This window comes from Arthrobacter sp. 05T45, from assembly GCF_056395875.1.
The window spans coordinates 109,439-165,869 of the sequence record NZ_JBFTKI010000002.1; the positions used below are offsets into that span (position 1 = coordinate 109,439).

Sequence of the window (56,431 nt, forward strand, 5' to 3'; positions counted from 1 at the left end):
GTCCAATAAAGGGCGCTGTCCGGCGGGCACTGCTGTCCGGCCGGTGCGGCGCTGCCGGCGCGAGACTAAAACAAAACAACTGGGGAATAGGTGATGTATGAATATCGCAGTCGCAATTGTGCTGCTGGTACTAATTGTGTTTGTAATTATTGTGCTGGTCCGGTCGGTCCGGATCATTCCACAGGCCCGTGCCGGCGTCGTTGAACGGCTGGGTAAATACCAACGCACCCTGAATCCCGGACTTACCCTGCTGATCCCGTTCGTGGACCGCCTGCTGCCATTGCTCGACCTGCGGGAGCAGGTGGTGTCCTTCCCGCCGCAGCCGGTCATCACCGAGGACAACCTGGTGGTCTCGATCGACACCGTGGTCTATTTCCAGGTCACGGACGCCCGGGCCGCCACCTACGAAATCGCCAACTACATCCAGGCAGTGGAACAGCTGACCACCACCACTCTGCGCAACGTGGTTGGCGGCCTCAACCTGGAGGAAGCGCTGACCTCGCGCGACCAGATCAACGGCCAGCTCCGCGGCGTCCTGGACGAGGCGACCGGTCGCTGGGGCATCCGGGTCTCCCGGGTCGAGCTCAAGGCGATCGATCCGCCCCACTCGATCCAGGACTCGATGGAAAAGCAGATGCGGGCCGAACGTGACCGCCGCGCCGCCATCCTGACGGCCGAGGGCACCAAGCAGTCCGCGATCCTCACCGCGGAAGGCCAGCGCCAGTCCTCCATCCTGAAGGCCGAAGGCGACGCGAAGGCGGCCATCCTGCGGGCCGACGGCGAGGCGCAGGCCATCCAGAAGGTCTTCGACGCGATCCACAAGGGCAACCCGGACCAGAAACTGCTGGCTTACCAGTACCTCCAGACCCTCCCGAAGATTGCCGAGGGATCCTCGAACAAGCTGTGGATCATTCCCAGCGAGGTTGGCGAGGCGCTCAAGGGGATCGGCAGCGTACTGGGTGCAGGCGCGGTGCAGGAGCAGACGGCCTCAACGCCGGACGTGGCACCGTACTCACCGCCCGCCGCAGCCGACGGCCAAGGGAACCGGACCTGAGCCTGCTCCCGCACTGGGTCTCTCGGATCGGATAGTTCCGTCCTGGCCCCCGCAGACCGGCCGTTTCGGCCCGGCTGCGGGGGCCAGTCAGCTTAAGGCCGGCCCGGTCGGGTACAGGATACGCAGTTCACGCCGCGGGGCTACTCGCTTTACCGCGCCCGCACCACTCCCGTATACTTGAATATTTGTCCGGTCCGTTCAGCCGTCCGGAACAAAAACGCTCCGCACAGCGTTGATTCCAATGACGTTCCAAAGAGTTTTGTCCACTGGTGACTGTCATCTGGCCGGGCCACACCGGGCTAGGTACGGTACAGCGCGGTGCAACCAGAAGTCCGGCGCCTGACGGTCCCCGGACAACGCAGGGCTTGACCCTGCGAACCGAATAGAGGGAGAAAAGATGAGCGATCGCAGCCTGCGGGGTATGCGCCTTGGCGCACAGAGCATGGAGACCGAATCCGGCGTCGAACCGGCTCCGCGCCAGCGGGTTGAATACCGTTGCGAGGATGGCGAGCAGGTGTTCGTGACATTCTCCTCGGAAGCCGAGATCCCCCCGGTTTGGGTTTCGAAAACGGGCAAGGAGGCGTTGCTGGTGGACGGCGAACGCCCCGTCAACAGCAACGAGAAGGCAGTGCGCACGCACTGGGACATGCTGCTGGAGCGCCGCTCGCTTCCCGAACTTGAGCAGATCCTCGAAGATCGCCTCACCATCCTGCGCGAACGCCGCGGCGAACGCCGCTCGGCCTAGTCCCCCAGCGCACCGGCCACGGCAAGGGCCGGGCCCGCATCGAATGATGCGGGCCCGGCCCTTTTTCTGTTCCTGCGCCTCCATGCTCTGCGCCTCCCCTGCACCTCCTGCGGCTGCACCGTCTGGACGCGCACAGGAGCCGGGATTCTGCGTCAGCCGGGGGTGAGGACGCAGAACTCGTTGCCCTCCGAATCGGCGAGGCAGACCCAGGGCACATCGCCTTGGCCGACGTCGGCGTCAGTGGCGCCCAGAGCCCGCAGCCGGGCCACCTCCGCCGCTTGATCATCACCCGGGTACGGCATCAGGTCGAGATGGACACGGCCCCACACGGCCTGCACGCCGGGCGTGCGAAGGAACTCAAGGTACGGCCCGACACCCTTGGCCGAACGCAGTCTCGCATAATCATCGCCCACCTCGTGCAGGGTCCAGTCCGTCGCCCCGCCCCAGAACCCGGCCATGGCCCGCGGGTCTGCACAGCTGACCACCACCGCGGCGATCGGCCCGGTGTCCTGGTAGATCGGGCGGGGCTCCAGCACGCGGAACAGGTTGCCCTCCGGGTCGGCCAGAACCCTCCAGGGCTCAGCACCCTGGCCGACGTCGGCGGGCGTCGCGCCGAGCCCCAAGAGGTGCGCCACGAGCTCCGCCTGGTGGGCCGCAGAGGTGGTGGCGAGATCGAGGCGTGCCCGGTACCTCACCGTCTCGGGGTCCGGGACGGTGACGACATCGATGCAGACGGCGGCGGGGTCCGGCCAGACGAAACCCAGGGGTTCAACATTGGTCACACCGGGTCCCTCGCTGGACACACCCCAGCCGAGTGCCTCCGCCCAAAACCGGCCGAGCGTTGAGTCATCCCGAGCCTTGAAATTCACCTGAACAAGTCGCAGCGCCATACCGCCCGACCCTATACCCAGGCGATGCCCGGACCGGGAGACACGCCTCAGGCGTTCTGCCTGCTGTCCTGCTTGCCCCGGAGCTTGTTCCAGCGGGCCGTGAGTCCCCATTTGGTGACGTTGATCATGGCTTCGACGACGATGTTGCCGCTCATCTTCGAAGCGCCGAGCTCGCGCTCCACGAAGGTTATGGGCCGTTCCACGATGGTCAGGCCGAGCTTGGCCACGCGCCAGGCCAGATCCACCTGGAAGCCATAGCCTACCGAGTCGACCGCATCCAGGTTCAGCTTCTCCAGGGTGGTCCGCCGGAAGGCGCGGAAGCCGCCGGTGACGTCCTTGATCTTCACTCCGAGCATGATCCGCGCGTACGTGCTGCCGACGCGGCTGATGGCCTGGCGGTAGAGCGGCCAGTTGACCACACGGCCGCCGGGAACCCAGCGGGAGCCCATGGCGAGGTCCGCGCCCTGCTCCACGGCCTCAATCAGCTGCGGCAGCTGCTCGGGCTGGTGCGAGCCGTCAGCGTCCATCTCCACGAGGATGTCGTAGCCGGCGTCCAGGCCCCACTTGAAGCCCGCGATGTACGCCGCTCCCAGGCCGGCCTTTCCGGCGCGGTGCAGGACGTGGACCTGTCCGTCTTCTGCGGCCATGCGGTCCGCCAGCTGCCCCGTGCCGTCAGGGCTGTTGTCGTCGACAACCAGCACGTCGGAGGCGGGCACGGCTGTGCGCAGGCGACCGAGGGTCTTGGGCAACGATTCCAGCTCGTTATAGGTCGGGATGATGGTGAGGACACGCACAGCGAGGCCTTTCCTTGAAGGGAGCGGTCGGTGCGCCGAAAGTCAATGGTTCCGGATATTCAGGCGCAACTTCCCATTATAGGGAGTTGCGCGCCCGTGGGGCGCCCGCGAGGCGGCCGTGCGGCCGCCCGGGCAGGTCCACCCGCTTCGGGCCAGTTCCGGCAGGCCACGAATTGCGGCGCCGGAACCGTTTTCTGCTGCGAAGTAGACCCGCCCCCTGGGGGTGCCCGTGGTCATGGCCAAGTAAAGCTCCCGCGGGTGCGGCAACCTGGGAAGGACCGGGGACTGCCGGAGTCTGCGCGGTACGCAACCCTCCGTTGCCCCTCAATGCTACGGGGGCGGGCCGATCTGTCAACCGAGCCGTGACCTGCCGTTTCGTCTGTCGGTGCAGGTCAGGGCGGGGTCGCGGGTGGAAATGTTTCCGCTCCGTGCGCTGGATGACGGGACGGATCAGGCGCCAGGTGGTCAGGCGTGGAGGGCGCCGCTGGCATAGAGTTCCTGGCCGTCCCGTACCGTCAGGAGGCAGGCAGGATCGCTGCCGGTGTCCAGCGCCGGCAGCAGCGGGGTGCGGGCGCGCGGGTCGGTGCTCCACGACTGCACGCGCCCGTCGGCCACCTGGACCATGAGCTCCTCAACCTCCCAGACCGCAAAGCTGGCCGGAGCGCCCGGCACCAGTTGCCCGGCCATGGGGTTGGGGTAGCGGGCTGCCCGCCAGCCGGCCCGCGTGTGGCCGAGGAACGCGGCGCGGGCGGAGATCTGTTCGGCGGGATTGGTGTGCTGCAGGCACGCTCGCACGCTGGACCACGGCCGGAGCGGCGTCACTGGGCTGTCGCTGCCGAAGCAGATCGGCACACCGGCCGCGTAGAGGCTGCCAAAGGCATTCATTCCCAGCCGGCGGGAGCCGAGGCGCTGCTGGTACAGGCGGTCCCCGCCGCCCCACAGGGCGTCGAAGACCGGCTGCGCGCTGACGCTGACCGAATAGCGGGCCAGCCGGCTGATGGCCGCGGCATCGGCGAGTTCGACGTGCTCGAAACGGTGCCCCGCGGCACGGACGCGCTGCTCCCCCACCTCAGCCGCGGCGAGGTCGAGGGCGTCGAGGGCCGCGTCCAGGCCGGCGTCGCCTATCACGTGGAAACCCGCCTGGATCCCCAGGAGGGAGCACGCCGCGAGGTGGGCGGCTGCCTCGGCCACGGAGAGGTACAGGTTGCCGCGCTCTCCGGGCGCGTCGGTGTAATCCTCCCGCAGGGCGGCGGTCCGTGAGCCGATCGAGCCGTCGATGTTCAGGTCACCGGCCAGGCCCAGTACAGGCAGGCCCAATTCGTCCAGGATGGACTGGGCATGTTCGGCGGATCCGGCGAGCTCGCCCCAGTACGGCAGGATCTCCGGCGCTGCCACGCCGTCCACCCCGGTCGGTCCTCTGCCGGAGGTGCTGTTCCAGGCCACCGCGAGCCGCAGGTCCTCGATGCTTCCGATATGCGGCGCGGCCATCTCGGCGAGGGCCACGTAGCCGTTGGCCGCAGCCTCGGCGAGGGCGCGCTGCTGGTACGCGCGCAGGGCGTCCGCCGGCAGCCGGCGGGCCGCCAGACGGGCCGCGGTGTGGGCGTCGCGTTTGACCTGGCTTCCGGCGCCGCCGCCGTCGAGCCCGTCCAGTCCGGCCGATGCGGCCAGGGAGTTCGATACCAGGGCCGAGTGGACATCCACGCGGGACAGGTAGACCTGGCGGCCGCCGGCCGCGCGCTCGACTTCGTCCCGGGAGGGCAGGGCGGGATCGGCCCAGGTGGTCTCGTCCCAGCCGTGGCCCAGGACGGGACCGTCCGCGCTGGAAGCGGAGGCGGCGGCGACGGCGTCGAGCAGTTCAGCGGAGGAGCGCACCCCGGCCAGCTGGAGGCCCTCCAGCGCGATTCCGGTTTCCGTCAGGTGGATGTGGGAGTCGACGAAGCCGGGTGCCAGGAGCGCGCCCTGCAGATCGATCACCTCCATGGAGGAATCGGCGATGGACGTGGCCGCCTGCTCGGAACCAACCCAGGCGACGGTGTCGCCGTCGACCAGCATCGCAGTCGCAAAGGGATCGGCAGCTGTGTAGACCGAGCCGTTGCGGTACAGCGTGACGTTGCGGGGGGCGGGGGCGGCCGGCGAATCGGTCATGGGGCGGGAACTCCTTGTTGCTGGGGCCGGCCGAGCGCCGGCGGGTTCGAAAATCTGGGAGGCCGCGGCAGCGGCCCAGCGAGTGGTGCAGGGAGCGGGCCGGTCCGGCCCGCGCCCTAGGCCACGGAGGAATAGGCGACGACGCCGCGTTTGACGAGCTTGATGGCCTCCGCGCACAGCCGCGCAATCCGGGGGTCGAGGTTCGGGATGTCGGCGAGCTGGTCCAGGAGGTCGATCACCTGTTTGACCCAGCGGACAAAGTCGCCAGCGGCCAGGTCGGTGCCGCTCAGCACGTCCTGGAGGTGCCGGCCCTTGGCCCATTTGAAGATCGGCCACACGAGGCCGAGCTCGGGCTCGCCAGTGAGGGGCAGCTTGTTGGCTTCCTCGACGTCCTCCAGCGCGGACCATTCGCGGACCACGGTGTCTACCGCGGATTCCAGGGACACGCTCGGCATCTTGGGCCGCAGGCCGCGGTCCTCACGCTTGGCCTGGTAGACGAGCACACTGGCCAGCGCGGCGATCTCGGCGGCGTCGAGGTCGTTGAAGGCCCCCATCCGCAGCGACTGCGAAATCAGCAGGTCCTTTTCGCCGTAGATCCGCCGCAGGCGTTGCCCGTCCGGGCTGATGGACAGCGCGCCGGTGTCCGAGGTTTCCAGGTAGCCGTAGCCCGTCAGGACGCCGCACACACGGTCGAACGTCTTGGCGATGGTGTTGGTCCGGCCCTGGATCTGGCGGATGAGCCCGTCCGTTTCCTGGCGGAGTTTCCACCAGCGTTCGGACCACCGGGCATGGTCCTCGCGTTCGCTGCAGCCGTGGCACGGGTGGGCGCGCAGTTCCCGGCGCAGCTCGGCGATCCGCTTCTCCTGGTTGGGCGCAGCGGAAGCCCGGCCGAAGTCGTCGTCGCGGCGCGGCGGCGCCGGCGGCCGGTGCTCGCGGATGGCGTTGCGCACCGAGGAGGCCAAGTCGCGGCGGGACTTGGGAACCTTGGCGTTGAAGGTCTTGGGAATCCTGATCCGCGTGATCGGCGACAACGGACCCTCGACGTCGTGCAGGCCAATCCGGCGGAGCTGGTTGTCCAGCGTCATGACGGCGGGGCGGGGCTCGCGGGATTCGTGGTCGGAGCTGAGCACCACCGCGAGCCCGGGCGACTTCCCGGCCGGAACATCCACCACGTCGCCCGGGAGCAGCCTGCTCAGGGAGTCCTCGGTCAAGGACTTTCTGGCCCGGGACGTGCTCCGGGAGGCCATGGTTTCGGCATCGCCCAGGGCCCGCCGCAGCCGCGCGTATTCGGTGAAGTCGCCCAGGTGGCAGGTCATGGCTTTGCTGAACCCGGCAATGGATTCTTCCCGGCTCCTGACCTGCCGGGCCAGTCCCACCACGGATCGGTCCGCCTGGAACTGGGCAAAGGATGATTCGAGGATCTCCCGGGCGCGCGGCCGGCCGAACTGCGCCAAAAGGTTGATCGACATGTTGTACGTGGGCCGGAAGCTGGAGTTCAGCGGGTAGGTCCGCCGTGAGGCCAGGCCGGCGACGGCGGCCGGATCCGTTCCGGGCTGCCACAGCACGACGGCGTGGCCCTCGACGTCGATGCCGCGGCGGCCGGCGCGGCCCGTCAGCTGGGTGTACTCCCCCGCCGTGATGTTGACATGGGCCTCGCCGTTGAACTTGTCCAGCTTTTCGAGCACGACGCAGCGGGCCGGCATATTCACGCCCAGGGCCAGTGTTTCGGTGGCGAAGACGGCCTTGACCAGCCCGTCGACGAACAGCTTCTCCACAACCTCCTTGAAGGTCGGCAGCATGCCGGCGTGGTGCGCGGCGAGCCCGCGGAGCAGGCCGTCCCGCCAGCTCCAGAAGCCGAGCACATCGAGGTCATCCGAGGGGATGTCCTGTGCCGCCTCGTCGACGCGCCGGGCGATGATCTGCTGTTCGGCCTCGCTCGTCAGCCAGAGCCCGGCCGCGACACACTGGGCCACGGCGGCATCGCAGCCGGCGCGCGAGAAGATGAAGGTGATGGCCGGCAGGAGGTCCTGCCGGTCCAGGCTGGCGATGACCTGCGGCCGGCTGGCTTTCCGCACCGGGCTGCGCTGGGCTCCCTGCGGTTCGTCCCGCTGGCTGCGTTGCTGCCGGCGCTGGTTCCGGCCGCCGTGGCCGAAGCGGCCACGGAAATTCATCTGGCTCTCGGCCCGGGCCATGGACAGCAGTTCCGGGTTGACCTCGAAGCCGGCCCGCCCGGGCGCTTCCGAGGTGACGGCGGCCGCCCGGCCCCCGACGACAGCCTCGGCTACGGCGTCGGCGGACGCCTCACTGGCAGTTGCCCCACTGGCACTTGTCTCACTGGCAGTTGCTCCACCAGGCAGGGCGATCTCGTCAAAGCTCGTGTCGCCGGCAAACAGGTCCACGATCTTCCGGCCCACCATGACGTGCTGCCACAGCGGCACCGGGCGGTGCTCGGAGACGATCACATCGGTCTGCCCGCGGACGGTGTCGAGCCACGCACCGAACTCCTCGGCGTTGGAGACCGTGGCACTCAGGGACGCCACCTGGACCTCGCTGGGCAGATGGATGATGACTTCCTCCCACACAGCGCCGCGGAAGCGGTCGGCGAGGTAGTGGACTTCGTCCATGACCACGAAGCCGAGATCATCCAGGGTGTCCGAATCCGCGTAGAGCATGTTGCGGAGCACTTCGGTGGTCATGACCACCACCGGGGCGTCGCCGTTGATGCTGGTATCTCCGGTGAGCAGGCCCACCTGGGCGGCGCCGTACTTGGCGGCCAGTTCGGAGTACTTCTGGTTGCTCAGGGCTTTGATGGGGGTGGTGTAAAACGCCTTGAGCCCACGCTGGAGGGCCAGATAGATGGCGAACTCCCCCACGATCGTCTTCCCGGCGCCGGTGGGGGCGGCCACCAGCACGCCCCGGCCGGCCTGCAGGGACAGGCATGCTTCGCGCTGGAAGTCATCGAGTTCAAATTCGAGCGAGCGGATGAACCCGCCCAGATAGGTCTTGGCTTCAGCAGCCCGCTCGACGCTGGCGCGGTAACGTTCGGACGGTGATTCCGGCCCGGGGTGTGAGGACATGTTTCCAGCCTAGTGCGCGAAAGGCTAGAGATTCTCCAGCTCGGAGCTGGGGGTGGCGTGGTCGGCGGTGGCTTCGGTCTCGGCGTCGCGTTTGACGGCGCGCCGCTCGCGCCGGCGGTCGTTGAGCAGGCACAGCCCGATCGCGGCGAAGAACAGCGCCAGCATGGGTCCGGCCAGGTAGAACATGCTCATGGCGTCGGCGCCGGGAGCGGCCATCGCGGCGAACAGGCAGACCAGGAAGACTGTGATCCGCCAGCTCTTGAGCAGCTGCTGGCCCTTGATGAGCCCGGCCAGGTTCAGCCCGAACAGAACCACCGGGAGGAGGAAGGCGATGCCGAAGGCGAGCAGCAGCCGCAACACGAAGGACAGGTACACCTGGGCGCTGATGAAGTTGGAGCCGCCCGACGGCGTGAAGTCGGTCAGGACACGGACCGCGTTGGGCAGCACAAGCCAGGCCAGCAGGACGCCGCCGACGAAGAGCGGCACGGCCGCCGCCACGAAGGACAGGGCCAGGCGGCGTTCCTTCTTGTGCAGCCCCGGCACGATGAAGGCCCAGAGCTGGTAGAGCCAGACGGGGCTGGCGATAATCAGGCCCAGGAACACGGAGACCTGGATCATGAGGTCGAACGAGCTCGCGACGCCGTCGAAATTCAGGGTCGCCTGGCGGCCTTCATGTTCATTCAGGTCGCGGATCGGCTTTATCAGCGCCGCCAGCATTGGCTGGTAGACAAGGAAACCCACTACCGTCCCGAGGACGACGGCGATTGCCGCCTTGAAGAGCCGGTTGCGCAGCTCTTTGAGGTGGTCGAGGAGCGCCATCCTCCCCTCGGGGTTCGATCGACGGCTCATGGTTACTGCCATGCGGTCTTAGGCGCGGGTCGACGGCGGAACGTCGGTTCCGTCGCCCGTGCGGCTTTCCGGTGCGCCGGCCTGCGGGTGGTTGATGACCCGTCCTTCAACCGGCTCGGAGCCATCCTTGGCATCGGTGGTGCCGTCCTTCTTCATTTCCCGGACTTCCGACTTGAAAATGCGCATCGACTGGCCCAGGCTGCGGGCCATGCCCGGCAGCTTCGGCGCAGCGAACAGCACCAGTGCCAGAACGATGATGATGATGAGATGCCAGCCTTCAAGCCTCATGGGGAGAGGTCCTTTCGTTTGAATACATCCTATGTCTAACGCGTTTCGATGTCGCGCAGTGCCTGGGGTTGCCCGCGGTCCTTCTTGCGTTGGATGCGGCGCAGCCGGCGGGCGTTTTGCCGGGCGAGCTTGGATGCGTGGTAATCATGTCGCATCCGCGCGGGCGAGGCAAAAATGGCGTCGCCGGGCGCCGGCCGAAGGGACTCGTCCGCGCTGACCGGGTCACCAACGCCGGCCGCTGTCGAACCGGCCGCTGAAACGGTGCCGGTGCCCGCTGGTGCAGGCAGGGTGGAAAAGCGGTCCGCGGCTTCACCCAATTCGGTGAGCGTCGTCGTGGCCTGCCGGAACAGCCGGAAGCCGAGCACGCCGAAGAACAACAGCGACAACGCGACAAGCGCTATCCAAATAACGATCCAGGACCACCAAGGCATGCTGATCAGTCTATCGGGCGATCCGGGAAGGCTTCGTATTGCGTCAGGGCCGCGGCGAGCCACTCCCGCGACGCGGCCGCGAGGGCCTCTGGCTGCAGGATCCGGACCATCCCGCCGTGCTGGGCCACGAACATCGGCAGCCAGTCCGTGCTGCCAAACCGGATTTCGGCGAGCATTCCGCCGCCAGGCAGAGCCGCGGTCCGCTCGGCGTAATAGTCGTCAGCGAGGCCGGTGCCGCGGGGTGCGAGTTCCACCACGACCACCGTGTCGTCGTCGTTCGGGGTGAACAGTTTCACCGGAAAGCTGTCCGCCGGCTTTGCCGTCGCGGCCGCCCGCCGGCCGTTGGGCTCAAGGGCTTCGATCCTGTCCAGCCGGAAGTTACGGAGGCCCTGGGCGGAGTGGCAGTACGCCTCGAGGTACCACGTGTTGTCCAGCGAATAGAGCCGCAGGGGGTCCACGTCGCGTTCGGACACGGCGTCGCGCTGCGCCGAGAAGTACCTCAGGTGCAGCTGCGCGCCGGATTCGAGGGCGGCGCGGGCGGTGTCGAGGACGGCGGAATTGCCGGGGGCCACCTCGGGGCCGGAGAGCGCCGCCGCTTTGACGCCTTCCTCCCCCGCCGCGGCCATGAGTTTGAGCGTCACCGATTCCAGGGCGCCGCCTTCGGCGAGTTCGGGCAGGCTGTTGAGGGTCTCCAGGCCGGTCAGGAGCGCACAGGCCTCGTCCACGGTGAACCGTACGGGGCGGGTCAGGTCCAGTGCCTGGGTGATGAATACGTGGTCATCGTCCCACTGGATGTCCAGCAGATCGTCGGGGTACCCCTCCGGGAGGCCCGAGCAGATCAGGATCCGCAGGTCGTCCTCGAGTGCCTTGCGGGTGATGCCAAACCTGGCGGCGACCTCGCTGATGTGCAGTCCCTGGTTGTGGACAAGGAACGGGACGAGTTGCAGCATCCGCTTGAGCTGGTCCTCCGAGGTTCGTTTCCGGGTACGGCCGGCGCGGCCCGCCGCCGGGAAGGCCACATCCGGCAGGGGCCTGTCGGCGAACTCGGCGGCTGCCGTGAGGCGGCGGTGGACGGCGCCGGCGAGTTCGGGGGGTGAAATCACGGTGACGCGGGGACCATAGGAGGCCAGCTCCTCGCCCAGGGTCTCGGCATCGCGGAAGGGCACCGCGAGGCGGTCCGTCCCGGCCGAATGCCCCGGTGTTCGGGCTTCCGGCGCTGCGTCCGGAAGCGGCTGGGCGCGTTTGCGGAGGCCCAGGAGCCGCCCGTGTTCGACGTCGACCACGGCGCTCTGCACCGGCAGCTCGGCCAGGCCGGCCAGCTCGGCGCGGACGTTGAACCCGGCCGGCGGCGTGAAGCTCTCCTTCTCCAGGACGGTCACGGCGGACGTCAGGCGGGACAGGCGGAAGAACCGTTTGTCCCCCCGGCCCCGGTCGTGGCCGACGAGGTACCACTGGCCGAAGCGGCTGCCCAGGCCCCAGGGCTCCACCAAGCGTTCCTGGTCCTGGCCGGTGCTGCCGGCGAGGTAGCTGAACCGGACCGGGTGCTGGGCGTGTATCGCGGCGACCAGGTCCTCGAAGGCCTGGCCGGCGGGGCGGATGCGCGGCTGGACGCCGGTGGGGAGTTCGGCGTCGACCAGGCCGCCGGCGGCCTGCAGCTTCCGGACCGCGTCGACGGCGGCGGAGCCGAGGGCGGCGTGCTCCCAGAGCTGGGCCGCGAGGATCAGGACCGTGCACTCTTCGGGGGTGAGGCTGACGTCGGGCAGCCGGTTCGATTCCTTGCCGATCCGGTAGCGGGTGGTTGCCGGGTCGTCGGAGCCCCAGCCCGTGTCCGTCACGGCCTCGACGTCGAAGCCAAACTGGCGCAGCTCGCCCTTGTCGCGTTCGAACATGCGGCCGAAAGCGACGTCACTGCTCGTGGTGTCGTGGTAGACCTTTTCGCGCAGCTCGCTGCGGCGCAGGCCGTACTTGGTGTTGAGCAGGGCGATGAGCAGGTTCAGGAGGCGTTCTGTACGTGAGGCGGACACCCCGCAAGGGTACTAAAGCCGGTCGCGGAAAATGACGAAAGCGCGGCAACAGCCGGAAGAACTTTTCCGATTGTTACCGCGCTTCGTTCCCCGGGGGGCGGGTGGGGACTAGCGGACCGCGACGAGGTCCACGACGAAGATCAGGGCCTCGTTGGGGCCGATCGCCCCGCCGGCGCCACGGGAACCGTAGGCAAGCTCGGACGGGATCTCGAGCCGGCGGCGGCCGCCGACCTTCATGCCCAGCAGGCCCTGGTCCCAGCCCTGGATGACCTGGCCGACGCCGACCCTGAAGTCCAGCGGCGCGCCGCGGCCCCAGGAGGCGTCGAATTCTTCACCGGTGGACCAGGCGACGCCCACGTAGTGGGTGGATACGGTGTCGCCGGCTTTGGCCTCGGCGCCGTCCCCTTCGATCAGGTCGGTGATGACCAGTTCGGTGGGGACGTCTCCTGCGGGGAAGTCAATTTCCGGCTTCTCGCGGTCGAGGTTGCGCTGTCCAAATGACATGGTTACTCCTTTGAGGTGACGTGTAGTGGTGGCAGTTGTAGCGGTGGATTACTTGACGCCGAGGATATCGACGACGAAGACGAGGTCGCCCTTCGCGTCGCCCTGGCCCTGATCCCCGTAGGCGAGGTCCTTCGGGACGACCAGGAGGACGCGGGAGCCGACCGTCTTGCCGGTCAGGCCCTGGGTCCAGCCCTTGATGACGCCGGTCAGCGGGAAGGTGGCCTTCTTGCCACTCTCGAAGCTGGAGTCGAAGACCTTGCCGGTGGCGAGGGCGACGCCGACGTAATTGACGGTGATTGTGTCGGTCTCCTTGAGGGCCTGGCCCTTGCCGGTGATGAGGTCCTGGGAGACCAGCGCGGTCGGAGCCTTGACGCCGGCGACCGAGATCTCCGGGACGCCCTTGTCGTTTTCCTTGACGGTCGGCAGTCCGGCCGGCGGGGTGACGGCGTCGCCTTCGGGCTTGTCCAGGACCGGCGGTGCGTCCTTGGCGGAGAGCACCTTGACGATCAGGAGCTGCGTCGGCTTGGCCTCGGCACCCTCGGCTGCGGCCTGGCCGGGAACGGCGAGGGCGAGGTGCGAGCCGATCTTGGCGCCCACGAACGCGTTGTAGATGACGGGGCTGCTGCCCTTGAGCTCGTCGTTCAGTTCCAGCGGCTCGGGATCGTTCGGGAACGTGTCCTCGAGGGTGGAGCCGTCCTTGCCGTTGAACGCCACGATTGAAATGTCGGCGATCTGGTTGGCCTTGACCCGGTCGCCACTGCCCTCGGTGACCACCTTGACAGTGGGTTCCTTGACGTCGAGCGGCTTGGTGAAGTCGACACCGGGGGCCTTCTTGTCACCGTTCTCAGTCAACTTGACCGAGTCCAGCTTGGCGGTCTCACCGGCGGACTGGCTGGTGGGTTCCGGAGCCGGAGGCGCTTCGTTGCCGCCGCAGGCGGTCAGCAGCAGCAGTCCGGGAAGAAGAATTGCTAGTAGTCGGCGCAATTGGAAACTTTCGTCGAGGCAGGGTGGACTCAGTGCCGTTCGGTTTCCCGTGGCAAAGAAAGCGGCGGCCGCAGGGCGGCCCTACCCCAGAATAACGTGCGAAGCTGGGTATCAGCCCATCGAGTCCAGCAGCGCATCCACCCGGTCGTCCACGCTCCGGAAGGGATCCTTGCACAGGATGGTCTGGTGGGCGCGGTCGTTCAGCTTCAGATGGACCCAGTCCACGGTGTAGTCGCGGCCGAGTTCCTGGGCGCGCCGGACGAAGTCGCCGCGGAGTTTGGCGCGCGTGGTTTGCGGCGGGGCATCCACCGCGTCCTTGACCGCGGTGTCGTCCACCACCCGGCGCACGGCCCCGCGGGCCTGGAGCAGGTAGAAGAGCCCGCGGCCACGGGAAATGTCGTGGTAGGTCAGGTCCAGCTGCGCAATCCTGGGAGCGTCAAGGCCCAGCCCGTGGCGTTCCCGGTAGTTGTCCATGAGCTTTTTCTTGATGGCCCAGTCCACTTCGGTATCGATCGTGCTCGTGTCGCCGCTTTCGATGGCGTCCAGCGTGCGCTCCCAGAGGTCCAGGATCAGCGGCACGTGGGGGTTGTGCGCGCCGTGTTCGGCCACGAACGCGGTCACCTTGCCCAGGTATTCGCGCTGGATTTCCAGGGCCGTGAGCTGCCGGCCGTTGGCGAGCCGGACCAGTGCCCGGCCGCTGAGGTCGTGGGAGATTTCCCGGATGCTGCGGATCGGGTTCTCCATCCGCATGTCGCGCATGATCACCCCGGCCTCGATCATCCGCAGGATCAGGTCCACCGTGCCGATTTTGAGCAACGCCGTCGTTTCGGACATGTTGGAGTCGCCCACGATCACGTGCAGGCGCCGGTAGAACTCGGCGTCCGCGTGCGGCTCGTCCCGGGTGTTGATGATGGGCCTGGAGCGGGTGGTGGCGGAGGAGACGCCTTCCCAGATGTGGTCGGCCCGCTGGGAGAACGCGAAGGTCGCCCCGTGCGGGGTCTTGAGGATCTTGCCGGCCCCGGCGATCAGCTGGCGGGTCACGAGGAACGGGATGAGGATTTCCGCGAGCCGGGAAAATTCCCCGCGCCGCGGGATGAGGTAGTTTTCGTGGCTGCCGTAGGAGTTCCCGGCCGAATCCGTGTTGTTCTTGAACAGGTATACGGTGCCGTTGAATCCCTCCGCCGCCAGCCGTTCCTGGGCTTCGTCCACGAGGTCGCACAGGATCAGTTCCCCGGCACGGTCATGGGCGATCAGCTGGGCGAGGTCGTCGCACTCGGCGGTGGCGTATTCCGGGTGCGACCCGACGTCCAGGTAAAGGCGCGAGCCGTTGGTCAGGAAGACGTTGGAGGACCGTCCCCAGCTGACCACCTTGCGGAAGAGGTAGCGGGCTACTTCCTCCGGTGCCAGCGGCCGGGACTCCGGGCTTGAATAGGAAATTCCGAATTCGGTTTCGATGCCGAATATGCGCTTGTCCATCTCACTTCTCCTCAGCCAGCAATGCCACGATGTCCGGGTCCTCGAGCCGGCGGAACGCCCGGCGGGTGCCGCGGCCGCTTTCCGATCCCCGGTCCAGTACCGCAACTTCCAGTGCGGATACGGGCAGGGTAGTGGTTTCCTTGTCCGCCACGAGCCCGGCGAGGGCCAGCCGGATGGCGCCCGCGAAGTCGAGTTCGCCCTGCCAGCCCGCCGCGACAGCCTCGGAGACCTTGTCCGCCTGGCCGCCCATCACAATAAAGCCGTGCTCGTCGGCGATGGACCCGTCAAAGGTCAGCCGGTACAGATGGTCCGCCTCCTGGGCCTGACCGACTTCGGCCACGGCCAGTTCGACCTCGAAGGGTTTCTGTTCGGCCGTAAACACCGCGCCGAGGCTCTGTGCGTACACGCTGGCGAGGCCGCGGGCCGTGACGTCCTCGCGGTCGTAGGAATAGCCCCGGACATCGGCATACCGCACCCCGGCTTGCCGCAGGCTCTCAAACTCGTTGTACTTCCCGACGGCCGCGAACGCGATTTTGTCGTAGATCTCGCCGATCTTGTGCAGCGACGGGGACGCGTTCTCCGCCACGAGGGCAATCCCGTCCCGGCAACTGATGACCACCACCGAACGTCCGCGGGCGATGCCCTTCCGTGCGAAGTCCGCACGGTCCTTCATCAGTTGTTCGGGAGATACATAGAACTGCTGGGTCATCTCAGGCCTCCCGCTGGGCGACGGTGCGGGATTCGATGACGCGGCCGGCCACGGCGGCAAGGTCGCGGTCCGGTACCCGGAAGGCGCCTGTCCGGTTCACGATGTACACCACCGGCCATAGCTGCCGGACGGGGTCCGGGCCGCCCGTGGCGGAGTCGTCGTCGGCGGCGTCGTACAGGGCCTCGACGGCGACCGCCACGGCGTCCTGCTCCGAGAGGCCGGGACGCCAGAGTTTCTTCAGCGCGCCGCGGGCGAACATCGAGCCGGATCCCACCGCGTGGTGCTCCTGTTCCTCGTAGCGGCCGCCCGTGACGTCGTAGGAGAAGAGCCGGCCGAAACCTGCGGGCCGGTCGAATCCTGCGAAGAGGGGCACGACGGCGAGGCCCTGCATGGCCATGGGCAGGTTGCCGCGGACCATGGCGCCGAGCCGGTTCGCCTTGCCGTCCAGGCTCAGGAGCGTGCCCTCGATCTTCTCGTAGTGTTCGAGTTCAACCTGGAACAGCCTGGTGATGTCCAGGGCGATGCCGGCGGTCCCGGCAATGCCCAGCACTGAATACTGGTCGGCGGGAAAGACCTTCTCGATGTGCCGGCTCGCGATCACGTTGCCCATGGTGGCGCGGCGGTCCCCGGCCATCAGCACTCCCCCGGCATAGGTCATCGCCACGATCGTCGTCCCGTGCGGGGCCTGCAACGGTGCTCCCGGCTGGCCGGCGTGCCCGCCGGCAGGCAACTGGTTGAAAGGCACTTGGCCGAAGGGCATCAAATCGGGCCGTTCGCGCTGCAGATGCTCGGTGAATGAGGACGTCGCGTTGGCTGCTACTCGGTTGGCTGTTGTTTCCTGCACTAACGCTCTCCCTCAACGTGGTGGATCAACGACTCTTCCGGCCCTTAGCCCCTCCCGCCGCCCTCATCCGGCGGCCGGCGGCGCTCCTACTGGCCGCCCTTTTGGACGAATGCGCGGACGAACTCCTCGGCGTTGGACTCCAGCACGCCGTCGATCTCATCGAGGAGATCATCGACGCCCTGGGTGGCTGCCGACGCCTGGGCGTCCGCCGGGGCCGGCGGCGCGGCGGGGACGTCCTCGTCAACCTCGGTGTCCCGCGACTGCGGCTGCTGCTGCTCCTGGCCTGCCATTGTTTTCTCCTTCATGTCCGTCCCTTTTCTCCTAAGGGACATCCTGTAGCAATAGTGCCACGCCCGGGGCGCCCGCGGGGGGCTTTGTTTTCAGGAACCGGGGCTGAGCCCGAGCAGTTCCGCCAGGAACGTCCCGGCCTCCCGGTGCCGGGCAAACAGGCCGCCGGTGAGGGCTTCGGTCCCGCGCAGCGGCTCGCGGGTAGGGACCCGCTGGAGCCTGCCGCGGCCGGGGACATCGAAGATCACCGAGTCCCAGCTGGCCCCCGCGAGGTCTGCACCGAACCTGCTGACGCAGCGCCCGCGGAAGTACGCCCGCGTGTCCGACGGCGGTTCGGTCACCGCACGGGCAATCGCGGCGTCGTCGACGATTCGGTGCATCCGGTCGCGCGCCAGCAGCCGGTAGTAGAGCCCTTTTTCGGGGCGGATGTCGGCCCACTGCAGATCCACGAGGCCCAGCCGTGCGTTGTCCCAGCCCAGGCCGTCACGCTGGCGGTAGCCCTCGAGCAGGGACAGTTTGGCGAGCCACTCGACTGAGGATGCGGCCGCCGCCCGGTCACCGCCGAGTTCGCTCAGCGTGGCGGACCACCGCTCCAGGACCTCGTGGGTGTGGCCGTCACCGTCCACGGCGTCCGCGACGCCGGTGTCCTGCGCGTGCTTGGAGGCGGCCTCGAAATAGATCCACTGGAGGTCCAGGGCGCTGATCCGCCGGCCGTCGCCCAGGCGCAGCAACCCGGTGAGCGAGGTGTCGTGGCTGACGGCCTGCAGCGCGGCGACGGGCTCATGGACTTCGATCCGCGGCGCCAGCCCGGCCTCGATCAGGCTCAGGACCATCGCGGTGGTGCCGAACTTGAGGAAGTTGGAGGCCTGGCTGAGGTTGGCGTCGCCGATGATGACGTGCAGCCTGCGGTATTTGTCCGCGGTGGCGTGGGGCTCGTCCCGGGTGTTGATGATGGGGCGGCGGATGGTGGTTTCCAGGCCCACTTCGGTTTCGAAGAAGTCAGCGCGCTGGCTGATCTGGTAGCCGGCCCGGGCGCTGTCCTGCCCGAGGCCCACCCGCCCGGCACCGCAAATGATCTGCCGGGTGACGAAAAACGGTGTGAGGCCGCGCACGATTTCGCCGAAGGGCACCGAGCGGGGCATCAGGTAGTTCTCGTGCGAGCCGTAGGAGACCGATTTGTTGTCCGTGTTGTTCTTGTACAGGTTGATGGGCGGCAGTTCGGGATCCGCAGCGAGGCGCCGGACCGCGGCCAGTGCCACGAGGTCGCCGGCGGCGTCCCACGTGACGGCGGCGCGGGGGTTGGTCACCTCGGGGCTGGAATACTCCGGGTGGGCGTGGTCCACGTACAACCGTGCGCCGTTGCCCAGCACCATGTTCATCAGCAGCGTGCCGGACTCGTCCTCGCCGTCGGCCTCGAGTTCCTGCCGCCCGTAGGCGAGGGCGATCGCCTCGGCGTCGAGGACGGGAGGCTGGTCGGTGAGTTGTTCCGGGTCCGCGCTGCTACGCTCCAAGGTCCAGCCGCGGGCGTCGTGCAGCGGTTCCTCGTCCGTGTAGTCCCACCGGGTCTCGGCGCCGCCGGCGGCCCGCTGCCGGGTCACCTGCGCGTACGCCTGAATGACCCGGGCTGACATCATCGTGGCGTTGGCTCCCGGGGCCGAGGGCGCGTGGATGCCGTATTCGGTCTCCGATCCCATGACCCGCATCGCCCCGCCGACCGGCAGCCCGCCCGCGGTGTCGGCGGGCTTGCCGGGGACAACAGCCGTCACAGGTACTGGCCTGTGCTGGGCATCGTCTCGATGGACTTCCCGGGCTCCTGGCCGGCCTTGCCCTGGACGATGGTGCGGATGTACGTGATGCGCTCGCCCTTCTTGCCGGAGATGCGTGCCCAATCGTCCGGGTTGGTGGTGTTGGGCATGTCCTCGTGTTCACGGAACTCGTCCACGACCGCCCGGAGCAGGTGGTCGATCCGCAGGCCCTTCTGGCCGATGGTCAACAGGTCCTTGATGGCGTACTTCTTGGCCCGGTCCACGACGTTCTGCACCACGGCGCCGGAGTTGAAGTCCTTGAAGTAGAGCATTTCGGTGTCGCCGTTGGCGTAGGTGACCTCGAGGTATTCGTTGGACTTCTCCGTGGAGTACATCGCCTCGACGGTGCGTTGGACCATGGCGTCCACGGTCGCCTGCACGTCGCCGTTGTGCTCGCCGAGGTCGGACTCGTGGAACGGCAGGTCCGTGGTGATGTACTTGTTGAAGATGTCGGCCGCGGCCTCGGCGTCGGGGCGCTGGATCTTCACCTTCACGTCCAGGCGGCCCGGGCGCAGGATCGCCGGATCGATCATGTCTTCCCGGTTCGAGGCGCCGATCACGATCACGTTGTCCAGCCGTTCGACGCCGTCGATCTCGCTGAGGAGCTGCGGGACGATGGTGGTTTCGACGTCGGAGGAAATGCCAGTGCCACGGGTGCGGAACAGCGAGTCCATTTCGTCGAAGAACACCACCACCGGGCTGCCCTCGGACGCCTTTTCCCGGGCGCGCGCGAAGATCAGGCGGATGTGGCGTTCGGTCTCGCCGACGTACTTATCGAGCAGCTCGGGTCCCTTGATGTTCAGGAAGTAGCTCTTCATGTCCGTCTTGCCGGCGCGCTCGGCGGCCCGGGCGGCCAGCGAGTTGGCCACGGCCTTGGCGATCAGGGTCTTGCCGCAGCCGGGCGGGCCGTACAGCAGGATGCCCTTGGGCGCCTTCAGCCCGTGCTCCCGGTACAGGTCCGGGTGCAGGAAGGGCAGTTCGACGGCGTCGCGGATCTGTTCGATCTGCGGGCCCAGTCCGCCGATGTCCTGGTAGGTGATGTCCGGGACTTCCTCGAGCACGAGGTTCTCCACTTCCGAGCGCGGGATCTTTTCCAGCGCGTACCCGGTCCGGGAATCAATCGAGAGCGCGTCGCCGACCCGGAGCCGCTGGGCGAGCAGGGCACCGGAGAGCCGGATGACCCGCTCCTCGTCGGCGCGGCCCACCACCAGCGCACGGTCAGGCCCCAGCATTTCCTTGAGCGTGACGAGGTCCCCGGCCCGCTCGTAGCCGAGTCCGGCGACCACCATCAGGGCCTCGTTGAGCAGGACTTCCTGCCCGACGGCGAGCTGGCTGATGTTGACCAGCGGGCTGATCCCAACCCGCATCTTGCGGCCGGCGTTGAAGATATCCACGGATTCCTCCGTGGCCGCCTGGCCGCTGTTCCCGGCCGTCGGCTGCCGTTTGGGGTTGAGCTGGAGGATGGTGCCGAAGCTGTACGGTGGCTGTCCCTCCTGGTCGAGGGCGTTTTTCAGCCGAAGGATCTCGGCCTTGGCCGTTTCCAGCATGCTGACCAGTTTGGAGTTGTTCTGCGTCGCGGCGGCGAGCTGGCGGTCAATGTGGCGGAGCTTGTCCCGGAGGATGTTGACCTGCCGCTCGGCGACGGACAGTTCATTGGCGGCATACCGGTCACCCTCGCCGGCTGCGGCGCGGGCCGCATCCATGCGGGCGGCAGCATCCGCTGCGTCCTCGGCCGGTGTGCGGCCCGGGTCAGTATTCGGAGTCTCCATCGTGCATCAGCCCCTTCCTGCTCTTCTGTTAAGACCATAGCCCTAAGAAGGCGGGTGCCGCTGGAGACATCCGAAATATGCTGCCTAGTTCGTTATCTCCGGGGCGTCGACGACGTTCGTTCCGGCGATTGCGTCGCGGGCGGCGCGGCGCAGCTTTTTGTCCGAGACCGCACGCTCGCCTACAGCGCCCGGGGTCCAGGCGTTGACGTCTTCTTCGTTAAAGTCGGTCTTGGAGGGGCGGCGCTTTACCGAAATGCCCGTGACGCCGTCGGCGAGGCGGCGGGTTACCAGCAGGAAACCCGTGTGGGCGACCATGCGGTGGTCCGGGCGGACGGCCAGGCCTTCGAGATGCCAGCCGCGGACCATGGATTCCCACGCGTCGGGTTCGGTGAAGCGTCCGTCCGCGCGGATGGCTTCGGCTGTCCGCGAAAGCTGCGTCACAGTCGCGACATAATTGATCCACACGCCGCCGGGGGCCAGGACGGTGGCGACGGCGTCGAGGCATTCCCACGGCGCGAGCATGTCCAGGACCACGCGGTCCACGGAGCCGGGTTCCTCGGTGCGCACCACTTCCTCCTGGAAGTCGCCAAGGGAGATCTTCCAGGCCGGGTGCGGTCCGCCGAAGATGGTCTCGACGTTGCCGCGGGCGATGTCCGCGAACTCCTGGCGGCGTTCGAAGGAATGCAGGTAGCCGTTGTCCCCCACCGCGCGCAGCAGGGAGATGGAAAGGGCGCCCGAGCCGACACCGGCTTCGACAACGCGTGCGCCCGGGAAGATGTCCGCCATGGTCACGATCTGGCCGGCGTCCTTGGGGTAGACGACGGCCGCGCCGCGGGGCATCGAGAGCACGAAGTCCGAGAGCAGCGGACGCAGCGTCTGGTACTGCTGTCCGACGTTGTTGACCACCACTGAGCCGTCGGGCTTGCCGATGATCTCGTCATGGTTCAGGAAGCCCCGGTGGGTGTGGAAGGCCCCGCCGACTTCGAGGGTGATCGTGTTCATGCGGCCGCGCTCGTCCGTGAGCTGGACGCGTTCGCCTTCGCGGAAGGGTCCGCGGCGGCGCGCGGCGCCGGTGGCACCATTAGCGCTGGCGGCAGTGCTGCCCTCGGCGGTGGGAGTGTCGGTGCCTGCGGCGGCGGTGGTGTTGGCAGTGTTAGTGCCTGCGGCGGTGTCGCTGCTCATGAAGATGTTCCTCGCTCCTGTAAAGCTGTGTGGCCGCGGACATGCCGGCGGGCACCGGTCCTTGCGCGTGGGGGCCGGAAATTCACGACCGCCCAGTAACTCTACCGGTTCTGCCCCTGGTTCTGGCGTTCGTTCCGGTACTTGCCCGTTATGGCCCGGACGACGGCGGACTGGCGCAGCAGCCCGGTGACGGCGCCCTCGCGGTTCACCACCGCGTACTCCTGGCCTTCGAGCTGGGCCAGGTACTGGACGAGCTCCTGGCCCTTGGACCATTCCGGGACATAGGCGCCCGCGCCAAGGGGGTAGGAGACCGCGGTCAGGGCGGTCGCTGCGGCCAGTCCGGCAGGCACACTGGCTGCGGCGCCGGCGTCGACGATGGCCACGGGACGGCCGTCCCGGTCGCACAGCACCACGGTGGGCTTTCCTGCCGGCGCCCGGTCCAGGAGGTCCGCGACCGTCGCGGTTTCCGGAAGGCCGAGGGCGGGTTCGGCGAGGGCCGCGGCGTCGACGAGGTGCAGCCGGCCCCGCAGGCGGGCCTGCTGGATCGCGGCCGACGCCCCCATCCACAGGAAGCTGCCCACCAGGGCGGTGATGAGGGTGAAGGAAATATCCGGCCGTGCGCCGCTGACCAGCGGCAGGACTATGAACCACAGGGCGAGGGCGATCACGATGATCCGGCCCGCCCAGCCTGCCGCAATTGTGCCCTTCTCCTGGCTGCCGGTGGCTTTCCACACGGCGGATTCGACCAGCCGGCCGCCGTCCAGCGGAAGGCCGGGAAGGACGTTGAAGATGCCGATCAGCAGGTTGGCCCAGACGAAGATGTTGGCCAGGATGTCGGCCACGCCGTTCAGGTTGCCGTAGGCAAGCGGGAGCCAGCCTGCGCCGGCAAGGACGAAGTTCGCGGCCGGGCCGGCCATCGCCACCAGGACGGAGCGGCCGGGTGAGGCCGTGAAGCTCTGGAACTGGGTGTGGCCGCCCCAGAGGTTGAGGACAATTTTCTCCGTGGGCCAGTGGAACAGCTTCGCGGTCAGCGCGTGCGCGAGTTCATGGGCCAGCACGGAAATCAGGAGCAGCAGCGCGTAGGCGAAGGCGACGAAGAAGGCGGTGACGCCGAGGCGCGGATTGTTGCTCTGCAGGACCGGCCCGTAGGCGATCACCGTGAAGGCCGCGATGATGAACCAGGAATACGCCAGAAATACCGGAATGCCGGCGATCCGGCCTAGCGGGATCCCTTCCCGGCGGTTAGCGGGAGTCTTTCCGGGTTGCCCCTGGCTGCCGGTGTCAGCCACGGGCGTGGCCCGCGGTCGAGAGTGTGGTCGAGACCGTAGTCGAGACCGTGCTTAAGCGGCCGGTTGGGTCCGCGGCGGCGCCGAAGGTGGCGTCGGGGAAGTCGTGCCGCAGGGCCACGAGCTCCTCCAGGTCAGCGACTGTCCTGCCCTCCAGGGTGTTCCAGGTGGCGCGGCGCGGATCGTGCGGGAGGGGCAGGATGTGCGGGATGGCGACCGTGACGACGCCGGAGGCCACGGCGGCGGCGACACCCGGCACGGAATCTTCCAGGGCCACGCAGTGGTGCAGGCCGAGCTCGGGATCCTGCTGCTGCAGTAGCTCAACGGCCGTGAGGTAAGCCTCCGGGTGCGGCTTGCCCTGCGTCACAGTGTCTCCCGTGACGAGGAACTCGAAGTAGGGCTCGGGCAGGCTCGCAACGATCTCCCGGGCCAGCGGGGCCTCGGACATGGTGACCAGGGCGCAACGGACGCCGGCGTTGTAGAGTTCGTCGAGCAGTTCGCGGGCCCCGGGCCGCCAGGGAATGGAGCTCCGGACCTGGCTGATCACGTGGCCGGTGAGGGTGTCGATGATCTCGCGCCGTTCCAGGGTCACGCCGGCTTCCTGCAGGATTCCCGCAGAAAACATCAGGGACTGTCCCACGAGCTGCATGGCCTGTTCGTGGGACCATTGTCCGCCGTGGGCTTCGACGAGTGCGTGTTCGGCTGCGATCCAGTAGGGCTCGGTGTCGACAATGGTGCCATCCATGTCCCAGAGCGCTGCTTTAAGGAGGGGCCGGGAAGCTGAGGATCGCATGCCTTCCAGTCTACGGGGAAGCCCGCGGCCGGGCGCCCGCGCTACGCCTACGGCGAATTCCGCGCGCCTGACCCTGGGATTCCGGGCGGAAATTGCGGTTCCTTGGCGCGCGATTGCCTGCGCGCGGCGGGTTCTTGGACGTAGGGTGATGGCATGAACAGCTTCGAGGCAGACCCCACCGAACCAGGCGCCGTCTCCGAGCCGGAGCGGCTGCTGCAGCCAGTCCCCGAGGGCCGGCGCATCACCGTCATGCTCGCGGCCTTCGAAGGCTGGAACGACGCCGGAGAGGCCGCCAGCGATGCCCTGCGCTACCTTAACAAGCTCTGGGGCGGCAAGAAGGTCGGGGCGATCGACGCCGACGAGTACTACGACTTCCAGTTCACCCGGCCCACGATCCGGCGGACAGCGGCCGGTGAGCGGAAGATCAAGTGGCCGTCCACGCGGATCTTCAAGGCCAGCGTCCCCGACTCGAATGTGGACGCCATCTTCGTCCAGGGCACCGAGCCGTCCTACAAGTGGCGTGCCTACACCGCGGAACTGCTGGTACATGCCGAGGCGCTGCATGTCGACTACGTCATCCTGGTCGGTGCGCTGCTGGCTGACGTGCCGCACAGCCGGCCCATTCCGGTCAGCACCTCCACGGACGACGCCGCACTGCGTGAGCGGATGGACCTGGAGGCCTCGCAGTACGAGGGCCCGGTAGGGATTGTGGGCGTGCTCGGCGAGGTGGCCCTGCTGGCCGGACTCCCGACCGTGTCGCTCTGGGCGGCCGTGCCGCACTATGTAGCCCAGGCCCCGTCGCCGAAGGCGCAGCTGGCCCTGCTGCACCGGGTCGAAGAGCTGCTCCAGGTCCCGCTGGACACCACCGAACTCGTGGAGGAGGCCGACGCGTGGGAACGCGGCGTGGACGAGCTCGCTACAGAGGATCCGGAAATTGCGGCGTATGTGCGCCAGCTGGAGGAGGCCAAGGACACCGCCGACCTTCCGGAGGCCAGCGGTGAATCGATAGCCCGCGAATTTGAGCGCTACCTCAAGCGCCGGGGCAAGGACAAGCCCTAGCCCGCGTCCCGCTTTTCCCTCCCCCTTCCCACTCCCACCTTTCCCGCGCACTTCCCCTATGGGGGTCTTCCCCCGGACCAGAGTCTTATGACCCTGCCGGCGGCCGCCTGTCGCGGCGAGAGTTGGACCTGGCCGCGACGCCGGCCAACACCGAGTGGAGGGCACACCATGACAGATCACAACTACATCTTGTTCGTGTCGTCGTACGCCGACGAGGGCTCGGCGGCAGAGGATTTCAAGGCGATCAAGGGCATGGATGACGCGGCCGTCGCGGCTGCCGTCGTCCTGTCGCGGGACTCATCGGGCAAGACCGAGGTCAAGGAGCACGGCGGCGGACTGGTCGCCGGGGGCACCAAGGCCGGCGCAGTCGGCGGGCTGGTGGTCGGACTGTTCGCTCCGCCACTGCTGCTGTCCGGCGTGATCGGTGCCGGGATCGGCGCCGGTGTGGGTGCCATCAGGAAGCGGCACGAGGAGAAGTCCATCGGCGTCAACGCGGAGGAGTTTCTGCCGCCGGGCTCCTCGGCGATCGTTGCCATCGTCGATGACCTCTACCTCGACCGCGTCGACAAGGCGATCAGCAAGGCCACCAAGAAGGTCAGCAAGGCTGTCGACAGTGGTGACTACGACGCCGTCGTCAAAGCCGTGAACGAGGGCGACGAGAAGATCATCGAAGCCGCTTCGTCCTGACCGGCCGACGCAGCCACCGTGGAGACGGCCGCTGGGTTTTGGGATCTTCCTCCGGGCCGACCGAAAACCGGTTAGAGTTCGACGCCGAGCAGGGCGTTGACGGCGTCGCTCACCAGCGCGGCGTCCGTGGCCGAGGCCTCCCCCGGGGCTGCCAGGGCGGCCTTGGCCCAGGCGTCGACGGCGGCGAGTGCGCCGGGCGCGTTCAGGTCGTTGGCCAGTTCGGTCCGCAGCCTGCCAAGCAGGGCCGCGGCGGAGCTTTCCGGCGCCACGGCGAGGGCCTCGCGCCAGGTGCGGAGCCGGTCTTTGGCCTGGGCGAATCCGGCGGCGGTCCAGGACCAGTCCGTGCGGTAGTGGTGGGCCAGGATCGCGAGGCGGATCGCGGCAGGTTCTTCCCCGTCAGCCCGGAGCCTGGAAACCAGGACAAGATTGCCCTTGGACTTGCTCATCTTCTCCCCGTCGAGGCCCACCATGCCCGCGTGCGCGAAGTGGCGGGCCAGCGGCACGCCCGCCAGCGAGTACGCGTGGCCGGCGCCCATTTCGTGGTGCGGGAAAATAAGGTCCGAGCCGCCGCCCTGGACGGTAAAGGGCTTGGGCAGGTACTCCTGGGCGATCACGGTGCATTCGACGTGCCAGCCGGGCCGGCCCTCCCCCAGTTCGCCACCGGGCCAGCTGGGCTCGCCCTCGCGGGCAACCCGCCAGAGCAGCGGATCCAGCGCCTGGCGCTTCCCGGCCCGGCCAGGGTCGCCGCCGCGTTCGGCGAAGAGTTCCAGCATTTCGGCGTCGGAGAGTCCGGAAATGGATCCCAGGGTCCAGGCGTCGACGTCGTCCGTCGAGTGCTTCCCGGCGGCTTCGACGTCGTAGTAGACGTCGCCGTCGGGCTCGCCGCCGGCGCCGGGGACGCGGTACGCGAGCCCGTTGCGCAGCAGGCGCTCGATGGCGGGAACGATCAGGGGAACGGCCTCAACGGCACCGATGTAGTGGTCCGGGGCGAGGACGTTCAGGGCCTCCATGTCGGTCTGGAACAGCTCGATTTGGCTCGCGGCGAGGTCGCGCCAGTCGACGCCTGTGGCCGTGGCGCGCTCCAGGAGGGGATCGTCGACGTCGGTCACGTTCTGGACGTAGGCGACGTGCTGGCCGCCGTCCCGCCACGCGCGGTTGAGGAGGTCGAAGGCGACATAGCTGGCCGCGTGGCCCATGTGCGTGGCGTCATAAGGGGTGATGCCGCAGACATACATGGACTGCTCACCCGTGGCCTCCAGGGTCACAATTCCGCCCTTGGCGGTATCGAAGAGGCTCAGGGCGGGCATGCTGCCGGGGAGCTGGGCAACAGGGCGGGAGGTCCAGGATTTCACAGACCAAGCCTAGTGCTAGGCACTGATGACATTGAAACCGAGCAGCAGGAACAGGGACATTCCCAGGATGATCCGGTACCAGACGAAGAGCCGGTAGCCGCGGGTGGAGACGTATTTCAGGAACCAGCCGATGATGACGTAACCCACAATGAAGGCGATCACGGTGGCCAGGGCGGTTTCCGGGAGACCGTACGGGCCGGTGATGCCTTCCTTGGAGACCACCTTGTACAGCTGGTACAGGCCGCTGCCGAAAACGGCAGGGATTGCCAGCAGGAAGGAGTAGCGGGCCGCCGCCTCACGGGTGTAACCCATCAGGAGCCCGGCGCTGATCGTGCCGCCGGAGCGGGACACACCGGGGAAAAGGGCCAGGGCCTGCGCCAGTCCGTAATAGAGCCCATGTTTGTAGGTCAGCTGCGTCAGTTCACGGTCCTGCCGGCCGATGGTGTCGGCCACCGCGAGGACCATGCCGAAGATAATCAGCATGGTCGCGACGCCCCACAGGCTGCGGAGTACCGATTCGATCTGGTCCTGGAACAGCAGGCCCAGGACGATGATCGGGATGCTGCCCAGGATCACCAGCCACCCCATGCGCGCATCCGGGTCCCGCCGGGAGACTTTGCCGGTCAGCGAACCGGCCCAGGCACGGATGATCCGCAGGATGTCGCGCCAGAAATAGACGATCACCGCGGTCTCGGTGCCCAGCTGCGTGATGGCCGTGAAGGCGGCGCCGGGATCGGACGCTTCCGGGAGGAAGGCGCCGACAATCCGCAGATGGGCGCTCGAGGAAATCGGGAGGAACTCGGTCAGCCCCTGTACCAGGCCCAACAGAGCCGCTTGTATCCAGTTCACGTTTATAGACCCTACGTTACGAAGCAGCCCGACCCCGTAAGCTAGCTGACATGCAACAGCGTTATGTCGGCAACAGTGGGTTGCGCGTGTCCGCCCTATCCCTCGGCACCATGTCCTGGGCCAGGGAAACCGAGGAACAGGATGCCGCCGCCCTGGTGCGCTCCTTCGTCGATGCCGGCGGAACCCTGATCGATACGGCGGCGTCCTACGCCGACGGGCAGGCCGAAGCGATGCTCGGCGGAATACTGGGCGACGTCGTGGCGCGCTCCGAAGTGGTGATCTCCACGAAGGCCGGACTGACGACGGCGGACGGTCGCCGCAGCGTCGACACGTCCCGCAACGGCATGCTCTCCGGGCTGGACGCGAGCCTGGCCCGGATGGGAACCGATTACGTGGATCTCTGGTTCGCGCACGCCTGGGATCCGAATGTTCCGCTGGAGGAAACCCTGTCAGCGCTGGACCACGCGGTGCGGTCCGGCCGGGCGCGATACGCCGGTGTCTCCAATTTCAACGGCTGGCAGACTGCAAAGGCCGCCGCAATCGCGGGCTTCCCCCTCGTGGCCAACCAGTCCGAATACTCGCTCCTGCAGCGCAACGCGGAGATTGAGCTCATTCCGGCCATCGAGGACGCGGGGCTGGGCCTGATGGCCTGGGCTCCGATGGGACGCGGCGTCCTGAGCGGCAAATACCGTGGCCACATCCCGGCTGATTCCCGGGCCGCCAACCAGCGGTTGGCGACGTACGTGGAACCCTATCTCGAGGGACCGGCGTCCAGCGTGGTGGAAGCCGTCGCCATGGCGGCGAAGGGGCTGGGCCGGACTGCCCTGGATGTGTCGCTGAGCTGGCTGTTGTCCCAACAGGGGGTGGCAACCGCCGTCGTCGGCCCCCGGACACCGGTTCAGCTCAAGGAGATCCTGGATTCGGCGCTCGCGCCGCTGCCGCCGGAGATCGCGCAGGCGCTCGAAGACGTGTCCGACCCCGGCTGAGGCCGCGGAGATCCGCAGGTCCCCCTAATTCTCCGAATTCTCGAGGATCTCGAGGTCCTCTTCGTCGTCGACATCGTCTTCGTCGCCGTCTTCGTCGCCGTCGATCACTTCGAGCGGCGTCACTTCCCCATACGCCTCATACAGGGCGTCGTCGTAGACTTCAAAGGCATCGGCAACGGCGAAGAACGCCGCCTCGACCGCGGGATCCCCGTCACTTCTGCGGGCGGAGGCCGCCGCCAGGTGTTCTTCCAGTGCAGAGGTCAGGGACTGAAGCGCGACACGCGGATCGATGCTCATGACTTCACGTTAGTCGGAAAAAGACGAAAATGGAGAGCAATGAAAGAACATTTTCTGAGCAGCTCGGTCCGGCGGGAACGGGACTATGTCAAGCAGTACGAGTACCTCGTTCTGACGGTCGGTCCTGAGGATTCGCTCCCCGAGGCCCGCCGCCGGCTCGTGGAGCATTCCGAGTACGGCAAATGGGAACTGGAACGCAGCCGCCTCTACGTGGGCGGCGGGCGGCGTTTCTGGCTGCGCCGGAAAGTCATCCAGGTCCAGCGCACCGTCTAGGCCGCACACGGATCCCGGCCGCGCATCGGCCGGTATCGGCAGCCACGAACGCCACGGGGAGTCCTGGGCCCTCTAGGGTGTCTCCAGCGGGCCCAGCCAGGCGTTCGCCACGGTATTGTGCGCCGACTCGTCATCTGATGGGTGGAACATGCCGGCGAGCACGTCCCGGTACAGCCGCTCCAGCTCGGAGCCGCGGAAGTAGCTGGAGCCGCCGGATACCCGGATGGCGAGGTCCACCACGGTGCGCGCCGTCTCCGTGGCCCGGACCTTGAGCCCCACGAGCCGGGGGAACCATTGGCTGCCGTGGTCCGCGAGGGCGTCGACGTCGGCCGCCACGGAGGACAGCTGCGGGTAGAGCGCATCCATGGCCATTGCCGCCTCCGCCACCTTCCAGCGGATGTCCGGGTCCTGGGCGTAGCTGCGGCCGCCGTTCTTGAACGATGTCCGGCGCTGCACCGCTTCCACCCCGAGCGTGAGGGCCCGTTCGCCGATTCCGGTGTACACCGCGGCGAGGAGGGTCTCGAAGCAGGCGAAGATCGCGAAGATCAGGGGGTCGGCGTTCGGGCCCACCGGCAGTTTCCGGAAAATCCGTTCGGCCGGGACGACGGCGCCCTCCAGGAGGGTCGTGTTGGACTGGCTGGCGCGCATGCCGAGCGTGTCCCAGTCGGGCAAAATTTCGTAGCCGGGGGTTTCCCGGGTGATGAACCCGTGGACCAGTTCCCCGGCGCCGTCCGCGGCATTGGCGTCCTTCCCGAAGATGCCCAGCCGGGTCCACGCCGGTGACAGGCTGGTGAAGATCTTGCGGCCCGTGAAGCTGTAGCCGCCGCCAGGCAGCGGGACGGCCTCCGTGCGGGAATCGAACAGCACGGAGTCGTTGCCTGCCTCCGAATTGCCGAAGGCGAAGACCTCACCCTGTGCCGCTTCCTGGAGGATGAAATCCAGCGAGGAGTCACCGCGGGCGGCAAGGACGTGGGCGACGCCGGTCCACACCAGGTGCATGTTGACGGCCAGCGCCGTGGCCGGCGCCGCGGTCGCCAGCCGGCGTTGCAGCTGCGCCGCTTCCGCAAGCCCGAGTCCGAGTCCGCCGTCGATCACCGGGACGAAAATTTTCAGGTAGCCGGCCGCCGTGAGATCCGCGAGGTCCTCGTGGAAGAAGGCGTTATCGCGGTCGTAGCCGGCGGCGCGGCCGCGGATCCGTTCCAGCAGCGGCCCGCTCAGGATGTCCTCGGGCGTCATGGCAGGCAGTGTCCGCTCAGTAGTTGGTGAGCAGGGTGTCCAGCACCCGTGCGCCGAATTTCAGGGAATCCGCCGGGACCCGCTCATCGACGCCGTGGAACATGCCGGTGAAGTCGAGCTCGTCCGGCAGCATCAACGGGGCGAAGCCGTAGCCGGTGATGCCGAGCCGGCTCAGGGACTTGTTGTCGGTCCCGCCGGAGAGCGTGTACGGCAGCACCTTGGCGCCCGGATCCTCGGAATGCAGGGCATCGATCATCGAATCGACGAGGTTGCCGGCGAACGGCACCTCCAGCGAGACGTCGTTGTGCACGTAGCTGATGTCCACTCCGGTGCCGGCGAGTTCGCGCACGATTTCCAGCACCTGCTGTTCCTGCCCGGGCAGGGTCCGGCAGTCGATGAGGGCCTCGGCCGATTCCGGAATGACGTTGTGCTTGTAGCCGCCTTTGAGCAGGGTGGGGTTGGTGGTGTTCTGCAGTGTGGCGCCGACAAAGCGGGCCACCGTGCCGAGTTCCTTGAGGATCTTCTCCGGATCGTCGGGATCGAATTCGACCCCGGTGAGTTCGGTAACGCCGTCGAGGAACTGCCGCGTGGTCGGCGTGAGCTCGATCGGCCAGTTATAGGCACCAATCCGGGATACCGCGCCGGCAAGCCTGGTCACGGCGTTGTCGGTGTTGATCTGGGAGCCGTGGCCCGCGCGGCCGTGGGCCACCAGGCGGAGCCAGGAGAGGCCCTTTTCCGCCGTCTGGAGCAGATAGGTGCGCTGGCCGCCGATGGTGGCGGAGAAGCCGCCGACTTCGGAGATCGCCTCCGTGGCGCCCTCAAAGAGTTCGGGCCGCTTCTCGACGGCGTAGCGGGCGCCGTAGGTGCCGCCGGCTTCCTCGTCGGCGAAGAACGCGAAGATGAGGTCGCGCTTGGGTTTGCGTCCCGTGCGGGCGAAGTTGCGCAGCACGGACAGGATCATGGCGTCCATGTCCTTCATGTCCACGGCGCCGCGTCCCCAGATCAGGCCGTCCTTCAGTTCGGCGCCGAAGGGGTCAACCGACCACTGTTCGCGCAGGGCCGGGACGACGTCCAGGTGGCCGTGGACCACCAGTGCGCTGGCGGAGGGGTCCTCCCCCGCCAGCCGGGTGACCACGCTGGCGCGGCCGGGGGCTGCTTCGAAGATTTCGGCGTCCAGCCCGACTTCGGCCATGAGCCCGGCGGTGTATTCGGCGGCCGCGCGTTCACCGGGGCCGGAGCCGTCGCCGTAGTTGGACGTGTCGATCCGGATCAGCTCCTGGCAGATCCTGACGACCTCATCCTCTGGCCTGGTTTCGGTCCGGGTGTCAGTCATAGCGGCTCCTCGTGGCGGGTGGCTCAATTGCTTGCTTCAGCCTACCCACACCACCCCCGCGGACCCCGATTATTTGTTTCCGGAAAAGTCGTGCTAGAGTCTTTCTCGCTGCTTCCGAGAAAAGCAAAACGCTGAAAGGCGAAACGAACTCGGAATTACCACCTGCGCGGGTGGCGGAATGGCAGACGCGCTAGCTTGAGGTGCTAGTCCTCGAAAGGGGGTGGGGGTTCAAGTCCCCCTCCGCGCACAAGGGAAAACCCCTGGAATCCACGGATTCCAGGGGTTTTTTTCTGCTTCCCCGCCGACGGGCCGCGGCTTCGCCCCCGCTGCCGCTGAATACCAATACCTGCTGCCCCGGCCCGGAGCCCACCGGACGTGCCCGCCGGAGGATGGCCGCGCAGCGTTCTCGCCCCGTGGCCGCCGGCGTAGAGTCTGCGCAAGAGACTTGCAAGCGGATCGAGGGATGACAAATGACAGTTAGAGGCTGGAACCCGCTGGTGCTTTTGCCCGTCGCGTTCATCGTCGTCTTCGTGGTTTGGGCAGCTCGACGGGCCCGAGGCCGGAAGTCCAAGGATTAACGACCCGCTGGGCCGCTGTGTGCTTGCCGGTACAAGGGTGTTGAGCCGGCGCGGCCGGGCCAACCAAAAGACCGCATCCCTGCCGGCCCCCCAAAAGCTCCTGCAGGAATGCGGCCGTCGTGGCGTCAGCCGGAGCGTGGCTCCCCTGACGGGCAACCCTTAGGCTGCGTGCCTCCACTATGGAGGCGTTACCGGAGGCGTGGCCCGGTACCCCCCGATGCAGAAATAGACATGTCCAATTCTGTTTTCAGAGGGTAATGCAAAATTATTGGACATGTCCAATCGGATGATATTGTCTTCTGGATCCACCCTTCGACCGCAGCAAAGGAGCCCTGTCATGAATGACGCATCAGTCGATTCCGGGCCGGGCGCGGCACTCGCAAGGAAGCTGAACCTTCTCCTTGATTCCTCGGAAGCCGCCGGGAAGAAGATCACCTTCAACGACGTCAGCGCCGCCATGAAGACGGCCGGCACCCCGATCTCCCGCGCCCGCTGGCACTACATGCGCACCGGGTCCGGGCCCGAGGTGAAGAAGACCGAGCTCCTGCAGAACCTCGCAAAGTTTTTCGGCGTGAACCGCGACTACCTGCTGCACGACCAGGACGAACTGCCCCGGAAAGTCGAAGCCCAGCTGGACCTCCTGGCCAGCATGCGGGCCAACAAGGTCCGCAATTTCGCTGCCCGGCAACTCGGCGGCCTGTCACCCGAGACGCTCCTTCAGATCCGGGACCTCATCGACGAGCAGCTGGCGGAGACGAACGTCACTTCTTCCGACACGCCGGGTGCCGGAAAGGCCTCTGAACAGGGCTGATACGCTCCTCCTTGGAGTCGGAGGGACTCCGGCCCCCTATCGGACCATCCCAAGGATCAGCGCCATGGACTACAGCGTCGCCCGAGCGCGGGCCCGGACTGCGGAAGAAGGCCTGCGGCTGCAGGAGCCGGTCTCCATGCGTTCCATCCAGAGCCGCCTGGAGACCGCGAGCGGGCGTCCAATTGTCATCAGGCCGATCGACAACACCCCCACCGACAAGGTCTGTGGCCTGTGGTTCGGCCTGGACGGCCTGGACCTCATCCTCCACGCCAAGTCGGCGTCAGAGGTGCACCGCCAGCAGATCGTCCTGCACGAGTTCGCCCACATGATCCTCCGCCACGAGCAGGAAGTCCTCTCGCACGACTACGCCCAGGTCTTCTTCCCGGACCTCGACCCGGAGCGCGTCGTCTCGGCCCTGAAACGCACCGACTTCGCCGACGAGCTCGAGGTAACGGCCGAACTCCTTGCCGACCGGCTTGCCTCCCGCATCCGCCGCTCCTACCAGCAGCCGGACGCGGAGCCGGGCAACTTCGGGGCGGTCTTCGGATGATGCAGTTCCTCATGGCCGCGGCACTGTTCCTGTTGGCCGGGGCCCGCATTCCCGCCCTGCTTCGCAGCCGGAGCGACCTGGTGTTCTCCTGTGCCGTGTACGGAGGCGTGGGCTCTTTGCTCATGTCCCCGATTGTCTACGTCCCCGTCGATACGGCCCTCGGCGGCATGAACCTGGTCAAACTGGTCCTGAACTCCCTGATGATTATCTCGCTTTGGTATCTGCGCCTCGCCGCATACGCCGCCATCGCCCCGGAAGCCGGCGGCCGCCGGACCTGGTGGACACGGACACTGCCTTTGACGCTCACGCTGAGCCTGCAGACCGCGTTCTTCCTCCTCACAGGACCCACCGTCACGACCACCGCCTGGGGCATCTACGAGGACCGTTTCCCGGCTCTCCTGTTCTCACTGATGCTCACCCTCTTCATCTGTTCGATGAGCGCGGAAATTGCCGTGATCTGCTTCCGCTACGTCCCGCGGATGAGCCGCCCGTTCCGCGTCGGTTTCTCCATGCTGGGCGCCGGCTGCATCATGGGCTTCCTGGTGATGGCCGAGATGTGTCTGTCCTTGTTGGCCCGGCACCTGACATTCCTGGCCGTACTGGTCAGGCCTGGCTTCCCGTACCATCAGCTGGAACTGGTTGCGACCGTCCTGGCCGGCGCCGGGCTCACGATCCCGGCGGTTGCCGGCAGGGCTGCCCGCAAAAACCTGCACCGCCGGAACACCGAAACCCTCGCACGCGTCGAGGCCATCTGGTCCAAGGCGCTGAAGAGCACGTCGCTTGACCGGACCCTTGAGGCCGACCCCCAGGCACCGGTACAGGACAGGCTGCACCGGATGGTTGTCGAAATCCGGGACGCTGAACTCGCTGCGGGCACTTCGGCGACGTTCCTGACCGCGGAGGAGCGCAGCTACCTGCTCTCCGTTGAAGCAAAGCTCCATAACTCCCCCGCCCCGGCATAGCCTGCGACAGCTACAGAAAGCCGCCATGCAACTCCTCACGCACCCGACCCGCCGAACACGCCCGAGCGGTACGGACATGTACGGGATCTACCGGAACATGGTCCTCTTCGATTTCAAGACTGAAATCCATTCGGGCTTCTTCGTCGCCTATTACCGCAACTTCGCCATCCCCTCCACAGCGAGGACCCTGGCGGCGACCGGAGAGATGAAATCCCGGCCGATGAAGCGCTCCTACGACACCGGCATCGTCCTCCACGAGATCATCGCCAACGGGTTCGAGCACGAACGCAGCCAGGCCATGATCAAACTGCTCCGCCGGGTCCACAACGGGGTGTCCGGCACCCCGGACGACTTCGTCTACGTCCTCATGACCTTGCTTGTCCTGCCGCTGCGCTGGACCGAACGTCACGGCTGGCGCCGGTTGACGGAGTTGGAGAAGCGGGCCGCCACGGATTTCTACGCCGAACTGGGCCGGCAGATGGGGCTTGAGGGCATCCCGGCCACCTTCGCGGAGGCGGAACGGTTCCTGGACGAATACGAGGACCGGAACATGGGCCCGAGCCCCGAGGGCTCGATGCTGTTCAATGCGACCGTCGCGGCCTTCGCCAGCCGTATCCCCGCCCTGCTTCGCCGATTCACCCCGACCATCCTGGCGCTGATGATGGACAAACCCCAGGTCGCTGTTGCCCTGGGCCTGAAACCTGCCCCGGCAGTGCTGCGCGTACCGTTCAACGCGGTGCTGCGGTTCCGCTCCCTCAAGGCCAGGTTGCGTCCCTTGCCGACCGAGCCCATATTTGTGCCGGGAAGGATGAACGTCGTGGCATACCCGGACGGATACACCCTGGACCAGATCGGCCCTTGGGGGAAATCAGCCAACGTCTGAGGCCCGGGCTGCTTACCGCCGTCGACCCTGGGGTGGACCCGACGCACCCGTGACGGGCCTGCGTGCTGACCGAAGACGACGACGCGGACTCCGACTACGCGCGAACAGGCCCGCCGGAACCTGAACTGCTCAAATCCCGGCGGGGCTGTTCGTTGTGGTTAGAGTGCGCTCTGCCTAGCCCACGTGGATGGCGGGCCGGAGTGCCTGGTCGGGCTCGGTCTCGCGGAGGATTTCGCGCACCAGCGGCGCGGTGTCGCCCTCGCCCAGGAACAGGTACCGCATGAGGTGGCCGACGGGGTTGCCCTCGGACCACTCGAAGTAGCACTGGGGCTTCGTGCCGGTCGAGTCGCGCATGGCCAGCAGGACGGCCGCGATCGCGTTCGGCACGGCCGGGGACTCCACCCGCAGGACCCGGTAGCCGTCCACTTCGACGCCTTCGACCCGGAGCGTGTGGCTGAACGCCGAAGGATCGGAGATTTCCACTTCCAGGAAGATGACATCCGCCGGGCCCGGGACGGGGTTCAGCCCGCGCTGTTCGTACTCTTTGTCCGCGTACTCAGCCTTGTCACCGGCTTGGCGCTTGTTGGCGATGACGTTCAGTTGCCCGTCGAAGGCAATCGAATCGGTGATGAACTGCCGGGCTGCCTCGTCGAACTCGATGGTTTCCAGCCGCAGTTCGGTGGTGCGCTGGACCCGGGAGATGAGCGAGACGACGATGATGCCGGCGATGAAGAACGCCGAGATCGCGATGCCGTCGGGCTTTTCGATGACATTGGCGCCCAGCGCGTACAGCAGGACCAGGGTCAGCGCACCGAAGCCGATGGTTCCGGCGCGGCTGTGCCGGCGGATCGCGGAGACGGTCACGGCGACGGCTCCGGATACCATCATGGCCAGGATGCCGGTGGCGTAGGCACCTGCCTGGGCGTTGACGTCGGCGTTGAAGGCGATGGTGATGCCGACGCTCAGCACGGTGTAGACGATGACGACCGGGCGGACGGCCCGGCCCCATTCCGGCGCCATGCCGTAGGCCGGCAGGTACCGGGGCACGATGTTGATGAGTCCGGCCATGGCGGAGGCTCCGGCGAACCAAAGGATCAGGGCGCTGGAAATGTCGTAAACGGTGCCGAACCCGGCGCCGAACAGGTCGTGGGCGAGGAACGCCAGGGCGCGGCCGTTGGCCTGTCCGCCCTCCTCGAACTCCTTGGCCGGGATCATGACCGTGGTGAGGAAGCTGGTGGACATCAGGTAGACGCTCATGATGGCCGCCGCCGTGGTGAGCAGCTTGCGGGTGTTCCTGACCCGGGACGCCATGATCTGCTCGGGGCTGTCGCCGGTGGCCTTGATCAGCGGCATCATCGAGACGCCTGTCTCGAACCCGGACAGGCCCAGGACCAGCAGGGGGAAGGCGATGACGGCGGGCCCGATCAGGTCCATGGGGCCGCCGCCGGCGCTGGCGAGCAGCCGGTCGGTCCAGCCGGCGATCAGGGACGGTTCGGAAAGAACATGGGCGAATCCTGCGGCGACGACCGCGGCGTTCAGGAGCAGGTAGACGGCCACAAGCGGAATGGCGACGCCGACGGCCTCGTTGAAGCCGAGCAGGAACACCCCACCCAGGATCAGCAGCAGGATCACCGTGATGATCACGGCACTGCCTTTCAATCCCGCAGGCACGATCGGGTTTTCGAGCAGGTGCACCGTCGCGTCCGCTCCGGAGAGGGTGATGGTGATGATCCACGAGGTCGCAACGAACCCGAGCAGCAGCAGGACGAAGAACTTGCCGCGCCAGAACGGGAGCAGCTTCTCCAGCATGGCAACCGAGCCCTGCCCGTGCGGGCTCTCCTGCGCGACCCGGCGGTACATGGGGAGCATGCCCAGCAGGGTCAGGGCCACAATGAGCAGGGTGGCCAGCGGCGACAGGGCACCGGCGGCCAGGGCGGCGATACCGGGAAGGTATGACAGGGTGGAGAAATAGTCGACGCCGGTCAGGCACATGACTTTCCACCAGGCGTTGGGCTTGTGATCTTCCTCGGCTTCGGGGCCGGCGGGTGCGACCTGGTTGGCCAGTAGCCAGCGGACCAGGGGCTTGTGGTCCGGGCGGTCGGCCTGCTTCAGGTCAACTTGCGCCGGGACGGCGTGGTCAGAAGTGGTCTGCATCGGATCTTTCTGTTGGTGGCCGGGCGTGTGCCGGGCAGGAGCAAGTCCTGGGAACCGGTCAATTGTAGTGCCGGGTCCCCGTTGCCGCGGTCAGCTTCAGGCAGCGTCCGGAACGGCGGGCCTACCGCGGCTCCGGTCCGGGCAGCTCCGGCCCGGGCAACTCAGGTCCGGGCAGCTCCGGCCCGGGCGGCTCAAGTCCTGGCAGCGGGTCCTTGCCGGTCCATGTCTTCACGACCGTCCACGTGACGGCGGTGATCGGCACGGCCAGCAGCGCGCCGACAATGCCGGCCAGTATGGTGCCCGCCGCCAGGACGAGCAGTATCGCCAGGCCGTGGATGCTGAGGACCCTGCCCATCAGGACCGGCTGCAGGAAGTGGTGTTCGAGCTGGTTCACGCCGATGACCACGGCCACAACAATGAGCGCCTGGACCAGCCCGTTGGAGACCAGCGCGACGACAATGGCGAGGGTGCCTGCGACGGTAGCGCCGACGATCGGGATGAATCCGCCGATGAAGATGAACACTCCCAGCGGCAGGGCCAGCGGCACTCCCATAATGGCGAGGGTGATCCCGACGACGAGACCGTCAACCGCGGCCACCATGGCCGTGCCGCGGACATACCCGCCCAGGACGACGGTACTGCGATCCGCCGCCAGCCGTGCCCTGGCGCGGTGGTCGGCCGGCAGCATGCCAATGAGAAAGGCCCGGATTTCGGGACCGTCCTTGAGGAAGAAGAACAGGGTGACGGCCATCAGCACCGCGCCGGTGAAGATTTCCACCGCCGTGCGGGCACCGGTGAGGGCTTCTGCACTGAACGTGCTCGAGGTGAAGAACTCCCGCACCGAGTCCATGACGGCGGTGATCTGTTGGTCGCTGACAGGGACAGGTCCGTGGTTCAGGAATGAGTGCAGTTGCTCGACCCCCGCAGCGGCCCGGGCCGTGAGCTCGCCCCACTGGTTGGAGACCAGAATGACGATGCCGGCGATGACGCTGCCGAAAACGGCGAGAATGGCCACGAACGAGGCAACCACCGCGAGGGCGCGCGGCCAGCCGTGCCCGGTGAGCCAGCGGACCAGCGGGGAGATCGCTGCGGCCAGGATAACGGCGATGAGGACGGGGATGATGACGAGCGGGATGCGGCTGGCGGCCCAGATGATTGCCCACGCGAGGGCGGACACGGCCAGGACCTGCACGGAGCGGATGCTGGCGCGGCCCAGTCCGTCCGACCAGATGGCCGGCATTGCGTTGCGGGGTTCGATCAAGGGGTTCTCCCGGCGTTCGGACGCGGCGGCTAGGCCCAGCGCAGGGGCTTCGGCCTGGACTGTTGCCACGCATCGTAGAACCGCAAGCGGGCTTCGTTGCCGCGCTGCTGCTCGAGGGCGTGCAGGCGCCCGAAGGTAAATCCGCTGCCGGGGGCATCCGCGGCCTGCCCCGCCAGCACCAGTAGGGATTCCCGGGTGACGACGCTGTCCTGGAAGTCTCCGAGGATCTCCTGGATGCCCTCCGCGGCCCGGGCAACGTTCGTTGCTTGAGTGCCGAAAATGGGGGTAGCCGCCTCTGCGGCATAGCGCAGCCGCTTGGCAGCCTTCCGAACTTCATGCAATGCGGCATCCTGCGGTGTCCCGCCTGTGCCGCCGTCAAGGGACCGGACCGCCGCCTTGAGGCGTTTTCGTTCCGCGGAAACGAGCCGGCCAACCGTCCCCGGCGCATCATTGCCTGCCCCGCTGCTCAGCGGAGGTACCGCAAGGAAGGCATCGAGGGCATCGAGGAGGCGGAAGTAGCGGGCGCTGTCCAGCGCCGCCAGTCCGGCGGCAAGGCCCTGTTGCTGGACAGTGCCGAGGTGCTCCTGGATCTGCTGCGCGACTGGCCCGATCAACAGCTCCGCAGGTTCGGCACTGATCATTTGCGTCAGCCGGGCACGGATGACCTCGGCGTCCCTGGCCTGGCCCACGTTGCCGGCGAGCCACTGGAGCTCGCCCCTAAGGAACCTGGCCGACGTCGTATCTGTGAGCGTTCGAAAGGTTGCCAGTGCCGACCGCAACCGGCGGGCGGCCACCCGGAATTGATGCACGGCATCGGGCGCATTGACCCGGACGCGAGGATCATTCAGCTTCACGGCGCGTATCTGTTGGGATACGTACGAGAGCATGACGTCCGAGGCCGGCCCGCTCGGGCTCGGTTTCGGAACCGTGCCCGGATTCTCCGGATAGTCCGGTCCGAGCGCCCGGGCGAGCTTGGACGGGTGGGTGGCGATGGTGACTCCCTCTGCGGCGCACAGGGCGTCGGCGTCCTGCAGCAGCCGACGGGGGCCGCCGGCGAGTTCCAGTTCCCATTCCCGCCACCGCGACGGTCCCGCGCGGGTTAGCAGGGATTGGGCCTCGACACGGTCGTCACTGAAGTTGGCAAGGACTGCGCCGTCGGCGGCGTACAACCGCGTGACCCTCCGGCTGGTCCGGATGTGTGCAACCGGCATCAGCGCGTGGCAGCGGGTGTGGACGAGCACCAGCTGCCGCAAATTTTCCGGCACGGCATCCTGATCGCCGCCAAGCGGCTCCCGAATCGCCCGGCGCTCCCCCACGGCGACCGGCAGTTTGAGATGCCATCCTGCATCCCGACCGCCTGACCGCCGGCACAGGGTGATCCGTTGCCTGGCCAATGCCAGTGCTTTGGTATCAAAGTAGACGGCGTCCAGCAATTCGTTTACGGGCTGCCCGGCGCGATCTACCCCTGGGATTGATGCCAGTGGCGGGAGGGCGTCGGATTCCGAAGGGCTGTACTTGCGTTCCACCTCGATCGCGTCGGCGGCCATGCTTCATTTTAGGAACTCCCGCACGCGCCGGGCTTGTGCCCAAAGGCCCCTATCGGAGGAGATTGTCACGGGAACCGGGCGCTGGGGACGGGCGGCCGCCCAGTTCAGGGCGGCGGCCCTCCGTAAGGCACACAGACGCGCGGTATGAGGCTGGAAAAATGACTTGCCCGGGCATGCGGCGGCGAGTAACTTTCGGAGCAGTGGGCCGGCGGACCGCTGGCCCCCTGCGAGAGGACCGCCATGCCAACCATAATCGGCCACCACGATGTCAAGGACAAGGATCATTGGCTTGCCTCGCCGAAGCGCGAAGAGGTGTTCGGCCCACTGGGGATCACCAACATTCGTACGTTCGTCAACCCCGAGAACCCGACGCAAGTCGCAGTGATGATGGATGTCCCTGACGTGGATGCCCTCATGGCCGCGATGCAAAATGACGTAATGGGCGAGGCGATGGCCTACGACGGCGTACTGCCCGAGACCCTGGTCTTCCTCGTCGAGGCCAAGCCCTAGCTTCACCCGGGCGGACACCGCCGGCGGTGCAGGCGGATGTGGCGAAGCTCCGGTCAAATAGCGGTTGACCGGAGCTTCGGGTCCATTATGGGCAGTGGTTCCTGTGTATTGGCCGGGAATAGGCTGACCGCTAGTGGTTCAGCAATTCACCCATGAGCGGCGCATTGCGGACATCATCGGTCAGGGGGCTCAGCCCCCACACGTCCTCGATGGTGTGCAGCAAGGAATAGTGCGAGTAGGCGGCATTGGATGTGAAGTGCTTCCGCGCTGCCGGGCCGGCAAAAACCGTAGCCACCCGGTTGTCGTCTTTGCTGCCTTCATCCCACGTGATCACCAGCAGGGAGTTCTGCGTCGTGAAGGCCGGGGATCCCAGGATCCTGGGCACTTCGCGGGCGAGCCAGTCATCTCCGGTACCGATGGAGCAGTCGTGGGTGTCGTTGCACATGTCCGGGCTGATGAAAGAGTAGTCCGGCAGGGTCGACGGCGACTGCAGGTCCTGCCCCAGCCGGTCATACGGAACAACATGGTCCGAGCAGGAGGCCACGTCGTCCGTCACGGCAGGGTAATACATGAACGGATTATGCTTCACCGCATACCGGCGGGAGTCATGCGCGGCGCAGGGCGCGGGCATGCCCTCGGCGTACATTTTCCAGGTCCGTCCGGATTGGGTGATCTCATCGGCGATCGAGCGCACATCGGCGGTGCACGAGTCCGGTTTGCAGTCGCTGGTGATCCCCGCGCTGGTTCCGCTCGTGAGGGCGAGATAGTTGGGCAGGCTCGGGTGGGTGATGGCCCGGTAGTTGGCGGCCACGGAGAATTCCGCCGCAAGCTTGTTGAAGTAGCCCGCTTCGCTGGCGCCCATGATCTGCGAGGCCGCCTTGTTCTCCTGGACGATGACCACAATGTGCGCGATTCCGCCGCTGGCCTGCCCGCCCGGAGCGGGGTGCGGGGCCGGCTGCGCGAAATACGGGGATGGTGGTGGGGTCGCGGCGGGCGTGTCCTGGCCGGGGGACGTGGGCGGCGATTCGGTCCCCGCCGGCCCGGCAGGCAGGGACCCGGCCGGTGGGGACTCGGCAGATGGGGGCTGCGAAGGCGGGCCGGCCTGGAGGGGCTGCACCGACGTGCACCCCGCCAGCAGCATCGCCAGCGCCCATCCGCCGGCCAGGGAGAGTCGGCCGATCCGCGTCATCGGTCCATGCTAGCGGCCGGTATTGGTGCGGCCAATGCTGTTCGCATTCCCGGCCTCAGGCCAGGCTCAGGTCAAGAAGCTGCCCGCGCCCGGTCCACGGTCCGGCTCCCCCGTGTCCGGTCACCCTCCGGGATGCAGCGCGCCGCGGACGGTGCCCAGCAGGGACAGGAACCGCTCGTTGTCCGGCAGGTCGTCTATCAGCACCACACCCTCGGGAGCGGCCAGCGGAATGCGCCAGTTCGGGTATTCGGTGCTGGTGCCCGGCTGGTTCTGGGTCCGGGTCTCCCCCACGGCGTCGACCAGTGCCACCCCCAGCAGCGCTGACGGGGCCAGCGCCGTGTAGGCGTACAGCGCCTCAACCGTGGTCCGGACGTCCGTGCCGTTTTCCGCCAGCAGGCCGCGTGCCCGGACCCGGGCCAGCACGGCCTCCTGCTCGGCCGCGGCCTCGGCGCGTTCTTCCGCCACTGGCCGCCGCAACAGCCCGAGCGATTCGCGCAAGGTGACGTGTTCACCGGCGAGGTAGCCCGCCGTCGGGGGCAGATCGTGGGTGTTGACGCTGGTCAGGCACTGCTCGCGGTAGTGTTCCGGCGGAATCGGGCCATCGGCGTCGTGTTCGAACCAGAGGATCGACGTGCCGAATATCCCCCGCTCGGCCAGGTAGCCGCGGACCCACGGCTCGAACACCCCGAGGTCTTCGCCAATCACGATCGCCCCGGCCCGTTGCGCCTCGAGGGCAAGGATACCGATGAGCGCCTCGTGGTCGTAGTGCACATACGTGCCGCTCTCCGGCCCCCCGCCCTCGGGGATCCACCACAACCGGAACAGGCCGAGGATATGGTCCACCCGGATGCCGCCGGCGTGCCGCAGCACGGTACGGAGCATGTCCCGGTAGGCGGCATAGCCGGATTCGGCGAGCCGGCCCGGATGCCATGGCGGCTGCGACCAGTTCTGGCCCAGCTGGTTGAACATGTCCGGAGGCGCACCAACGCTGACGCCCCGGGCAAGAACGCCGGAGAGGGTCCAGGCGTCGGCACCGCCGGGTTTTACCCCGACGGCGAGGTCATGGACGACGCCGATCCCCATCCCCGCCTGGCGTGCCGAACGCTGGGCCGCCTCGAGCTGCTGGTCGCAGAGCCACTGCAGCCAGCAGTGGAATTCGATCCGGGCTGCCAGCCTCGGCCGCTGCTCGACACAGTAGGGCGACGCCGGGGATGCCGCCGCTCCGGCCCATTCCGGCGCCGACGGCGGCAGCTCTTCGGCGAGCGCAGACCACAGCGCAAAGTCCTCGAGCCCCGGCCCCTGCTCTGCGCAGAAGTCGGCGAACTGCCGGGTGCGGGCCGGCCCGCGGCGGACCGCAAACACGCGTTCCAGGGCCGCGAGCTTTGCCGCGTAGCTGGCGTTGCGGTCCAGGAGGTCCCGGGAACGGTTGGCCGCCTGCAGGCCTTCGGCCAGGCGTGCCACCTCGGCCCGGCCGGCTGCGTCCAGGTAACCGTATTCCGGGATTTCCTCCACCCGCAGGTAGAGCGGGTTGAAAAAGCGCCGCGTGGTGGGCAGGTACGGGGAGTCCTCGACCGGCGGCACTGGTTCGGCGGCATGCAGCGGATTGACCAGCACAAAGCCGGCCCCCTGCTCTCCGGCAACCTCGGCGAGGTCCCCGAGATCGGCGAAATCGCCAATCCCCCAGGACCGGGAGGACCGCACGGAGTACAGCTGGGCCGTCAGTCCCCAGGTGCGGCGTTCCTTGAGCAGGGCCGAGGCACGGAGCCGGTCTGGCGTAACAACCAGCGGACACTGCGCCGCCGTGCCCGCGGCGTCGGCTCTCAAGGTGTGCCAGCCGAGACCGAGGCCGCCGGGTATGGCGAACGTGGCACGTCCCGTGAGAACGCCGTCGACGTCGACCGGCTGGTCCCAGTTCTCCCGCTGGGCGGCCTCAAAGCTGCTTCCGTCCTCGGCGTCGATCCAGACGCGGACCTCGCTTCCGTGCGGGACGTGGACCTCGACGTGGGACTCCTGTCCCTCCCCCACTACAAGGACCGGGGGCAGGATGCGCCGCCAGGGTGCCAGCCGGGACTCAGCCAGGGAGCGTTGCTGTTCCTGGGGCCCGTTGGCGGGGACTCCGAGGGCCGCCAGCACGTCCTGCAGGGTCCCGGCGGCCACGGAACGCTGCACTCCGTCCCAGCCCCAGTAGCTGGTGTCGACGCCATAGGCTGCGGCGAGTTCGCGCAGGAGCGCGTCGGCCGTATCAGCGTCCCCGGTCTGCCCGGGACTCCCGGGGGCCGCGGCGTTGCCGGCGTCTGCAGGATGATCGGGGTTTGGACGGTCCTCGGGGTTTGCGGGGGTCTCGGGGTGCGTCTGGTCCACCATGCGCCCACTCTAGACGCTGCCCCCACCGCCCGCGCCCTTTCCGTGGATGTGGGAATCATCTACCAGTTCGTTGAGTCCTTGGCCGGCTCCCGGCGCGGACGGCTCCTTCGGCCCGTTTAGGCGCCCCCGCAGCGGCCGCGCTAGCCTTGAAGCCTATGGTTGACGTCGAACGGTTCCGGATCCTCCTGCGCGAGGAACGTGACCGGAAGCTTGCCCTCCTGCCCGCCCTCCGCCGGGACATCACCTCGGTCAATGCCGCCCGCCTCGACTCCAACGTCGACGACGAACACGACCCCGAGGGCACAACGATCGCCTTCGAACTATCCCAGGCCTCCGCGCTCCTGGAACAGAGCAGGGCTTCCCTGCTGCAGATCGATGCCGCTCTCGCGCGGATGGACGAGGGCACCTACGGAATCTGCGCTGTATGCGCCACCCCGATCCCCGAGGACCGGCTGGAGGCCAGGCCCTGGACCGCGTACTGCATCGCGCATGCCTCGGGCAGGGCATGACCCCGCCCGGCCTGCTGGGGGAACCGAACCTGGCCCTGACATGGTGGGAGCGGATCGTTGCCGGATTCACCCACGCCCCCAGCCCGCATGTGAGCAGTATTGAGCTCGTTGCGGTGGTCCTGCTGGCAGTGGCCGTCTCCCTGCCCCGCCTGTCCTGGCGCTACTTTGGCCTGCTCGCCACCGTGACCCACGAACTCGGCCACGCGTTTGCCGCCCTTACCACCGGCCAGCGGCTCGGAGGCATCCGGCTGGGCCTGGACCACTCCGGCACCACCACGACGTACAGCAGGAGCCGCCTCTCCGCCGCCTGGTCGACGTTCTGGGGCTACCCCGTGCCGGCCGTCGTCGGGGCGGCGATGGTCTGGTGCGGTTTCAACGGCTGGGGGCCGGCCGCGATGTCGGTGGGCACGCTCATCCTCCTGGCATCCTTCCTGTTCCTCCGCAACGGCGTGGGTCTCCTCATCACCGCCGCCGCCGTACTGGCCTCGGCGCTCCTGGTGCTGTTCGTGCCGCCGGTATTCAAGGGCCACGTGATGATCGTGCTGGGCCTGGCGCTACTGGTCGCTGCCGTCAGGGACCTCGGCAAACTGGCCAACGTCCATTTGCGGCACCGGGACAGGCTCCCGACGTCGGACGCCTATCTGCTGGCCCGGGCCACCTCCATCCCCGCCGCGGTGTGGATTGCCCTCTTCGCCGTGGTTGTGGCCGGGGCATGGTGGTTTGCCTGGCAGCCGATGGCGCCCGTGTTCACGGCCGCGTTCGGGCCGTTCCCTTCCCGGCCTTAGGCTGGGACCATGAGCCTGAGTACCCACACCGACGATCCGGGATTCAGCACCAAGGGCGCGTATGTGACCGGCGGCGAGGAATTCACCCGGGATACCAACTACATTGAGGACCGGATCACCCGGAACGGTGCCACGGGCGCCCACGGCGAACCCGGCTGGCCCGTGGAACCTGGCCGCTACCGCCTCATCGCAGCGCGCGCCTGCCCGTGGGCCAACCGCACAGTGATCGTGCGCCGGCTCCTCGGCCTGGAGGCGGTCATCTCGCTCGGCCAGCCCGGCCCCACCCATGACGCCCGGTCCTGGACGTTCGATCTCGATCCGGACGGCTTGGATCCGGTCCTCGGCGTCGAACGCATCCAGGACGCCTACTTCCGCCGCTTCCCCGACTACCCCCGCGGGATCACCGTCCCGGCGATCGTGGACGTCCCCAGCGGGCAGGTAGTCACCAACAATTTCCCCCAGATCACGCTCGACTTTTCCACGGAGTGGACCCAGTACCACCGCGCCGGCGCGCCGGAGCTGTACCCGGAGCACCTGAGGGAAGAAATAGACGCCGTCAACAAGCGTGTCTTCACTGAGGTGAACAACGGCGTCTACCGCTGCGGCTTTGCCGGTTCCCAGGAGGCCTACAACGCCGCCTACGATCGGCTCTGGACGGCCCTGGACTGGCTCGAGGAACGCCTGGCGGGCCAGCGGTACCTGGTCGGCGACACGATCACGGAGGCCGACGTCCGGCTCTTCACCACACTTGCCCGCTTCGACGCCGTCTACCACGGGCACTTCAAGTGCAACCGGCAAAAGCTCAGCGAAATGCCGGTGCTGTGGGCCTATGCACGGGACCTCTTCCAGACCCCCGGCTTCGGCGACACCACCGACTTTGTGCAGATCAAGCAGCACTACTACATCGTGCATGAGGACATCAACCCCACCGGAATCGTCCCGCGCGGGCCGGAACTGGGCAGCTGGCTCACCGGGCACGGCCGCGAAGAACTCGGCGGCCGGCCGTTCGGCGACGGCACACCCCCGGGACCGGTCCGGGCCGGCGAAGAGGTTGCCCCGGGACACGGCGCAGCCTGAAGCCGCCGGCGCCCGGGACGGCCGTTAGGGTGTTGGTCATGAATATGGGGTCCATGGAACACGCAGCGCAGTCCCTCTCGGCCGGCTTTGCCACCCGGGAGTTCGCCGAGGTGCGTGAGCTCTTCGACTCCTTCCTTTCCGAGGACCAGGACTACAGCGCGCAATTGACCGTCTACCGTTTGGGAACGAAGGTGGTGGACCTCCGCGGCGGCCCGGGGTTCGCTGCCGGCGACATCACGGGCACGTACTCGTGTTCCAAGGGCGCCGCCGCCATGGTCATCGCCGTGCTCGTCCAGGACAACCTTCTCGATCTGGACCGGACCGTCGCGTCCTATTGGCCGGAGTTCGGCGTCCACGGCAAGGACCTGCTCACCGTCCGGCAGGCGCTGTCCCACCAGGCCGGGCTGCCCGGCGTCGCCGGCGGGTTCGCCCTGGCCGACTTCACCGAACCCGAGGCGGCCCGCTGTCTCGCGGCCTCAGCGCCGCTGTGGCGGCCGGGCACGGCTTTCGGCTATCACGCCCTGACCATCGGGATCCTCATGGAGGAACTCTGCCGCCGCACCGCCGGAGTGCCGCTCCAGCGGCTCTACGAAGAGCGTATCCGCCGCCCGCGGGGCATCGACTTCTTCCTGGGCCTGCCCGAGGACCAGGAACCGCGGTACCGCGAGGTGCTCTACGACCCTGACCCGGCCCAGCCGTGGCTGGACCCGCTCAGCCTCGACGGCCTGAACAGCAACGCGCCGGTCAGCACCATCATGGAACTGCCCAACCACCGCGTCGTCCGTGCCGCGGGAATGAGCAGCGCCGGCGGCGTGGGCTCGGCCGACGGACTGGCCAGACTCTACGCCGCCGCCACGACCGGGGTGGACGGCGGCCCCGCGTTCCTGAGCCCGGCCACCATCGAACTCATGGCCGCTGAGCAGGTGTGGGGACTGGACCGGTGCTCCGGGCAGGACAACGCCTTTGCCGTCGTGTTCATGAAACCCCAGCCGGGGCGGAACTTCGGCAGCCACCTGGCCTTCGGACACGAGGGCGCCAACGCGGCCCTCGGCTTCGCGGATCCCGGTTACGGGCTCGGATTCGGGTACGTGCCGCGCCGCAGCGAAGAAGGCCGGACCAGCGGCCGGGCCCAGCGGTTGTCCGCGGCAGTGCGGCGGGCCGCCCGCGACGCGTCCTGACCGGCCCCCTGCAGGCTCCTGCGGCGCCGCAGCAGGTTCGTCCATTTGTAGCAGCAACCACGCGGCCCTAGGGTGAGCCGGGATGGTCACTCCAGAAAAGACAACAGACAAGCCGCCCTCCTGGCTGCGCATACGGGCCCATGGCGCGGCCAGCGGCGTCGCGGCGGCGCTCGTGTGGCCGCGGCTCCAGCTGGCTCTGAAGGCGGCGCTGGCAGCGGGCATTGCTTTCGCGATCGCGCCCTTCATGCCGGGCTCCGCCGCTGACTACCCCTACTACGCCCCGCTCGGCGCCCTGGTGGCCATGTACGAGAACGTTGCCGGTTCCATGCGCCAGGGCCTGCAGGCGCTGGTCGGTCTGGCGATCGGGGTGGGACTGGCGTTCATGCTTTTCAGCCTCGGCTCGCCGTCGCCGTGGACGGTCGCGGTGGTCATGGGACTGGGCGTTATCCTCGCCGGACTGCCCAAGATCGGTTCGGGCCGGGACTGGATCCCGACGGCGGCCCTGCTGGTACTGCTGGTGGGCGGCCACAACCCGGACTCGTTCTCGTTCGGGTACCTTTTCCAGATGGCGGTCGGCGTCACGGTGGGCATCGTCGTGAATCTGTTGGTCTTCCCGCCGCTGCATTTCCGGGCCGCGGCCCTGAGCATCGTGGAATTGCGCCAGGCGCTCGCCCAGCAGCTCTGGGACATGGGCAAGGCGCTCAAGGAGAGCTGGCCGCCGGAGCATGTTGACTGGTCCCGCCGCTCGGAAGCGCTCGCGGCGCACGCCCGCTCAGTGCGGTTCGCCGTCGAGAAAGCTGACGCCAGCCGCCGGGCCAATCCCCGCCGCCGGCTGCATCCGCGCGACATCACCCTCGACTACCGCAACCTGCGGGACCTGGAGCGGCTCACATTCCACGTCCAGGACGTCACCCAGGTGCTCTCCGACGTCATCTGGGCCGAGGACACCCCGTTCGTGATTCCGAACGAATACGCGGCACCCCTCGGTGACGCCATGTCCGCCGTCGGCGACGTGCTGCGAGCCACGGAGGAGGACAACCCGGATCGCCAGGCCGAGCTGGCCCGCACCGCCGACGCGGCGATCAACGAACTCACCGCCAGGCTTGGCTCGGTGCCGCACACCCACGACGCCCCCAGCGCGGTGGAATCCATTCTCTTGAGCATGCACCGCATGCTGCGGGTGGCGAAGCCCGGCCGGCCGGAAGAGCAACCGGCGGACCCGTCCGAAACCCCGTCCGCAACCTAAGCAACCGGCAGGCACAACGACGGCGGCTCCCGCCGGGGTAACCCCACAGCGGATGCCGCCGTCGGACTGTCTGTCCTGCCCGGCTATGGCAGTACCGGTTAGTCCAGCGCGGCGACCGATCCGCTGAAGTGCCGGCGACCGGACAGCGGGTTCCACGCCACGTAGTCCGAACGCCGCCAGCCGCCGCCCTCGGTCTGGACGGTGCTGATGTCCAGCGCCACCCGGGCGGGCAGGAACACGGGCGCCTCGAAGGCCACCTCCCAGCTGAACGCGTCGCCTTTGACGGCACCGACGTCGGCCAGTGCCCGCGACGCGAGGTACATGCCGTGGGCAAGGGACCGCCGCTGCCCGAGGGCCTTGGCGGTCAGGACGCTCAGGTGGATGGGGTTGAAGTCTCCGGAGACAGCCGCGTAGGCACGCCCGGTATCGACGCCCAGCTGCCACAGGGCCGTGGGATCCGGCACGGAGAACGGCGACGGCGGCACGGCCACCGAGGCCTTGTCGATCCCCGGGAGGAACACCCCCTTGGCCAGGTAGGTCGAAACCCCGCGCCAGAGGACCTCTTCCTGCCCGGCGGCGCGCACCTCCGCGACGACATCGAGCTGCGTACCGGCGCGGTGCCCCCGCAGGTTCTCCACGCGGGTCCGGATGTCCAGGGCCTCCGTGAACAGGACCGGCCCGGACTGCACCACCCTGTTCGTCAGGTGGATCATGCCCAGCAGGGGCAGCGGGAAATCGTCCCGGTTCATCACGCTCATGGCCAGCGGAAAGGCCAGGGCATGAATGAAGCCCGCAGGCAGGATATCGCTCGCGGTCTCGCCGATCAGGTGCTGATACGCCGTCAGATTGGCGACGTCGGCCCGCATGCCACGGACCTCGTGGATGTAGGCGGGCAGTTCGGTGCCGCCGTGGGTGCCCAGGACCCGGCGTCGTGCCGCGGCGGCGGCCGCGTTCACGTAGAGCTTGGACAGGGCGGGCATCTCGCCCAGGATGACGGTCTGGAAACCGTTCATGCGCCGACCAGGTTCTGCCCGCAGACGCGCAGCACCTCCCCGGAAATCCCGCCCGCGGCGTCGCTGGCCAGGAACGCGATGGCCTCGGCGACGTCGCCCGGCCGGCCGCCCTGCTGCAGGGAGTTGAGCCGGCGCGCCACTTCGCGAGTGGCGAACGGGATCTTGGCAGTCATCTCGGTTTCAATGAACCCCGGAGCCACGGCGTTGATGGAGCCGCCGCGCTCGCCGATGAGAGACGCCGTGGCGCGGACCATGCCGATCACGCCGGCCTTGGACGCGGCATAGTTGGTCTGGCCGCGGTTTCCGGCGATCCCGCTGGTGGAGGCCACGGACACGATCCGGGGCGAGTCCTGGAAGTGCTCCGAGGCCAGGAGGGCCTCATTGATCCGCAGCTGCGCGGCGATGTTGACGGCGAGCACGGAGTTCCAGCGGCCAGCGTCCATGTTGGCCAGGAGCTTGTCCCGGGTGATCCCTGCGTTGTGGATCATGATGTCCAGCCGGCCGTGCCGTGCCGCGGCGTGGCCGATGATCCGCTGGCCGGCGTCGTCGCGGCTGATGTCCAGCTGCAGGGCCGTCCCATGGACCTCGTTGGCCACTGCCGCCAGATGCTCTCCCGCAGCCGGAATGTCGACGAGGATGAGTGTGGCGCCGTCGCGGTAGAGGGTGCGGGCAATCGCGGCCCCAATGCCGCGCGCGGCGCCGGTCACGACGGCCACCTTGCCGGCCAGCGGCTTCTCGACGTCGTCGGGCAGCTGGCCGGCGCCGGAGCTGACGGTCAGGAACTGCCCGTCCACGAACGCCGAGCGGCCCGAGAGGAAGAACCTTACAGCCCCCAGTGTTGCCGGGCTCGTGGTCCGGGCGCCGTCGGCGAGCAGGATGCCGTTGCCGGTGGCGCCGGCACGGAGTTCCTTCGCCAAAGACCGCAGGAGACCGTCCACGCCCTGCCTGGCAGCCGCCGTTGCCGGTTCCGTGGCCGAGCCCGCCGTGCGGGACACGGTGATGATGCGGGCGTTCGGGGCGAGGTCACGCAGCGACGCGGCGGCGGTGAGGACCGGTTTCTCAAAGTCGCCGGGGTGGGCCAGCTCGTCCAGCACCAGGATGATGGCGCCGAGCTTCTCCTTGGGTATCGCGTGGCGACGGACATCGAGGTTCCAGTCCAGCAGGGTGGCGGCGAGCTCGTCGGCGCCGCCGGTTGATCCCTGGACCAGGACCGGTCCGTCGATGAGGCGGCGGCCGGGCTCGTGCCGCCGGAGGACCACTGGCTGCGGGAGGCCGAGACGCTTGGCGAGGTCTTTGCCGAGTCCGTGGCTGACCAGCCGGGTGTACTTGTCGCTCATCCGGTTCTCCCTAGAGTGCTTCGAGGATTGCGACGACGCCCTGGCCGCCGGCGGCGCAAATGGACACGAGGCCGCGGGCCGGACGCCCGTTGACGTCGCCCTTTTCGTGCAGCATTTTCGCCAGCGAGGCCACGATCCTGCCACCCGTGGCCGCAAACGGGTGTCCGGCGGCCAGCGAGGAGCCATTGACGTTCAACTTGGCCCGGTCGATGCTGCCGAAGGCGCCGTCCAGGCCCAGGCGGGTGCGGCCGAATTCGTCGTCCTCCCACGCAGCGAGGGTGCTCAGCACCGTGCCGGCGAAAGCCTCGTGGATCTCAAAGAAATCGATGTCCGCGAGGCTGAGATTGTGGCGTGCGAGGAGCCGGGGCACCGCGAAGGCCGGGGCCATGAGCAGCCCGTCTTTGCCGTGGACAAAGTCGACGGCGGCAGCCTCGCCGTCGATCACCGCGGCGAGCTTGGGGAGGTCGTGGGCGTCGGCCCATTCCTCGGACGCCAGCAGAACGGTGGAGGCGCCATCTGTCAGCGGGGTGGAATTGCCGGCCGTCATGGTCGCCTCGGCGCCCAGGTTCTTGCCGAATACGGGCTTGAGGGTGGCCAGTTTCTCCGGGCTCGTGTCGGCGCGCAGGTTGGAGTCGCGGCTCAGTCCCCGGTAGGGGGTCAGGAGGTCATCGAAGAAGCCGGCGTCGTAGGCCGCGGCCAGGTTCCGGTGGCTGTTGAAGGCCAGCTCGTCCTGGGCCTCGCGGGTGATCTTCCACTGCGCCGTGGTCAGCGCCTGGTGCTCGCCCATCGACAGGCCGGTGCGCGGCTCCCCCGTGTTCGGTGCATCGGGAGCCAGATCCTTGGGACGGAGCCGGCTGAGGACCTGCAGTTTCCGGGACATCGTCCTGGCGCGGTTGAGGTCAAGGAGCACCTCGCGGAGTCCCTCGCTGACGGCGATGGGGGCGTCAGAGGCAGAGTCGACGCCGCCGGCGATCGCGGAATCGATCTGGCCCAGCTTGATCTTGTTCGCCAGGCCAAGCACCGTTTCCAGGCCGGTGGCGCAGGCCTGCTGGAGGTCATACGCCGGGGTCTCGGCGGAGAGGGCCGAGCCGAGCACCGCTTCCCGGGTGAGGTTGAAATCCCGGGAGTGCTTGAGGACCGCCCCCGCCGCGACTTCCCCGATCCGCTCGTCCTGCAGGCCGAAGCGGGCGATCAGGCCATCCAGGGCGGCCGTGAGCATGTCCTGGTTGGAGGACTTCGTGTACGCGCCTCCGGTCCGGGCGAACGGGATGCGGTTGCCACCCACGACCACGGCCTTGCGGAGTTGCGCCGGGCCCGCGCTGGCGTGCTGTGTCTTCCCGGCGGCGGGTGCGGCGGCTGGCTGGGGGCGGGGCACTGACTGTCCGTTGACGGACATGGGCTGTCTCCTTCGATCAAAGCGATTACCGATACCCAGCGTACCTGATACGCTGGGTATCGTGAACATCCCCAAAGCCGCCGTGCCCGCCGGGCAGGCCGCCGTCGACGGCCGCGCTTCCCGCTGGCAGTCCCACCGCGAGGAACGGCGGCGGGAGCTGATCAAGTCCGCCCGGAAGGCGGTGCATGCCCTCGGCAGCGACGCATCCATGGAGGACATTGCCGCAGCCGCGGGAACGTCGAAGTCCGTGTTCTACCGCTATTTCGGCGACAAAGCCGGACTCCAGCAGGCCGTGGGCGAGGTGGTCCTGAGCCAGATGCAGCGGCGCATCCAGGAGGCGGCCCAGAGCGCCCAGACGCCCCGCGAAGGCCTGTTCGCCATGGTGTCCGCGTACCTGCAAATGGCCGAGACCAGCCCGAATGTCTACACGTTCGTGACGCGCCATGCTTCCGGCGAGGCCGAAACGGCCGGCCCGTCCATGTCCACGGCGGGAGCCTTGAGCCACTTCTTCGCCGCCATCAGCGACATGATTGCCCGGCCGATGCGCAGCCATCTGGGCGGCGGCCAGGACAAGGAAGCCGTGATCGGCTACTGGCCCAACGCCGCGATCGGCCTGGTCCGGAATGCCGGCGAACAGTGGCTCGCCAGCCCGCCCGGGCCGGCCAAGCCCGGCCAGGAGGCCATGGCGCGGCAGATCACGGATTGGCTCTGCTTCGGCATCGCCCCCGAGCTGCAGGCACCTCCTCCCGCAGAAGCAGCACAAACGGAACGAACAGACCCGGCAGGCCAGGGCGCGCCGTAGCAGCGGCACACCGGCCCCCGCCCGCGACCTGAACTGTCAGCACTAAAGATTGTCAGAACCACAGAAGGAAACGACATGACTGAACTAGCCGACCGCACCACCGGCAACGCACCCCGGCGCCGGCCGCAACCACAACAGCCGGCGGCAACCACGGCAACCGGCCGTTCCGGCCAGCCCGGTACCCCTGAGGCGCCCGCCGTCGACGTCGCGGCCCTTGGCGAACAGCTGCTCGGCAAGTGGGCCGACATCCGGCTGAAGTCCAGGGGCCTCGCCGGCCGCCCGGAACTGCACAAGATCGAGGGCCAGACCCACACAGAACACCGCCGGCGCGTCTTCGGGCAGCTCAGGATCCTGGTGGACAACGGGGCCGTCCACCGCGCCTTCCCGGAGTCCGTGGGCGGCTCCGATGACCACGGCGGCAACGTGGCCGGCTTCCAGGAACTGGTCATCGCCGACCCGTCGCTGCAGATCAAGGCCGGCGTGCAGTGGGGCCTGTTCGGCTCCGCAGTGAACCACCTCGGCACCGCGGAACACCACGAGAAATGGCTGCCCGGCATCATGAGCCTGGAGATCCCGGGTTGCTTCGCCATGACCGAGACCGGGCACGGCTCCGACGTGGCCAGCATTGCCACCACCGCCACCTATGACCCCGCCGCCGGGGAGTTCGTGGTCCACACACCGTTCCGGGCAGCGTGGAAGGACTACATCGGCAACGCCGCCACCGATGGCCTGGCCGCCGTCGTGTTCGCCCAACTGGTGACAAAGGGCGTCAACCACGGCGTGCACGCGTTCTACATGGACCTCCGGGACCCCGGGACCAAGGACTTCCTGCCGGGCATCGGGGGCGAGGACGATGGGGTCAAGGGCGGCCTGAACGGCATCGACAACGGCCGGATTCACTTCACGAACGTCCGGATTCCCCGCACCAACCTCCTGAACCGCTACGGCGACGTCGACCCCGAGGGCAACTACACGTCCCCCATCGCCAGCCCGGGCCGCCGCTTCTTCACCATGCTCGGCACGCTGGTCCAGGGCCGGGTCTCCCTCGACGGAGCCGCCGTGACGGCGTCGAAGCTGGCCCTGAAGACCGCCATCCAGTACGCCACCGAACGCCGGCAGTTCAATGCCTCCTCCCAGACCGACGAGGAAGTGCTGCTGGACTACCAGCGGCACCAGCGCCGGCTCTTCACCCGGCTGGCCACCACGTACGCCGCCAGCTTCGCCAGCGAGCAACTGCTGCAGAAATTCGACGATGTCTTCTCCGGCCGCCACGACACCGACCAGGACCGCCAGGACCTCGAAACCCTGGCCGCGGCCCTGAAGCCGCTGAGCACCTGGCACGCCCTGGATACGCTGCAGGAATGCCGCGAGGCCTGCGGTGGTGCCGGATTCCTGATCGAGAACCGGTTCGCCTCGCTCCGCGCCGACCTCGACGTCTACGCCACGTTCGAAGGCGACAACACCGTCCTGCTGCAGCTGGTCGCCAAGCGCCTGCTGGCGGACTACGCCAAGGAATTCCGCACCGTCAACGTCGGCGTGCTGGCCCGCTATGTCGTGGGCCAGGCCACCGGTGCGGCAATCCACCGCACCGGACTGCGCGGCGTCGCCCAGTTCGTGGCCGACACCGGATCAGTGCAGAAAGCGGCGCTGGCGATCAAGGACGAAGCAAGCCAGCGGACCCTGCTCACGGACCGCGTCCAGACCATGGTCGCGGAGGTGGCCACGGCCCTCAAGGGCGCGAACAAGCTCCCGCAGCAGCAGGGCGCCGCCTTGTTCAACGCCCACCAGCACGAACTCATCGAAGCCGCCCAGGCCCATGCGGAGCTGCTGCAGTGGGAGGCCTTTACCGAGGCCCTCGGCAAGGTGACAGACCCGGGCACGCACAAAGTCCTGACGTGGCTGCGCGATCTCTTCGGCCTGTCCCTGATCGAGAAGAACCTGTCCTGGTACCTCATGAACGGCAGGCTGTCGATGCAACGCGGTCGCACTGTGGGCGAATACATCAACCGCCTGCTCGTGAAGATCCGTCCGCACGCCTTGGACCTGGTGGACGCGTTCGGGTACGGCCCGGAGCACCTCCGCGCTGAGATCTCCACCGGCGCGGAGAAGGCCCGCCAGGACGAGGCCCGGGACTACTTCCGCAAGCAGCGGGCCAGCGGCCAGGCGCCACTGGACGAAAAGATCCTGCTTGCCCGCGCCGTTCACGGCACAAAAGCTCACGGCACCAAGGCCCAGGGCACCAAAGCCCGCGGCTGACCCAGCCGAAATGC

51 protein-coding genes and 1 tRNA gene (1 of these 52 only partly in view) are annotated in these 56,431 nt (G+C 67.8%); 20 read left to right on the forward strand and 32 right to left on the reverse strand.

Annotated features, from left to right (window positions below):
• The 3 genes from AC1DGD_RS03170 to AC1DGD_RS03180 all read left to right on the forward strand — a co-directional run.
• A protein-coding gene (locus tag AC1DGD_RS03170; protein WP_028276336.1) for an NfeD family protein crosses the window boundary here: on the forward strand, window positions 1–9 show its 3' portion. 453 nt of this gene lie to the left of the window's left edge; only the last 9 of its 462 coding nucleotides appear in the window; the start codon falls outside the window, past its left edge; the stop codon is at window positions 7–9.
• 88 nt (window positions 10–97) lie between these two features.
• Window positions 98–1,054 (forward strand): SPFH domain-containing protein, encoded by a 957-nt coding sequence (locus AC1DGD_RS03175; protein ID WP_476850909.1) that lies wholly within the window; start codon window positions 98–100, stop codon window positions 1,052–1,054.
• Window positions 1,055–1,451: 397 nt separating this feature from the next.
• Window positions 1,452–1,799, forward strand: coding sequence for an RNA polymerase-binding protein RbpA (locus AC1DGD_RS03180; RefSeq protein ID WP_026266329.1), 348 nt, complete (start codon window positions 1,452–1,454; stop codon window positions 1,797–1,799).
• A gap of 152 nt (window positions 1,800–1,951) precedes the next feature.
• On the opposite strand, the gene AC1DGD_RS03185 is transcribed toward AC1DGD_RS03180, so the two are convergent.
• The 19 genes from AC1DGD_RS03185 to AC1DGD_RS03275 form a co-directional block, all read right to left on the reverse strand.
• Complete coding sequence (locus AC1DGD_RS03185) at window positions 1,952–2,689, reverse strand: VOC family protein (RefSeq protein ID WP_476855872.1); 738 nt, start codon at window positions 2,687–2,689, stop codon at window positions 1,952–1,954.
• A 47-nt stretch (window positions 2,690–2,736) separates the two neighbouring features.
• A complete protein-coding gene (locus AC1DGD_RS03190; RefSeq protein ID WP_223916354.1) occupies window positions 2,737–3,483 on the reverse strand; it encodes a polyprenol monophosphomannose synthase in 747 nt (248 codons plus the stop codon).
• Between the two features lie 465 nt (window positions 3,484–3,948).
• The gene (locus AC1DGD_RS03195) at window positions 3,949–5,628 is read right to left on the reverse strand and encodes an amidohydrolase (RefSeq protein WP_476855873.1); all 1,680 of its coding nucleotides are present in this window, start codon (window positions 5,626–5,628) and stop codon (window positions 3,949–3,951) included.
• Between the two features lie 116 nt (window positions 5,629–5,744).
• Complete coding sequence (locus AC1DGD_RS03200) at window positions 5,745–8,705, reverse strand: DEAD/DEAH box helicase (RefSeq protein ID WP_476855874.1); 2,961 nt, start codon at window positions 8,703–8,705, stop codon at window positions 5,745–5,747.
• 24 nt (window positions 8,706–8,729) lie between these two features.
• On the reverse strand, window positions 8,730–9,524 hold the full coding sequence (tatC, locus tag AC1DGD_RS03205) for a twin-arginine translocase subunit TatC (RefSeq protein WP_028275586.1): 795 nt from the start codon (window positions 9,522–9,524) through the stop codon (window positions 8,730–8,732).
• A gap of 48 nt (window positions 9,525–9,572) precedes the next feature.
• Entirely contained in the window at window positions 9,573–9,842 is a 270-nt protein-coding gene (gene tatA / locus AC1DGD_RS03210; protein ID WP_018772900.1) for a Sec-independent protein translocase subunit TatA, read from the reverse strand.
• 35 nt (window positions 9,843–9,877) lie between these two features.
• On the reverse strand, window positions 9,878–10,273 hold the full coding sequence (locus AC1DGD_RS03215; RefSeq protein ID WP_476855875.1) for a hypothetical protein: 396 nt from the start codon (window positions 10,271–10,273) through the stop codon (window positions 9,878–9,880).
• Window positions 10,274–10,278: 5 nt separating this feature from the next.
• The gene (locus AC1DGD_RS03220) at window positions 10,279–12,297 is read right to left on the reverse strand and encodes a helix-turn-helix transcriptional regulator (protein ID WP_476855876.1); all 2,019 of its coding nucleotides are present in this window, start codon (window positions 12,295–12,297) and stop codon (window positions 10,279–10,281) included.
• A 108-nt stretch (window positions 12,298–12,405) separates the two neighbouring features.
• Window positions 12,406–12,801 carry an FKBP-type peptidyl-prolyl cis-trans isomerase gene (locus AC1DGD_RS03225; RefSeq protein ID WP_024365270.1) on the reverse strand — a complete coding sequence of 132 codons (396 nt, stop codon included), beginning with the start codon at window positions 12,799–12,801 and terminating at the stop codon, window positions 12,406–12,408.
• Window positions 12,802–12,849: 48 nt separating this feature from the next.
• Entirely contained in the window at window positions 12,850–13,785 is a 936-nt protein-coding gene (locus AC1DGD_RS03230) for an FKBP-type peptidyl-prolyl cis-trans isomerase (RefSeq protein ID WP_230011584.1), read from the reverse strand.
• A 111-nt stretch (window positions 13,786–13,896) separates the two neighbouring features.
• Window positions 13,897–15,261 (reverse strand): Pup--protein ligase, encoded by a 1,365-nt coding sequence (gene pafA / locus AC1DGD_RS03235; protein ID WP_026538699.1) that lies wholly within the window; start codon window positions 15,259–15,261, stop codon window positions 13,897–13,899.
• A gap of 1 nt (window position 15,262) precedes the next feature.
• Window positions 15,263–15,970, reverse strand: coding sequence for a proteasome subunit alpha (gene prcA / locus AC1DGD_RS03240; RefSeq protein WP_028275580.1), 708 nt, complete (start codon window positions 15,968–15,970; stop codon window positions 15,263–15,265).
• 1 nt (window position 15,971) lies between these two features.
• Window positions 15,972–16,814: a proteasome subunit beta gene (gene prcB / locus AC1DGD_RS03245; RefSeq protein WP_028275579.1), complete on the reverse strand. Its 843-nt coding sequence runs from the start codon at window positions 16,812–16,814 to the stop codon at window positions 15,972–15,974.
• An 86-nt stretch (window positions 16,815–16,900) separates the two neighbouring features.
• Window positions 16,901–17,104, reverse strand: a complete 204-nt coding sequence (locus AC1DGD_RS03250; protein ID WP_026266331.1) for a ubiquitin-like protein Pup — start codon at window positions 17,102–17,104, stop codon at window positions 16,901–16,903.
• Window positions 17,105–17,194: 90 nt separating this feature from the next.
• Window positions 17,195–18,868 carry a depupylase/deamidase Dop gene (gene dop / locus AC1DGD_RS03255; protein WP_476850914.1) on the reverse strand — a complete coding sequence of 558 codons (1,674 nt, stop codon included), beginning with the start codon at window positions 18,866–18,868 and terminating at the stop codon, window positions 17,195–17,197.
• Window positions 18,865–20,676, reverse strand: coding sequence for a proteasome ATPase (gene arc, locus AC1DGD_RS03260; RefSeq protein WP_476855877.1), 1,812 nt, complete (start codon window positions 20,674–20,676; stop codon window positions 18,865–18,867). The genes dop and arc overlap by 4 nt, the downstream gene beginning before the upstream one ends.
• 84 nt (window positions 20,677–20,760) lie before the next feature.
• Window positions 20,761–21,858, reverse strand: coding sequence for a tRNA (adenine-N1)-methyltransferase (locus tag AC1DGD_RS03265; protein ID WP_476855878.1), 1,098 nt, complete (start codon window positions 21,856–21,858; stop codon window positions 20,761–20,763).
• Between the two features lie 101 nt (window positions 21,859–21,959).
• Window positions 21,960–23,147: a site-2 protease family protein gene (locus tag AC1DGD_RS03270; protein ID WP_476850916.1), complete on the reverse strand. Its 1,188-nt coding sequence runs from the start codon at window positions 23,145–23,147 to the stop codon at window positions 21,960–21,962.
• Entirely contained in the window at window positions 23,140–23,937 is a 798-nt protein-coding gene (locus AC1DGD_RS03275; protein WP_476855879.1) for an HAD family hydrolase, read from the reverse strand. Before AC1DGD_RS03275 ends, AC1DGD_RS03270 begins: the two co-directional genes overlap by 8 nt.
• 153 nt (window positions 23,938–24,090) lie before the next feature.
• Between AC1DGD_RS03275 and AC1DGD_RS03280 the strand changes: the two genes are divergently transcribed.
• Together AC1DGD_RS03280 and AC1DGD_RS03285 are read left to right on the forward strand one after the other, a co-directional pair.
• Window positions 24,091–24,996 carry a PAC2 family protein gene (locus AC1DGD_RS03280; protein WP_476850918.1) on the forward strand — a complete coding sequence of 302 codons (906 nt, stop codon included), beginning with the start codon at window positions 24,091–24,093 and terminating at the stop codon, window positions 24,994–24,996.
• Window positions 24,997–25,164: 168 nt separating this feature from the next.
• On the forward strand, window positions 25,165–25,683 hold the full coding sequence (locus AC1DGD_RS03285; RefSeq protein ID WP_476850919.1) for a DUF1269 domain-containing protein: 519 nt from the start codon (window positions 25,165–25,167) through the stop codon (window positions 25,681–25,683).
• 71 nt (window positions 25,684–25,754) lie between these two features.
• Here the strand turns inward: AC1DGD_RS03285 and mshC are convergent, their stop codons facing one another.
• Complete coding sequence (gene mshC, locus AC1DGD_RS03290; protein ID WP_476855880.1) at window positions 25,755–27,035, reverse strand: cysteine--1-D-myo-inosityl 2-amino-2-deoxy-alpha-D-glucopyranoside ligase; 1,281 nt, start codon at window positions 27,033–27,035, stop codon at window positions 25,755–25,757.
• A gap of 15 nt (window positions 27,036–27,050) precedes the next feature.
• The gene (locus AC1DGD_RS03295) at window positions 27,051–27,884 is read right to left on the reverse strand and encodes an undecaprenyl-diphosphate phosphatase (RefSeq protein ID WP_476855881.1); all 834 of its coding nucleotides are present in this window, start codon (window positions 27,882–27,884) and stop codon (window positions 27,051–27,053) included.
• A 50-nt stretch (window positions 27,885–27,934) separates the two neighbouring features.
• On the opposite strand from AC1DGD_RS03295, the gene AC1DGD_RS03300 reads away from it, so the two are divergent.
• Entirely contained in the window at window positions 27,935–28,870 is a 936-nt protein-coding gene (locus tag AC1DGD_RS03300; protein WP_223916377.1) for an aldo/keto reductase, read from the forward strand.
• A gap of 24 nt (window positions 28,871–28,894) precedes the next feature.
• On the opposite strand, the gene AC1DGD_RS03305 is transcribed toward AC1DGD_RS03300, so the two are convergent.
• Entirely contained in the window at window positions 28,895–29,167 is a 273-nt protein-coding gene (locus tag AC1DGD_RS03305) for a hypothetical protein (protein ID WP_223916379.1), read from the reverse strand.
• 39 nt (window positions 29,168–29,206) lie between these two features.
• Here AC1DGD_RS03305 and AC1DGD_RS03310 point away from each other — a divergent pair, with 39 nt between their 5' ends.
• Window positions 29,207–29,440 carry a DUF5703 family protein gene (locus AC1DGD_RS03310; RefSeq protein WP_018772920.1) on the forward strand — a complete coding sequence of 78 codons (234 nt, stop codon included), beginning with the start codon at window positions 29,207–29,209 and terminating at the stop codon, window positions 29,438–29,440.
• A gap of 72 nt (window positions 29,441–29,512) precedes the next feature.
• Here AC1DGD_RS03310 and AC1DGD_RS03315 read toward each other — a convergent pair whose 3' ends face one another.
• Both AC1DGD_RS03315 and AC1DGD_RS03320 read right to left on the reverse strand, forming a co-directional pair.
• Window positions 29,513–30,676 (reverse strand): acyl-CoA dehydrogenase family protein, encoded by a 1,164-nt coding sequence (locus tag AC1DGD_RS03315; protein ID WP_476850922.1) that lies wholly within the window; start codon window positions 30,674–30,676, stop codon window positions 29,513–29,515.
• Between the two features lie 16 nt (window positions 30,677–30,692).
• Window positions 30,693–32,009 carry a M20/M25/M40 family metallo-hydrolase gene (locus AC1DGD_RS03320; protein ID WP_476850923.1) on the reverse strand — a complete coding sequence of 439 codons (1,317 nt, stop codon included), beginning with the start codon at window positions 32,007–32,009 and terminating at the stop codon, window positions 30,693–30,695.
• A gap of 164 nt (window positions 32,010–32,173) precedes the next feature.
• Here AC1DGD_RS03320 and AC1DGD_RS03325 point away from each other — a divergent pair.
• From AC1DGD_RS03325 to AC1DGD_RS03345, 5 genes are all read left to right on the forward strand, one after another.
• Window positions 32,174–32,256 (forward strand) — tRNA-Leu (locus tag AC1DGD_RS03325).
• A gap of 668 nt (window positions 32,257–32,924) precedes the next feature.
• Entirely contained in the window at window positions 32,925–33,398 is a 474-nt protein-coding gene (locus tag AC1DGD_RS03330) for a hypothetical protein (protein WP_476855882.1), read from the forward strand.
• 64 nt (window positions 33,399–33,462) lie between these two features.
• Window positions 33,463–33,948, forward strand: a complete 486-nt coding sequence (locus AC1DGD_RS03335) for a hypothetical protein (RefSeq protein ID WP_476855883.1) — start codon at window positions 33,463–33,465, stop codon at window positions 33,946–33,948.
• Complete coding sequence (locus AC1DGD_RS03340) at window positions 33,945–34,910, forward strand: hypothetical protein (protein WP_476855884.1); 966 nt, start codon at window positions 33,945–33,947, stop codon at window positions 34,908–34,910. Before AC1DGD_RS03335 ends, AC1DGD_RS03340 begins: the two co-directional genes overlap by 4 nt.
• A gap of 25 nt (window positions 34,911–34,935) precedes the next feature.
• Entirely contained in the window at window positions 34,936–35,793 is an 858-nt protein-coding gene (locus AC1DGD_RS03345; protein WP_476855885.1) for an oxygenase MpaB family protein, read from the forward strand.
• Between the two features lie 174 nt (window positions 35,794–35,967).
• Here AC1DGD_RS03345 and AC1DGD_RS03350 read toward each other — a convergent pair whose 3' ends face one another.
• From AC1DGD_RS03350 to AC1DGD_RS03360, 3 genes are all read right to left on the reverse strand, one after another.
• Window positions 35,968–37,947, reverse strand: coding sequence for an APC family permease (locus AC1DGD_RS03350; RefSeq protein WP_476855886.1), 1,980 nt, complete (start codon window positions 37,945–37,947; stop codon window positions 35,968–35,970).
• Window positions 37,948–38,068: 121 nt separating this feature from the next.
• Entirely contained in the window at window positions 38,069–39,277 is a 1,209-nt protein-coding gene (locus AC1DGD_RS03355) for an AI-2E family transporter (protein ID WP_476855887.1), read from the reverse strand.
• A complete protein-coding gene (locus AC1DGD_RS03360) occupies window positions 39,238–40,755 on the reverse strand; it encodes a CYTH and CHAD domain-containing protein (RefSeq protein WP_476855888.1) in 1,518 nt (505 codons plus the stop codon). The genes AC1DGD_RS03355 and AC1DGD_RS03360 overlap by 40 nt, the downstream gene beginning before the upstream one ends.
• A gap of 240 nt (window positions 40,756–40,995) precedes the next feature.
• Between AC1DGD_RS03360 and AC1DGD_RS03365 the strand changes: the two genes are divergently transcribed.
• Window positions 40,996–41,265: a hypothetical protein gene (locus AC1DGD_RS03365; RefSeq protein WP_230011455.1), complete on the forward strand. Its 270-nt coding sequence runs from the start codon at window positions 40,996–40,998 to the stop codon at window positions 41,263–41,265.
• 130 nt (window positions 41,266–41,395) lie between these two features.
• Here AC1DGD_RS03365 and AC1DGD_RS03370 read toward each other — a convergent pair whose 3' ends face one another.
• The gene (locus tag AC1DGD_RS03370; protein WP_476855889.1) at window positions 41,396–42,454 is read right to left on the reverse strand and encodes an alkaline phosphatase family protein; all 1,059 of its coding nucleotides are present in this window, start codon (window positions 42,452–42,454) and stop codon (window positions 41,396–41,398) included.
• Window positions 42,455–42,574: 120 nt separating this feature from the next.
• On the reverse strand, window positions 42,575–44,818 hold the full coding sequence (gene malQ, locus AC1DGD_RS03375; protein WP_476855890.1) for a 4-alpha-glucanotransferase: 2,244 nt from the start codon (window positions 44,816–44,818) through the stop codon (window positions 42,575–42,577).
• Between the two features lie 155 nt (window positions 44,819–44,973).
• On the opposite strand from malQ, the gene AC1DGD_RS03380 reads away from it, so the two are divergent.
• The 5 genes from AC1DGD_RS03380 (at window position 44,974) to AC1DGD_RS03400 (ending at window position 49,613) form a co-directional block, all read left to right on the forward strand.
• The gene (locus AC1DGD_RS03380; RefSeq protein ID WP_476850934.1) at window positions 44,974–45,327 is read left to right on the forward strand and encodes a TraR/DksA family transcriptional regulator; all 354 of its coding nucleotides are present in this window, start codon (window positions 44,974–44,976) and stop codon (window positions 45,325–45,327) included.
• Entirely contained in the window at window positions 45,324–46,112 is a 789-nt protein-coding gene (locus AC1DGD_RS03385; RefSeq protein ID WP_476855891.1) for a M50 family metallopeptidase, read from the forward strand. The genes AC1DGD_RS03380 and AC1DGD_RS03385 overlap by 4 nt, the downstream gene beginning before the upstream one ends.
• Before the next feature lie 9 nt (window positions 46,113–46,121).
• Complete coding sequence (locus tag AC1DGD_RS03390) at window positions 46,122–47,189, forward strand: glutathione S-transferase family protein (RefSeq protein ID WP_476855892.1); 1,068 nt, start codon at window positions 46,122–46,124, stop codon at window positions 47,187–47,189.
• A 53-nt stretch (window positions 47,190–47,242) separates the two neighbouring features.
• Entirely contained in the window at window positions 47,243–48,367 is a 1,125-nt protein-coding gene (locus AC1DGD_RS03395; protein ID WP_476855893.1) for a serine hydrolase domain-containing protein, read from the forward strand.
• 82 nt (window positions 48,368–48,449) lie between these two features.
• Window positions 48,450–49,613, forward strand: a complete 1,164-nt coding sequence (locus tag AC1DGD_RS03400; protein ID WP_476855894.1) for an FUSC family protein — start codon at window positions 48,450–48,452, stop codon at window positions 49,611–49,613.
• A 98-nt stretch (window positions 49,614–49,711) separates the two neighbouring features.
• Here the strand turns inward: AC1DGD_RS03400 and AC1DGD_RS03405 are convergent, their stop codons facing one another.
• Genes AC1DGD_RS03405 through AC1DGD_RS03415 form a run of 3 tightly spaced genes read right to left on the reverse strand, consistent with a single transcriptional unit; the run spans window position 49,712 to window position 53,359 of the window.
• Complete coding sequence (locus AC1DGD_RS03405) at window positions 49,712–50,626, reverse strand: MaoC family dehydratase (protein ID WP_230009567.1); 915 nt, start codon at window positions 50,624–50,626, stop codon at window positions 49,712–49,714.
• Window positions 50,623–51,963: a 3-oxoacyl-ACP reductase gene (locus AC1DGD_RS03410; RefSeq protein ID WP_476855895.1), complete on the reverse strand. Its 1,341-nt coding sequence runs from the start codon at window positions 51,961–51,963 to the stop codon at window positions 50,623–50,625. Before AC1DGD_RS03410 ends, AC1DGD_RS03405 begins: the two co-directional genes overlap by 4 nt.
• 10 nt (window positions 51,964–51,973) lie before the next feature.
• Entirely contained in the window at window positions 51,974–53,359 is a 1,386-nt protein-coding gene (locus AC1DGD_RS03415) for an acetyl-CoA C-acetyltransferase (RefSeq protein ID WP_476855896.1), read from the reverse strand.
• Window positions 53,360–53,420: 61 nt separating this feature from the next.
• On the opposite strand from AC1DGD_RS03415, the gene AC1DGD_RS03420 reads away from it, so the two are divergent.
• The gene (locus AC1DGD_RS03420) at window positions 53,421–54,161 is read left to right on the forward strand and encodes a TetR family transcriptional regulator (protein ID WP_476855897.1); all 741 of its coding nucleotides are present in this window, start codon (window positions 53,421–53,423) and stop codon (window positions 54,159–54,161) included.
• Between the two features lie 75 nt (window positions 54,162–54,236).
• Complete coding sequence (locus tag AC1DGD_RS03425; RefSeq protein ID WP_476855898.1) at window positions 54,237–56,417, forward strand: acyl-CoA dehydrogenase family protein; 2,181 nt, start codon at window positions 54,237–54,239, stop codon at window positions 56,415–56,417.
• The last annotated feature ends 14 nt before the right edge of the window (window positions 56,418–56,431 follow it).

What these genes read in the sequence shown, in the direction of transcription:
- AC1DGD_RS03405 (WP_230009567.1), bottom strand. Translation starts at nt 50,626, where the DNA reads ATGAACGGTTTCCAGACCGTCATCCTGGGCGAGATGCCCGCCCTGTCC.
- tatC (WP_028275586.1), bottom strand. Translation starts at nt 9,524, where the DNA reads ATGGCGCTCCTCGACCACCTCAAAGAGCTGCGCAACCGGCTCTTCAAG.
- AC1DGD_RS03185 (WP_476855872.1), bottom strand. Translation starts at nt 2,689, where the DNA reads ATGGCGCTGCGACTTGTTCAGGTGAATTTCAAGGCTCGGGATGACTCA.
- AC1DGD_RS03330 (WP_476855882.1), top strand. Translation starts at nt 32,925, where the DNA reads ATGAATGACGCATCAGTCGATTCCGGGCCGGGCGCGGCACTCGCAAGG.
- AC1DGD_RS03415 (WP_476855896.1), bottom strand. Translation starts at nt 53,359, where the DNA reads ATGTCCGTCAACGGACAGTCAGTGCCCCGCCCCCAGCCAGCCGCCGCA.
- AC1DGD_RS03390 (WP_476855892.1), top strand. Translation starts at nt 46,122, where the DNA reads ATGAGCCTGAGTACCCACACCGACGATCCGGGATTCAGCACCAAGGGC.
- AC1DGD_RS03350 (WP_476855886.1), bottom strand. Translation starts at nt 37,947, where the DNA reads ATGCAGACCACTTCTGACCACGCCGTCCCGGCGCAAGTTGACCTGAAG.
- AC1DGD_RS03365 (WP_230011455.1), top strand. Translation starts at nt 40,996, where the DNA reads ATGCCAACCATAATCGGCCACCACGATGTCAAGGACAAGGATCATTGG.
- AC1DGD_RS03200 (WP_476855874.1), bottom strand. Translation starts at nt 8,705, where the DNA reads ATGTCCTCACACCCCGGGCCGGAATCACCGTCCGAACGTTACCGCGCC.
- AC1DGD_RS03425 (WP_476855898.1), top strand. Translation starts at nt 54,237, where the DNA reads ATGACTGAACTAGCCGACCGCACCACCGGCAACGCACCCCGGCGCCGG.
- AC1DGD_RS03370 (WP_476855889.1), bottom strand. Translation starts at nt 42,454, where the DNA reads ATGACGCGGATCGGCCGACTCTCCCTGGCCGGCGGATGGGCGCTGGCG.
- arc (WP_476855877.1), bottom strand. Translation starts at nt 20,676, where the DNA reads ATGGAGACTCCGAATACTGACCCGGGCCGCACACCGGCCGAGGACGCA.
- AC1DGD_RS03215 (WP_476855875.1), bottom strand. Translation starts at nt 10,273, where the DNA reads ATGCCTTGGTGGTCCTGGATCGTTATTTGGATAGCGCTTGTCGCGTTG.
- AC1DGD_RS03285 (WP_476850919.1), top strand. Translation starts at nt 25,165, where the DNA reads ATGACAGATCACAACTACATCTTGTTCGTGTCGTCGTACGCCGACGAG.
- AC1DGD_RS03395 (WP_476855893.1), top strand. Translation starts at nt 47,243, where the DNA reads ATGGAACACGCAGCGCAGTCCCTCTCGGCCGGCTTTGCCACCCGGGAG.
- AC1DGD_RS03410 (WP_476855895.1), bottom strand. Translation starts at nt 51,963, where the DNA reads ATGAGCGACAAGTACACCCGGCTGGTCAGCCACGGACTCGGCAAAGAC.
- AC1DGD_RS03360 (WP_476855888.1), bottom strand. Translation starts at nt 40,755, where the DNA reads ATGGCCGCCGACGCGATCGAGGTGGAACGCAAGTACAGCCCTTCGGAA.
- AC1DGD_RS03225 (WP_024365270.1), bottom strand. Translation starts at nt 12,801, where the DNA reads ATGTCATTTGGACAGCGCAACCTCGACCGCGAGAAGCCGGAAATTGAC.
- AC1DGD_RS03250 (WP_026266331.1), bottom strand. Translation starts at nt 17,104, where the DNA reads ATGGCAGGCCAGGAGCAGCAGCAGCCGCAGTCGCGGGACACCGAGGTT.
- AC1DGD_RS03195 (WP_476855873.1), bottom strand. Translation starts at nt 5,628, where the DNA reads ATGACCGATTCGCCGGCCGCCCCCGCCCCCCGCAACGTCACGCTGTAC.
- AC1DGD_RS03280 (WP_476850918.1), top strand. Translation starts at nt 24,091, where the DNA reads ATGAACAGCTTCGAGGCAGACCCCACCGAACCAGGCGCCGTCTCCGAG.
- AC1DGD_RS03265 (WP_476855878.1), bottom strand. Translation starts at nt 21,858, where the DNA reads ATGAGCAGCGACACCGCCGCAGGCACTAACACTGCCAACACCACCGCC.
- AC1DGD_RS03340 (WP_476855884.1), top strand. Translation starts at nt 33,945, where the DNA reads ATGATGCAGTTCCTCATGGCCGCGGCACTGTTCCTGTTGGCCGGGGCC.
- AC1DGD_RS03385 (WP_476855891.1), top strand. Translation starts at nt 45,324, where the DNA reads ATGACCCCGCCCGGCCTGCTGGGGGAACCGAACCTGGCCCTGACATGG.
- AC1DGD_RS03275 (WP_476855879.1), bottom strand. Translation starts at nt 23,937, where the DNA reads ATGCGATCCTCAGCTTCCCGGCCCCTCCTTAAAGCAGCGCTCTGGGAC.
- AC1DGD_RS03180 (WP_026266329.1), top strand. Translation starts at nt 1,452, where the DNA reads ATGAGCGATCGCAGCCTGCGGGGTATGCGCCTTGGCGCACAGAGCATG.
- AC1DGD_RS03305 (WP_223916379.1), bottom strand. Translation starts at nt 29,167, where the DNA reads ATGAGCATCGATCCGCGTGTCGCGCTTCAGTCCCTGACCTCTGCACTG.
- prcA (WP_028275580.1), bottom strand. Translation starts at nt 15,970, where the DNA reads ATGACCCAGCAGTTCTATGTATCTCCCGAACAACTGATGAAGGACCGT.
- AC1DGD_RS03335 (WP_476855883.1), top strand. Translation starts at nt 33,463, where the DNA reads ATGGACTACAGCGTCGCCCGAGCGCGGGCCCGGACTGCGGAAGAAGGC.
- AC1DGD_RS03400 (WP_476855894.1), top strand. Translation starts at nt 48,450, where the DNA reads ATGGTCACTCCAGAAAAGACAACAGACAAGCCGCCCTCCTGGCTGCGC.
- AC1DGD_RS03175 (WP_476850909.1), top strand. Translation starts at nt 98, where the DNA reads ATGAATATCGCAGTCGCAATTGTGCTGCTGGTACTAATTGTGTTTGTA.
- pafA (WP_026538699.1), bottom strand. Translation starts at nt 15,261, where the DNA reads ATGGACAAGCGCATATTCGGCATCGAAACCGAATTCGGAATTTCCTAT.
- AC1DGD_RS03315 (WP_476850922.1), bottom strand. Translation starts at nt 30,676, where the DNA reads ATGACGCCCGAGGACATCCTGAGCGGGCCGCTGCTGGAACGGATCCGC.
- malQ (WP_476855890.1), bottom strand. Translation starts at nt 44,818, where the DNA reads ATGGTGGACCAGACGCACCCCGAGACCCCCGCAAACCCCGAGGACCGT.
- tatA (WP_018772900.1), bottom strand. Translation starts at nt 9,842, where the DNA reads ATGAGGCTTGAAGGCTGGCATCTCATCATCATCATCGTTCTGGCACTG.
- AC1DGD_RS03300 (WP_223916377.1), top strand. Translation starts at nt 27,935, where the DNA reads ATGCAACAGCGTTATGTCGGCAACAGTGGGTTGCGCGTGTCCGCCCTA.
- AC1DGD_RS03380 (WP_476850934.1), top strand. Translation starts at nt 44,974, where the DNA reads ATGGTTGACGTCGAACGGTTCCGGATCCTCCTGCGCGAGGAACGTGAC.
- AC1DGD_RS03345 (WP_476855885.1), top strand. Translation starts at nt 34,936, where the DNA reads ATGCAACTCCTCACGCACCCGACCCGCCGAACACGCCCGAGCGGTACG.
- AC1DGD_RS03310 (WP_018772920.1), top strand. Translation starts at nt 29,207, where the DNA reads ATGAAAGAACATTTTCTGAGCAGCTCGGTCCGGCGGGAACGGGACTAT.
- AC1DGD_RS03320 (WP_476850923.1), bottom strand. Translation starts at nt 32,009, where the DNA reads ATGACTGACACCCGGACCGAAACCAGGCCAGAGGATGAGGTCGTCAGG.